The sequence below is a fragment of the Flavobacterium phragmitis genome, from assembly GCF_900112575.1.
GTDB lineage: Bacteria > Bacteroidota > Bacteroidia > Flavobacteriales > Flavobacteriaceae > Flavobacterium > Flavobacterium phragmitis.
Genome location: NZ_FOMH01000004.1, coordinates 95,066 through 152,736 on the forward strand (window position 1 = coordinate 95,066; position 57,671 = coordinate 152,736).

The window sequence follows — 57,671 nt, forward strand, 5'->3', positions numbered from 1 at the left end:
AGAATCTCAGAATCTCAGAATCTCAGAATCTCAGAATCTCAGAATCTCAGAATCTCAAAAAAAAATCAATAATCTAAAATCTAAAATTTCTAAATGGGTGCTTTTGTAATTAGCAAACGATTTAATGATGAATATAAGTTTACGTTTACTTCTCGAAAGGGGAAAGTGATATTTACAAGTTTGAGTTATGAATTAAGGTTTGAATGCGAGGAAGATATTGAGAAATTTAAAGTAAATATTGATCAGGCGAAATTTTTGAAATTTAAAGGCTCTGGAGGGAAGTATTTCTTTAAATTGATGCTTGGGGATGTTCACTTTGCTACGAGTCGAAAATATAGTACTGAATTGCTTTTGCAAAAAGGAATAAAAGAAATTGTGACGTATTCTCCCAAGTCGGAGATTTTGGATTTTTCTTCGAGTGAATCGATTTTTGGTGATGAAGAGTTTGAAGAGGAAATGGAAGAAGCTGCGGAGTGAAAAAAGACAGGTAATAAAAAAAGCGTTTGTAAATACAGACGCTTTTTTTATTTGTTATGGATTAATGGAAGGGTTAATCGCATAAAAAAAAAACCATCTTAAAAGATGGTTTTAAAATCGTTAGAACTTAGGTTCTAATTATTTTTTTACTTCTTCTACTTTAGCAGCAGCAGAATCAACTTTAGCAGCAGCAGAATCAACAGTTGCAGCAGCAGAATCAACAACAGCAGCAGCAGAATCAACAGTTACAGCAGTAGAATCTACAGCAGCTTCTGTAGCAGCAGCGTCAGCTTTTTTACAAGATACAACAGTTAAAACAGCAACAACAGCTAAACTTAAAAATACTTTTTTCATCTTACTTTATTATAAAAGGTTAATTATTAATTCGTGGCAAAGATATAAATTTTTTAATACGTAAAATATTTTTTCACTTTTTTTTTAAAATATTTTCCTTACTCACGATTATCTTATTTATCAAATAATATGCCAAAATAAAGAAAATAATTTATATTGTTGTATGTTTTGTGTAAATTATTTTTTGTTGAAAATTCTATCGTTGTTTTGGCTCTTTTAATTGGATTTGTTGTGGTTTATTTTGTTTTTTAAGCGTTTTTGTAAACAATCATGTTTTCTGAAAACCGGTTTTAATCAGTTTAATTTTCATAAAAATGTCTTCGATTGCTTTGTAATTTACTATTGGATAGTGTGTAAAACGTTTTTTAATATGGTTTCAGTTGCTCCTTTGTTGCTTTGAATGAACGATTTGCAAATTTCACTTTTCTCTTTAAAGAAAGAATTGTCGGAGAGTAATTTGTCAAAAATTGCTTTTAATTCATTTGTATTGGAGATAACAGTGCATCCTTCTAATTCTACCAGCGAAACTGCCTCGGCAAAATTGGCATAATTTGGACCAATTACAATTGGAATTCCAAAGGTTGCGGGTTCTAAGATATTATGGATTCCTGGATTTCCAAATCCGCCCCCAACATAAGCAATTGTCCCATAGCTGTAGATTTTGGTTAAAATTCCAATAGTATCAATTATAAAGACATTGTACTTAGATAAATCTTTGTTTTCTTTTTCTGAAAATAAAATGGCTGGTTTTTTAAGCTGTGATTTAAGATTTGAAATCTGATCGGCTTTAATGTTGTGCGGTGCAATGATGAATTTTACATTCTCGGGCGCTTGATTGATGTATTCAGCAATTAAAACTTCATCTTTTGGCCAAGAACTTCCAATTACAATAGTTTGTTGATTGTTTTTAAAATTTTCGACATAATCAAGAGAATTATCTCTTTCTAAAATTGCGGCAACTCTGTCAAAACGAGTATCGCCAGAAACAATTACATTGTTAAAGCCTATAGCCTCAATTTTTTGTTTCGAACTTTCATTCTGAACAAAGAAATAAGTAAAAGCTTTTAAAGCATTTCGATAAAATCCACCGTACCATTTAAAAAACATTTGGTTGTCTCTGAAAATTCCGGAAATTAAAAAAGTTGGGGTTTTGCTTTTTTCGAGCTCCTTCAAATAGTTGAGCCAAAATTCATATTTGATAAAAAATGCAAATTCTGGATGTACTAATTTTAAAAAACGTTTGGCATTGCTTTTAGTGTCAAGAGGAAGGTAGATTGTAACATCGGCAACTGTATTGTTTTTACGCACTTCGTATCCAGATGGAGAAAAAAAGGTTACAATTATTTTGTGAGAAGGGAATTTTTCTTTGATTTTTTCTATAACAGGAAGCCCTTGTTCGTATTCGCCAAGTGAAGCAGAGTGGAACCAAATGGTTTTGTCTTCTGTTTTGATTTTTTCTTCCAAAATCAAAAAGACGTTTTTTCTGCCTTCAATAAAAAGCTTAATTTTCGGACTAAATAGTGCTATTATTCTTAAGAAAAATCCTGCGAGGTATAGGGTTACGTTGTATAAAAAAAGCATGTGATTTTTTTTGCAGCTAAATTACATTTCTTTCGACTATTTTCATTGGTTTGAAGCTATTAATAACTATTTTTGTTCCTCCTTTTAGAGATTTCTATCCAAAATAGAGTCTTTAAGTTTTAAACATTATTCAAAAATGAAAAAAATACAAATGGTTGACTTAAAGAGTCAATACGAAAAAATAAAATCTACCGTAGACGCTTCAATTCAAGAAGTTTTAGATACTAATACTTATATTAACGGACCTTTAGTTCATCAGTTTCAAAAAAATCTTGAACACTATTTGGGAGTAAAACATGTTATCCCTTGCGCAAATGGTACCGATGCTTTGCAGATTGCCATGATGGGATTGGATTTGAAGCCAGGTGATGAGGTTATTACAGCCGATTTTACTTTTGCGGCTACAGTTGAGGTAATTGCCTTGTTGCAATTGACTCCTGTTTTGGTTGATGTTGATTTACATAATATGAACATTGATATTGAAGCAGTAAAAAAAGCTATTACACCAAAAACAAAAGCAATTGTTCCAGTTCATTTATTTGGACGTGCCGCAAACATGGATGCGATTATGGAAATTGCCGCTGAGCATAATTTATATGTAATCGAAGATAATGCACAAGCAATTGGTGCGGATTATGTTTCTAAATCTGGTGCAAAAACAAAAGTTGGTGTAATTGGGCATGTTGCGGCAACTTCATTCTTTCCTTCTAAAAACTTAGGGTGTTATGGAGATGGAGGAGCAATTTTTACAAATGATGATAAATTGGCTCACATCATCCGCGGAATCGTAAATCACGGAATGTACGAGCGTTACCATCATGATGTTGTGGGGGTAAATTCCCGTTTAGATAGTATTCAGGCTGGAGTTTTAAATGCAAAACTTCCTCTTTTAGATGAGTATAATGCGGCGCGCCGTTTGGCTGCAACTAAATACAATGCAGCTTTTGCTGGAAATGCAAAAATTATTACGCCAGATTTTGATGCAAACGAAAATGATCATGTTTTTCATCAGTATGTGTTAAGAATTTTAGATGCTGATAGAAATGCTTTAATGCAGCATTTGCTGGATAAAGGAATTCCTTGTGCGATTTATTATCCAATTCCGTTGCACTCTCAAAAAGCATATCTAGATCCTCGTTACAAAGAAGATCAGTTTCCTGTTACCAATAAATTAGTCCAGGAAGTAATCGCTTTGCCAATGCATACTGAGCTTGATGATGAGCAGATTAAATTTATAACTGATTCTGTTTTAGAATTTTTAAATAAATAAAACTATGAAAAGAGCTGGTCTTTTAGTTTTGATGTTATTTCTTCAGTTTTCGGTTTTGGCTCAAAAAACGAATTCTAAAGAAGAGAACGCTGTGAGTAGTCAAGTGGAAATATTGCGTCAAGCAATGATTGATGCTGATGGTGCAAAATTAAAAGCTTTAACTTCAGCTCAGTTATCTTACGTTCATTCTAATGGTAATTTTCAAAACCAATCTGAATTTATAGATGGAATTGTAAGTGGTAAATCTGATTTTGTGTCAATTGATTTTCAGAATCAGACTATAAATGTTCAGAATGATGTGGCTATAGTTAGACATGTTTTGTCGGCTCATACCAAAGATGACGGAATAGATAGAGATATTAAAATAGGGATAATGCTAGTTTGGCAAAAGCAAAAAAATAAATGGATTCTTATTGCTAGGCAGGCTTATAAATTAACTACATAAAAAACAACCGCAAAATGAAAGTATTAGTAACAGGAGGACTTGGATTTATTGGATCTCATACTGTAGTCGAATTGCAAAATGAAGGCTATGAAGTAGTGATAATTGATAATCTTTCCAATTCTTCAGAAGATGTTTTAGGTGGGATTACAGCCATTACAGGAAAAACACCTTTGTTTGAGAAAATTGATTTAAGAGAAAAAAGTGCCGTTCAGGATTTCTTTAAAAAACATAATGATGTTACTGGAGTAATTCATTTTGCTGCTTCAAAAGCGGTTGGTGAAAGTGTCGAAAATCCATTGTTGTATTATGAAAACAATATCAACAGTTTAGTGTATTTATTGCAGGAATTGAAAGAAAAACCAGAAGCTAGTTTTATTTTCAGTTCTTCTTGTACGGTTTACGGACAAGCCGAAAAAATGCCTATTACAGAAGATGCTCCAGTTCAGGTAGCGATGTCTCCTTATGGAAATACAAAGCAGATTGGAGAAGAAATTATTACAGATACTGCAAAAGTTACCAATATCAGTGCTATTCTATTGCGTTATTTTAATCCGATTGGAGCACACGAATCGGTTCAAATTGGAGAATTGCCTTTGGGAGTTCCTCAGAATTTAGTTCCGTTTATTACACAAACAGGAGTTGGTTTGCGTCAGGAATTATCTGTTTTTGGAAATGATTATCCAACACCAGACGGAACTGCTGTTCGTGATTACATTCACGTAGTGGATTTAGCAAAAGCACACGTAATTGCCTTACAGCGATTATTAAATAAAAAGAATTTAGCAAAAGTTGAAACTTTCAATTTAGGAACAGGAACGGGAAGTTCTGTTTTAGAAGTGATTCATAGTTTTGAAAAAGTTAGCGATAAAAAACTGCCATACAAAATTATGCCTCGACGTGAGGGAGATGTTACAGAAGCTTATGCAAATACAGATAAAGCAAATAATGTCTTAGGATGGAAGGCTGAACTAAGTTTAGATGAAGCTATGGCTAGTGCTTGGAAATGGGAACAAAAAGTGAGGAATAAATAATTTTTAATAAAATTATAAATTTTTAAGATCCCAGATTATAGTAATATAGTTTGGGATCTTTTTTTAATGGCATTTTTATGAAACAAAATTTAGATTACAAATTAATATTCTCTCTTGCCACTGTTGGAATTATTTGGGGAACAACGTTTTTAGGAATCCGTGTTGCGGTTGAAACGATTCCGCCTTGGTTTGTAACTTCAATTCGTCAGGGATTGGCGGGACTAATTATGATGATGATTTTATTATTCAAAAAAGAATTAAAATGGATTGGATGGGAAAATTTAAAACACCAGCTTGTACCTTCTATTTTGATGATTGTAGTGGCGAATGGTTTTACAACCGTTGCAGAACAGACTGTGCCAAGCGGACTAGCGTCGGTAATCAGTGCGATGTCTCCTATACTTATTTTTCTGGGCAGCATTTTGTTTAAACTACAAAAACCAAGTTTTAAAGGATTTATTGGAGTTATAATAGGATTTTCGGGAGTCGTTTTTATATTTAAAGATGGACTGGGATCTTTTTTAGATGCCGATTACAGAATTGGAATGATGTTTATGGGATTTGCGATTACTGCTTGGGCGGCTGGAACAATTTACACCAAACTTCATGGGAATAAATCTAAAAATATAGTTCTTAATTTATTTTACCAGTTTACAATGGCTTCGTGCATTCAGATTGTTTTGGCATTTATTTTTTCACCTACGATTGATGTGAATTTATGGAGTACTAAAAGTATTTTAGCAGCATTATATTTGTCGATTTTTGGTTCTGTAATTGCTTTTTTCAGTTATAATTATGCTTTAAAACACGTTACTCCAGTTCAAGTTTCTATTTTGTCCTACATCAATACAGTAATTGCAGTTTTCTTGGGCTGGTTGCTTTTAGATGAAGTAATTACAGTTGATTTTATTATCGCTACAGCTCTTATTATTCTTGGAGTTTTTATTGTGAATTACAAGAAGAAGGAAAAGAAGACTGTATAAATTTTGATTCGTTTTATTTTGTAAATTTGTAAGAATTTAAAATGTAGGAATAATGGATTCGGATAAAGAAAATAAAAAAAAGGACAAGGTTGAAGAGCCAAGAGTAGAATACGAAGTTCAAAAAACAAAATTTAAAGGTATAGATCGTGAAACCTTTGATTTTGATACGGAATTTGCAAAAGGATTAACACCTGAAGAGTTTAAAGCTGAAATGTCTAAACGAATAAAAGCTTATCCTTGGAAAAAATAATTTTCGAAAATACCGTTCTAGAATATTTTGATAATTTAGTTTACACACTTTTTAAGGAAGAGTATTTTGGTTTTTCTGAATCTGCTCAGAATTATATAGATAAAATAGTTGGTTTTATTATTTCGAGTATTTCTAGTTTTCCTCATAAGAAAACTCCAAAATCACTTGAATATTTGGGTTTGAATTATGTTTTTTATAAATCTAATGCAAGAACAACGTGGTATATCTTTTTTGAAAAAAAGAATCAAAATTATCTTATTACTGGAATTCTAAATAATTACAATGAAGAAGCAAAAGAATTATAAAACAAAATCCTCATAAACCAATTTCAATGTCTATGAGGATTTTTTATATGTATAGTTTTTTTAACTGAAAACTGAGACCGCGACTGAAAACTAATTAAGCATTAGCCGTAGCAGCTTCTTTATCAATTTTATTAATCAAACCAGTTAAAACTTTTCCAGGACCAACTTCAGTAAACAAAGTAGCTCCGTCAGCAATCATTTGCTGTACAGACTGAGTCCATTTTACAGGAGCAGTTAATTGAATAATTAAGTTCTTTTTAATTTCGGCAGCATCAGAAACAGCATTTGCTGTAACGTTTTGATATACTGGACAGCTTGGAGTAGAGAAAGTAGTTGCTTCGATTGCAGCAGCCAATTCTTCTCTTGCAGGTTCCATCATTGGAGAGTGGAAAGCACCTCCAACAGGTAAAATTAAAGCACGTTTTGCTCCCGCAGCTTTCATGGCTTCGCAAGCTTTTTCAACTGCTGAAGTTTCTCCGGAAATAACTAATTGTCCTGGGCAGTTATAGTTAGCCGCAACCACAACACCATCGATAGAGGCACAAACTTCTTCCACAACATTATCAGCTAAACCTAAAACAGCAGCCATTGTAGATGGAGTGATTTCGCAAGCTTTTTGCATTGCTAATGCACGTTGAGAAACTAATTTTAAACCATCTTCAAAAGATAAAGTCCCGTTAGCAACCAAAGCCGAAAATTCGCCTAATGAATGTCCCGCAACCATTTCCGGTTTGAAATCTTCTAAAGTTTTAGCTAAAATAACAGAGTGTAAAAATACAGCTGGCTGTGTAACTTTAGTTTCTTTTAGTTCTTCGGCAGTACCTTCAAACATAATATCTGTAATTCTGAAACCTAATATTTCATTAGCTTTTTCGAATAATTCTTTGGCTAAAGCCGAATTTTCATAAAGGTCTTTACCCATTCCTGTGAATTGTGCCCCTTGACCTGGAAATACGTATGCTTTCATTTGTCTAATTTTATTTATACTTTTTTTGGAAATTGAAAAGTAGTTTCAATTGGACGGCAAAAATAATACTTTTTTAGCTTGTATAACCCTTAAACATATAAATCCATGCTAATCTTGAAAATCTCAGATTAAAAGGAGTGAGTAAAGTTATGACAACAGCAATGATAGGAAGGATTCTTAAATCGAAGTTTGTTTCGAAAAAATACTGTGCTATGCAATAGGTTGCAATTCCTTGAGCCACTGTTAATCCGTAGTTTACATACATCGCGCCAAAGAAATAGCCAGGCTCTTTTTGGAATTTATAATGGCAGTGACTGCAGTATTCATTCATTTTTGGGAAACTGAAATTAAGAAAGATATTCTTGTCTGTAAAAACTTTTCCTTTATGACAAACAGGACATTCGTTTTTTAAAATATGAGTTAATGCGCTTGACATGATATTGTTAATTTTTGTTTATACAAAGGTAATTCAGAGCGTTATAAAAGTCTTTTGAGTATCTTCGCTTATTATAGCACAATAAAGACATTTTGTCTTTAAATTTCAAAGAATAAAATTCCAAATTCCAAAATGAAAAAGTATCCCATTTATAGTGTTCAGAATTTCAGTTGTAATGATATTCATCGCGATTTTTATGTGAATACTTTTAAAGAACATTTAAAAAGTCACAGTTTTGTCGAAGAACCACATCGTCATGATTCGTATTTAATGGTCTTTTTTACCAAAGGTTCTGGATTGCATGAAGTCGATTTTGATCAATTCGAAATCAAAAGAGGAAGTTTGTTTGTGCTACAGCCTGGGCAGATGCATCATTGGAATTTGTCTGAAGATATTGAAGGTTTTGTAATTATCTTTTCGCAGGAATTGTACAATCTGTATTTCGGACAGAAAAAAATCAACGATTACAACTTTTACCATTCCATTCAAAACCGACCTGAAATGGTTTTTGAAGAAAAGGAAATTCCCAAAATCCTTCCATATTTCGATTTGCTGATTCAGGAAAATAACCAAGATAATAAATATCAATTAGACAAATTACTGAATTTGTTGGATTGCATTCATATCGAAGTAGCGAGAAAATATGGAGAAACCTATTCGCATCAAACACATTCATATAATATCAAAATCAACAAGTTTGAATCGCTTTTAGAAGAATATTTCAGAACTCAAAAATTGCCTTCGTTTTATGCAGAAAAGCTAAATATTACACTAAAACATTTAAACAGAATCTGCAACGAAATTCTACAAAAAACAGCCACAGAAGTAATTACAGATCGTGTAATTCTAGAAATAAAAAGAATGCTGATTGACAAACAATTGGCGGTGAATGAAGTTGCATTCAAAGTAGGCTACGAAGATTATTCCTATTTCTCCCGCTTCTTCAAAAAACAAACCGGAATCTCGCCAACAGAATTTAGAAACACAGTACGTTGATTTTTTTTTTAGCCACGAATTACACGAATTTCCACGAATTATTATTTTATTTTTTGCCACAGATTAAAAGGATTATTTGGATTTTAAATCTGTGAAAATCTTTTTAATCTGTGGCAAAAATTTTCGGCGTGAGAGAAAAAATTTGTGGAAATTCGTGTAATTCGTGGCAAACAAAAAGCCCTGCAAAATGCAGGGCTTCAATAACCAACCAATTAAATCTAAAACCAAATAGATTAGGCTTGTTTTACAAATTGTAATTCAATATTCAAACGAACTTCTTCGCCTACTAAAACACCACCAGTTTCAAGAGCTGAGTTCCAGTTTAAACCCCAATCTTTACGATTAATTTTTCCTTCTATGCTTAAACCAACTTTAGTATTTCCCCAAGGATCAGTCATGATACCGCTAAATTCTACAGGAAATTTAACAGATTTAGAAACGCCTTTGATAGTTAAATCTCCAGTTAATTCATAATCTCCATCATCAATTTTTTTGAAAGATGAAGCTTTGAAAGTTAATTTTGGATTGTTTTCTGCATCAAAGAAATCAGCACTTCTTAAGTGTCCGTCTCTGTCTGCATTTGCAGTATCGATAGAAGCGATATCGCCAGAAAATTCGATTGCTGCATTTTCGAAATCATTTCCTTCTGTAGTAATTGTAGCGTCGTAAGTTCCAAATTTTCCTGAAACATTAGTAAACATCATGTGTTTAACTTTAAAACCAATTTCTGAGTGAGTTGGGTCAATTGACCATTTTGTAGTTGCCATAATTTTATTTTTTTTAATAATTAATTTGTTTCATTTTGATAAGACAAAGTTACGGTGACAGTTGTCCTGGAGCACTTAACCTAGATTAAGAAATAAAAAATGTGATTTTTTTTGCCACAGATTACACGGATTAAAAGGATTAAAAAAGATATTGCCACTAATTACACGAATTTCCACTAATTTTAATTCAACTTATTTCGTGGAAATTCGTGTAATTAGTGGCGAATAAAAATCACTTTAATCCGTGTAATCTGTGGCGAAAAAACTATCCATAAAGCTTAGCTTTTGTTATTCATATAAAATGTCAGCGCACCAGACGGACATTTGTTAACAGTTGAAATTATTTTCTCAGTTGTAGAGTGCTCTGGAGTAATCCAAGGTTTTTCTTTTGGACGAAAAACATCCGGATTGTTTTTGACACAATTGGCCGAATGTATGCATTTTCCAGATTGCCAAACAATCGTTACTTCGCCGTTTGTATATTCTTTAGTTAGGTTATTTGGATTCATTATCGAAAATTTTAAATAGTTAGTTTTAAATGAATTAAGACCAATTTTCATCTAATAAAAATACGTTTTCTTTTTGAGTTTCGATGAAATTTGGACAAAAAAAGAAACGATAATAAGCTGAAAATCAACTTAAATATCGTTTCTAAAAAAAATATTAATTGTAATCTTGAATTAGTAATTCATCGGAATATCCATTAATAAAAATTCAGCGTCTGTATTGGCTTTAATAGTTAAAGTGTCAGTTCCTGAAATTCCAACCGCATCACGAGAATTCAATTCTTGACCGTTGATGGTTACATTTCCTTTTAAAACGAAAGCATAAACTCCGTTTCCTTCTTTTTTGATTTTATATTCTGTTGCGATTCCGGCGTCAAAATTCCCCATGTTGAACCAAGCATCTTGGTGAATCCAAACACCTTCGTCGTCTGCATTTGGAGATAAAACCTGAGACAATTTGTTATGTCTGTCGGCAACATCCAAAGTGATTTGCTGATAACGTGGTGTAACATTTCTTTTGTTTGGAAACAACCAAATCTGCAACAATTTAGTCTGCTGATCTGCATTTGGGTTAAATTCACTATGCTGAATTCCGGTTCCGGCACTCATTACCTGAATATCACCATTTTTGATGATTTCAGTATTTCCCATACTGTCTTTGTGGGCCAAATCACCTTCTAGCGGAATTGTAATGATTTCCATATTATCGTGCGGATGCGTTCCGAAACCCATTCCTGCAGCAATCGTATCATCATTCAAAACACGAAGCGCTCCAAACTGAATTCTATCCGGATTGTACCAGCTCGCAAAACTAAAACTATGATAAGCGTTCAACCATCCGTGATTTGCATTTCCTCTTGATTCTGCTTTGTGCAATACTATATTTTCCATGATTTGTCCTTTCTTTTATTTTTATAGTACAAAGATACGGCCGATGTATACGAAAAGCACTTAATCTAGGTTAAGAAAAGATTCTGAGGTTCTAAGATGCTGAGGTTCTAAGTTTTTTTTGAAGCAGAGATTTTGGTTTTCAAAAGACGTTCAGTCCCGCTATCCGTTTCAATCTTTTGTGGTGAACCCCACCACAAAAGGATTTCCACTTCTATCGGGGCTAAACGAGAATTTTTTGTTTTCAAAAGAAGTTGTATTTATGATTGATCACAAAGTATGGCCGTGTAGTTTGTCATTCCGAGGAACGAGGAATCTCCACAAGAAGCTCCGTATAGTATGTCGACAATCTTTGTGGAGATTCCTCGTTCCTCAGAATGACAAATAGGGCGTGATAAAAGGATAGAGCTTAATTATTTAATCCTAACCAATTTCCCCTTTCCAACCACTTCATCAAGATAATTCGCAACAAGGCTTTGCTTGTCATGCATAAAAAAAGGAATAGTATCTTTTACAATCTGATCTTTTGGAATGCTGATAATCAAATCGGTATTAATAAAATTATCCAATAATATTACGTTGCCATAAGAAACTTTCCCTTTCGGCAGATATTTGTTATCAAAAGCAAAAACACTGTCCTTAAAAGTAATTTTATCTTTTAAGATATAAGCGTTATCGTCTTCAATCAAATAATTGTAACGGCCAGTAAGTTTCTCCGTTTTTTGGTTGAAGTTGATAAAAAACAAGGTTATTAGTAAGGCAAAATATTTCATGGCATTCTAACTATATTGATTCATAAACTGCTGTACAACTGCATCCGTGTTCTCATGGCGTTTCTTTCTTTCTAAAACAATTGGCGGAGCAGCTCTCTCTAAACAGTCTTTTACAGCACAAGTTTCGCAAGTTACACCAACAATTCGTTTTACCAAAGGTTTTCCATCAATGAGCTTGAATTTCTTTTTCATTGTCGGATTAATCAAAATTCCAACCGAAATACTTCGAATAGTATCATGCAAAAAAGGATCTTTTGTGGCCGATGAAAAAACTAAATATTCATTTCCACTATTGGCATAGCTGGATATTTGAGCATCAAAAAAATGAGCTTTATTTTGTTTAATCGCTTCATCAATTGTTTTGACCGAAACCCATCTTCTGCAATAATGTTCGTTGGTTTCGTTTGCATGCGGTTCCTGCTGATGTGTAATGTGCAATTCTTTATTTATTTGGTAAAAATCAGAGCCAATTTTATGTGATAAGCGTAAGAAGAATAAGTTTTTCAGCTGAAAATCTTTCGGCAATAAATTGGTCAATCGTTGATAAAAAGATTCTGGTGAAACTTCAAAACTTTCTATTAAAGAAACAAATTCTTCCGGTTTCGGATTTTCATTTTCTAAAAAATGATTGATTTTATCTACAACCAATTTTCTCGGTAATAATAAAGCGCCGGCAAAATAAGAAGCATAAAAATTATTCAGAACCTGATCGAAATTGTCAAATTTAATCCAGCTAAACGTCAGCAGACGATCAGAAATCTTCATGTAATTATAGGCAATTTCTTTAGCTAAAATAAAAGCTTTTTGCGGAGCATCAAGTTCGGTAGAAAGCAATAAAGTTTTGCTTTTTGGGACATAAATCGAACGCAAATCATCTAAAGCTTCTTGGTCTGTAAAAGCAATTTCTTGAATTTTATATTCGTATTCTTCTTTTAAAATTGCTTCCAATTCTTCAATACTGATTTTAGAATCCAAATTGATTTGAAATGATTTCGAAAACGCAATTACTTTTTCTTCTAAATCTTCAAAATAATTGCTGTGCGCTTCCTGATACGAACGCAAAGAAGCTAAAAAGAAACTTTCACGACTTAAATTATAATGTTGTGCAATTTCGATAATCGTACTAATAAAGGCATTGACTTTGGCGGGAGCATTAGCAATAATATCAATTAAATCCGCTTCCTGAATTCCGAAAAGCTCTAGCGGAATCTCTTTTAAAATTCCGGATTTTAAGATTTCGCCAATCGGAGCGAGGTTGTTATCTAGTTTTAAAGACACCATTTGGTCGTAAGTCACGTCCAAATGTTCGCATAAAAGCAAAATTTTATCTGTTTTGGGATATTTTTTTCCCTTTTCAATCTCGTTTAAATACGATTTTGAAAGATTAGTCAATTTGGCCAAACCAAAAAGAGACAAGTTTTTTTGTGTGCGAACCTGTTTCATTTTTAGCCCAAAAATCAGCTTTATATAGTCTTTTTCGATATCCATAATCCAAATGTAAGTAATATAAAAATAATCGCCAAAAAAATATTTTTAAAATTTAGCGAACGTTCGCTTGTTTTGTAAAAAACTTTTTTATAACATTGTATCGTTGAAACTTATTAATTATGAATTAGTTATGATTGATATGTTTTTAACGAAATGAAATAAAAAACAGAAAATCTGTTTTGTTAAATAAAAAATTAAAATCTGCAGCTATGAAAAACCAATTAGAGATCACTGAAATGGCTATAGAATTCCTAGCCGACAAAAAGCTTGCTTATCCAAAAATCTGGACAGAAGAAGCAACTGCGTTTATTATCGAATTGCATAAAAAATTCGAATCGCAAAGAAAATTACTGCTTTTACAAAGAGAACAGAAACAAGTCACTTTTGATCAGGGAATCATGCCGGTTTTTATTCCAGAAACCAAAAGCATCAGAGAAAGTAATTGGACAGCTGGAGAAATTCCCAAAGATTTATTAGATAGAAGAGTAGAAATTACTGGGCCAGTTGACCGAAAAATGATTATCAATGCTTTGAATTCGGGTGCTAAAACTTTTATGGCCGATTTTGAAGACAGCACATCACCAACTTGGCAAAACCTGATGGACGGCCAAATGAATTTGATTGATGCCGTTAACAAAACCATCACGTTTACGGATTTGGTGAAGCAGAAATCGTATCATTTAAACGAAAGAATCGCAACGCTGATTGTTCGTCCAAGAGGTTTGCATCTTCCTGAAAAACATGTTTTGATTGAAGGAAAAGAAATTTCGGGTTCTTTGGTAGATTTTGGTTTATATGTTTTTCACAATCACAAAAAACTTTTAGAAAACAATTCAGGACCGTATTTCTACATTCCGAAATTGGAACATTATCTAGAAGCAAGATGGTGGAATACTGTAATTGATTTTACAGAAGATTATCTAAATCTGAAACGAGGAACGATAAAAGTGACGGTTTTGATTGAAACCATAACGGCAAGTTTTCAGTTGGATGAAATCATTTATGAATTAAAAGAACATATCGTTGGCTTGAACTGCGGGCGTTGGGATTATATTTTCTCTTACATCAAAAAGTTTAGAAAAAATCCAAAATTCATCGTTCCAGATCGTGATCAGGTAACTATGACTTCACCTTTTATGAATGCCTATTCAAATCTGGTAATTCAGAGATGTCATAAAAGAGGAATTCATGCAATTGGAGGAATGGCAGCTCAAATTCCGATTCGAAATAATGAAGAAGCAAATGCTATCGCTTTCTCAAAAGTAAAAACCGACAAAGAACGTGAAGTTCGAAACGGCCACGATGGAACTTGGGTGGCGCATCCGGATTTAGTTTCAATAGCAAAAGAGATTTTTGATAAAGGAATGCCAACTCCAAATCAGATTCATGTTAAAAGAGAACATCGAAAAATCACAGAAGCAGATTTGATCGAACCGCCAATTGGATTAATCACAGAAAACGGCGTGAGAAAAAACATCAATGTAGCGGTTTTATATCTGGCTTCGTGGCTAAACGGACAAGGTGCGGCCGCTTTGCATAATTTGATGGAAGATGCGGCAACGGCTGAAATTTCAAGATCGCAATTGTGGCAATGGCTTCAAAATAAAGTGATTTTAGATAATGGACGAAAATTAGATTTGACATATTATCATGAATTGGTTTTAGATGAATGCCAAAAAATCAAAGAAGAATTAGGAGAAGAAAATCACGAAAAACAGCAATTTCCATTAGCCGAAAAATTGCTGGAACGATTGGTTGTAAACCTGCATTTTGTGGATTTCCTTACGATTCCTTGCTACAAATATTTATAAAAAAAATCTGCTTGATCTGCCAAATCTGCGAGCGAATAATTTTTTCCCGCAGATTTAGAAGATTAGGCAGATAAAATTTAGTCTTAAACAATTTAAACACATAGAAACATAGTTTTAGTATTTACATAAAAAAGGAAGAAGAAAAAAACTAGTTTTTCACACATAGTCCCGATAGCTATCGGGATGTATTGAAACAAGTGAAACGCCTTTAACCGCAAAGCATAACTATGTCTCTATGTGTTAAAAAAATAGGTCTAGTTAAAAACTGAACACTTTTAGCTGTGTACTGAACACTATTACTTACTAACCAACTTAACTTTATCATTTATGAAAACAACAGAAGACAGAATTCAGGAATTGATTAACGATTGGATTACGAACCCGAGATGGAAAGGCGTGGAACGCCCTTACACTGCGAGCGAAGTAGTGACACTTCAGGGATCGTATAAAATTGAGCATTCTATTGCCAAAATAGGTGCAGAAAAATTATGGAGAAAGTTAAAAAGTCAGGATTATGTTGCGGGTTTGGGAGCGTTGACTGGAAATCAGGCGATTCAGGAAGTCGATGCAGGGTTAGAAGCAATTTATTTAAGCGGATGGCAGGTTGCGGCTGATGCAAATCTGGCTGGCGAAATGTATCCTGATCAATCGCTTTATCCTGTAAACAGCGTGCCGATGGTGGTAAAAAAGATCAATAACGCTTTATTGCGCGCCGATCAAATTCAGACTGTAAATAATATTGAAGATAAAAAAGATTATTTAGTGCCGATTGTGGCTGATGCTGAAGCAGGTTTTGGAGGAAACCTAAATGCTTTCGAATTAATGAAATCCATGATTGAAGCGGGAGCTTCTGGAGTTCATTTTGAAGACCAGTTGAGTTCTGCCAAAAAGTGCGGGCATTTGGGCGGAAAGGTTTTGGTTCCGACTCAAGAAGCAATCAATAAACTAATTGCAGCTAGATTAGCTTCGGATGTTATGGGAGTTCCAACTTTAATTGTTGCTAGAACAGATGCCGATGCGGCAAATTTATTAACAAGCGACGCAGATCCAAGAGACAGGAAATTTTTGACTGGAGAAAAAACGCCTGAAGGTTTCTTCTATGTAAAAAACGGAATAGATCAGGGAATTGCAAGAGGTTTGAGCTATGCTCCTTATGCCGATTTAATCTGGATGGAAACCAGTAATCCAGATTTAGATTATGCGAGAAAGTTTGCAAAAGCAATGAAAAAGGAATTTCCAGATAAAATGTTAGCTTATAATTGTTCTCCATCTTTCAACTGGGCAGCAAAATTATCAGTTGCTGAAATGGAAACGTTTAGAGAAGATTTGGCCGAAATGGGGTATAGTTTCCAGTTCATCACTTTGGCAGGATTCCACGCTTTGAACACAAGTATGTTTGAATTGTCTAAAGCCTACAAAGAACGCGGAATGGCAGGATATTCTGAATTGCAAGAGCGAGAATTCGCATTACAACAAAACGGATTCAGAGCGGTAAAACATCAAGCTTTTGTAGGAACTTCTTATTTCGATGCAGTTCAAAATACAGTAATGCTAGGGAAATCAGCAATTACGGCGATGGAACATTCTACCGAGGTTGAGCAATTTTAATTTTTTTTCCGCCACGAATTCACGAATTTTTATTCTCAAAGATTATAAAAAAATAATTCGTGAATTCGTGGCGGAAATTTTTATTTTTTCAAAAGCCTAGCTTTCATTTTGCTGAAAAATTCAGGTGTTACGCCAATAAACGAAGCGATTTGTTTTTGAGGAACTTTGTGAACCAACGTTCCGTATTTTTTAGTGAATTTTTCAAAGCGCTCTTCTGCTGGCAAACTTAAATTATCCATCAATCTTTGCTGATTGGCAACTAAAGAATTTTCAATTAGAATTCTAAAAAAGCGCTCCAGCTTCGGAATTTCAAGATACAATTGTTCCTGATTTTCTTTGGATAATGAAACCACTTCGGCTTCTTCCAAAACTTCAATAAAAAGCTGTCCCGGTTTTTGCGAAAAGTAACTGTACATATCGCTCATCCACCAGCCTTCACAGGCAAAAGACAAAACATGTTCAACAATATTATCATTGATATTGAAACTTCTTAAAATCCCTGAGTTTACAAAATACGAATGTTTGCAGACTTCGCCAGCATTTAGTAAAAGCGTTTTGGCTTTATAAGTATTCGTTTCCAGTTTAGATAAAAAAAGCGCCTGTTCTTCTGGTGTCAAAGAAACATGTTTGGCAATATTTTCGAGAATTAATACCATTATTTTTTATCGTCTATTAAAGTAAATGAAGTGGCAACAAATCTGTTTCCTTTGATTTCTCCAGTAACAGAAGCTTTTCTGATAGCATTACAGAAACCGTCTTCTGCATGAGCATCACCATGTTCGTCAATTTTTGTTCCATCAACAAAATACGATTTTCCGTCAATACGAACGGCTAAATCACAGCTTTTACCTTTCATGCCAAATTTACATTCTCCGCAGGAAGCCTCCACGATTGTGGGTTTGTCAAATTTCTTTTTGCTTTGAGCTTGTACTGCAATTCCAATAAAAAGGAATGTTGCTAAAAGTATATTTTTCATATTTAAGAATTTACAGTTACTAATTTTGCCGTTTCTTTGGCGCGTTCTGTTACTTCGTTAATTGAAGTCGAAAGTGTATCATGAGTTAAAACAACTCCCATTCTTCGGTAAGGTCTTGAAGTTGGTTTGCCGAAAATCCTGAAATCGGTTTTTGGTAAAGCGGCTACTTTTTCGATTCCGGTAAAAGTTGGATTTGTAGAATCTTCAGAGGCTAAAATTACAGCGCTTGCTCCAGCTTTTTCTAAAGTAATTTCGAAAATTGGAAGGCTTAAAATTGCTCTTAAATGCAATTCGAATTCGTTGAAATTTTGAGTTCCCGCTAAAGTTACCATTCCGGTATCGTGCGGACGCGGTGAAAGCTCAGAGAAATAAACGCCCTCTTTGGTCAGAAAAAATTCAACACCAAAAAGTCCTGCGCCACCAAGAGCTTCTGTGATTTTTTCGGCCATATCCTGCGCTTCGTATAAGTCTTTTTCAGAAACTAAAGCCGGTTGCCAGCTTTCCTGATAATCGCCTCGCTCTTGTCTGTGACCAATTGGAGCGCAAAACAAAGTTGGATTATTATTTTGAGTAATCGTTAAAAGTGTAATTTCCGAATCGAAATTTACAAAAGCTTCAACAATCACTTCGATGACATCGCCACGCGAACCTGCAACAGCGTATTGCCACGCTTTTTCGATATCACTTTCTGTTTTAATTGTTGATTGTCCTTTTCCTGATGAAGACATTAAAGGTTTTACCACGCAAGGAATTCCAACTTCCTGAACGGCTTTTTGCAGTTCTTCGGCTGAAGTTGCGTATTGGTATTTTGCTGTTCTTAATCCCAATTCTTTTGACGCTAAATCGCGAATGGCTTTACGGTTCATGGTAAAGTTGGCCGCTTTCGCTGAAGGAACAACGGTAATTCCTTGCTTTTCGTAATCGTAAAAACGTTCAGTGCGAATGGCTTCTATTTCAGGAACTATAAAATCAGGTTGGTGTTTGGCTACGATTCGGTCTAATGCTTCGCCGTCAAGCATATTTATGACTTCAAAACCGTGTGCAACTTGCATGGCCGGAGCATTTTCGTAACTGTCAACTGCAATTATGGTTTGTCCGATTCGTTGTGCGGCAATGACAAATTCTTTGCCTAATTCGCCTGAGCCGAGGAGTAATATTTTCATTTTGGAGTGTTGTAATGTTTGAGTAGTAAAAGTAGGGAAAAAGCTTTTTTTAACCGCAAAGTTCGCAAAGATTTACGCAAAGAGCGCTAAATTTTTGTTTTTAAGATAAAAAAGAACTCAAAGAATTTCTCACGCAGATTTTGCAGATTCAGCAGATTTAATTTAATAACCAACTTACGTTTTAGAAAAAGTAACTACACAGTTTGTCATTTCGAGGAACGAGAAATCACACTCGGGATTCGACAAAGATTGGCGATTTTGATTGCGGAGTTTCTAGTGCGATTTCTCGTTCCTCGAAATGACAAGATTCTGGGAATTATAAAAGTAAAAGTTCTCATGAAACCGTTTGCGTGAGGGATAGAAGTGGAAAGCCCGGAGCCTGACGAAGGAAGAGCGAGGACTTGTAGCGGATAGCCCGACCCGGAGGGACACGCCCAAAATAAAAAAGTTCACAAAGATTTTAAAATTAATCTTTGTGAACCTTTGTGTATTTCTTTGTGAATCTTTGTGGTAAAAAATCAATGAAAATGATCTTCTTCAATCTCAAATTCGGCATCTTTTTCCCAGATTTCCATTTCGCAGGGTTTACAGTTGAATTTTAGTTTGTATTCTAATTCTCCCTGTTTCAAAACCAAAGGTTCTTTTACTTTAACGCCTACGATGTCTTTTTGGTGAATTGGACATTTTTTCAATTCGTATTTAATGCAATATTTAGTTGTCATTACACGAGATTTTCCTGGATCCCATTGTAATTCGAATGCTTTTTCGATTTCGGTAACACCGTGGCGTTCGTAGAATTTACGAGCCGTTTTGTTCGAAACGTTGTACATGAAATCCAGTTTAGTTTCTGGATAAGGATGTGACGTTTTTACCAATTGGTGCTCTTCACGAACGTAATTTGCCAGACGAATTTCTGTCAACTGATCGTAAACCGTTCTTCTCATTTCGTTGATTTTTGAAATAGGAAGGAACCAGTTTTGAGAAAACATAATGTTGATTTCATCAGCTGTATAAGGCGTGAAACCTGTTTTTGCTAATTGCGTTTTAATGTTTTCTTCTATAGACTCGCCCGTTTTTGTCTGCTCTTTTGGATGTTCTAAATTTACTGTGCTTACATTTCCGTCTTCATCGGTTGCGATTAATTGGAAACCAGTTTCCGTTTCTGTAAGCAATAAAGTGGTGCTTAATTTACGAACGGCACTGTCTTCTCTTTCAACGATTTTGATGAAAGCGGCGTCGTTGTTTCTGTAAATGAAAGTTCCGTCTTTGATTTCTTTTAAAACGTTTGGATATACTTTTCCGTTTTCCGCTTTGTTTACGTAGATTCCGTCGGCTTCGTTATTTTCGTTGATGAAACAAAGTCCGTCACCGTTGTTTAATAATTCGCCGTTTTCGATTTCGTAAGCACCGCCAACAGTTCGGATTAATTTACCAATGTATTGTCCTTTTGATTTTGGGCTTTCCCAAGAACCAATTGAACTGTGTCTGTCGTTTACGAAATAATCAGTATAGCCACGATTGAAAGTTCTGTTTAATGCAGAATCAAAAGTATAAGTACATTTTCCAGAAGAAGCTTTTGTGTATTTATCGCTTCCTGGACCTTCTAAATAACTATCTAATTTTTGACGAAGATAAGATACGTTGTTTTTAACGTAAGCTACGTCTTTTAATCGACCTTCGATTTTGAAAGAAACGATTCCGGCCTCGATCAAATTTGGAATCTGATCTGAAATATCTAAATCCTTAATCGAAAGCAAGTGACTGTTTCTGATTAAAGTATCTCCGTTTCCGTCGATTAAGTTATATGGTAAACGGCAGTTTTGAGCGCAAGAACCACGATTCGCGCTACGTTCTCCGTTTGCCACACTCATATAACAGTTTCCGCTGAAGGATACACATAATGCTCCCGTTACGAAAAACTCTAATTCCACATCAGCGTGGTCGTATATTGTTTTAATTTGATGCAAGTTTAATTCACGTGCTAAAACTACACGTTTAATACCAGCGTCTTTTAAGAATTTAATTTTATCTGCATCACGATTATTAGCTTGTGTGCTGGCGTGAAGTACGATAGGAGGCAAGTCCATTTCCATAATCGCCATATCCTGAATAATCAAGGCATCGACACCAATATCGTACAATTCCCAGATCATGGCGCGACAAGTTTCTAATTCGTTATCATATAAAATGGTATTGATAACTACAAAAACTTGAGCGTTAAATAAGTGCGCATATTTTACCAGTTCGGCAACATCTTCAATAGAGTTGTTTGCATTTGAACGTGCTCCAAATTGCGGTGCACCAATATATACAGCATCGGCACCACTATTTATGGCTGCGATTCCTCCAATTAAATCTCTAGCAGGAGCTAATATTTCGATTTTCTTCTTCATTACTAAAACTTTAGACTTTTGTGGTATTCCCGAAAAAAAGTGTGCAAAGGTCTAATAAATTATTCGAGTTTGCTAGCGATGAGGCGATTTTTTTGAAATTGTTAACTTAATATGGTGTGGTTAAATTAGATTTGTTAAGTTAATCAGTAATGAATTGGTATTCCGATTTTGGAATTAATCCTGCAAATTTCCACATTTCGTTGAAAGATTCTTTAGCTACAGAACCCCTCATTCCTTGATTAATTATTTTATCATATGAACTTTCAGAAGTAACGCCTCCATAATTTAATGATAAGTTAATTTTTGACATTCCGGTCAAAATTATTAAACTGTCTTTTACTAGAAAATTTAAGTAGTAAAGAGCATTTAACTTTTTTAAATTTTTTGGTGATGTTTGAATTGATAAAAATTCTTTGTCCTTTTTTTCAATTTGAAAATCATTCTCTAATATCGTTTTCCCAACCAATGTAAAATTTTCCTCAGCAGATTTACCATTTTTTATTAAAATTTTCCAAGTTCTTTTGGGAGGATTTTCAATTGAATTAGTCTGGCTAAAAGAAACTTGAACAATGAAAAGAAATGAAAATATTATAGCTGAAATTTTCATAATGTGTTGTTTTTTTATTGTTTAATATTTTTTTAATCTAATGGGAAAGTATATCCAACAGCAAATACTCCAGTTGATTGTTTTGCAGCTGGATGAAAGTATCCAGAAATACCAATTTCGAAACTATTATGTCTTCCCACTGCTAATCCTAAACTGAAAGGAATATGCATTAAAATAGTGCTTTTATTAAAATTGACGTTTGGTGTAAAAGTTTCAAATTTACCTATCGACGTTCCGATTCCACCTTCAATAAATGGGGCAACCCATGGAATTGGTGCGCAAATACGAACTTTTCCTCCCATTAAAAACGCATTAGTTGTTACTTTATATTGAGGTTGATTCTGTACGTTTTGATTTTTATCAACAGATTCAAAAATGGCACCAGCGTAGGGTCTTAAGCTAAACCATGATTTTATTCCTATAATGTATTCACCCTGAAGATAAAGACCGCCTCCCATAACATCTACTTCATCTTGACTTCCATAATCTTCGATATAATAGGAAGCGCTTGATCCGTAACCTATAGATGCTTTAATAAATTTGCCTGTTGTTTGTGCTTTTGTTTGGGTGGAAAATAAAAAAATAAAAATAGTACAAGTAAAAATACTGCGTAATTTTAAGGTCATAAAAAATAGCTTTTTGGTTAGAAATTGGTTGCAACTAAAATAGTATTATTTTTTCAGTTTTAACAAAAAACAAAAAAACTGCTTATCTATAAATAGACTAAGCAGTTTTCTAAAATAAAAAGCTTAAATGATATTAATTAGCTCTCATTTTAATTTGTGATAAAGTGTTTTGAATGCTGTTTAATTGTTTTGAAACAATGTAAACTTGGCTGTGTTCAAGATGATTTTCTTCGAGTGCTGCTTTGTACTTTTCAATTGCAGCTTCTTCACCCGTAACACAAGCGTTGATAATTGCTTTTGTGTCACCTCCTGTAAAAGAAGATTTAATGTCGATCCAAGTTCTGTGTAAAGCCCCAAGTGGACCTCCGCCAGATGTATCTGTAGATTTACCAAGTTTATTGATTTCGTCTTGCAGTTCTACAATGAATAGGGCACGTTCGCGGGCGTAATCAAGAAAATCGGCTTTCATGGCTAGATTTTCTACATGTTCTGCCGCATTGGTGTATCCTAGTTTTCCGTCTTCAAGAATAGAAATTAATCCTTCTAATGTTTTAATTGTTTCTGTTGTGGTTTCTTCTGCATGTATCATGACACATAATTTTTGAAATTAATATGTTACAAAGTTTGTAATTTATAACAGGCTTTGTTTTACAGGATTACAATCGGGATTTTATAATATTGTAGAATGGGAATTTTGAAAGGCCTATTTGGTATTTCTCGCAGATTTGGCAGATCTTGGGGATTTTTTTCTTTTGAAAATGGATTATCTCGCTTATCGGTTTGCGTGAGGGATAGCAGTGGAAAGCCCACAGCCTGACGAAGGAAGTGCGAGGACTTGTAACGAATAGCCCGATTCGCCGCGGCGAACACGCCCCAATTAAGTCCATAAAAAAAAACAGCTTAAAGTAATAAAAGTGATGAAACTTTTGAACCTTAAGCCGTTTTAATAAAACTTAGAATATGTTTATGCAGTCAAAGCTTCTTTGATTCTGCGTAATGCTTCTTTTAAAATATCGTCGCTTGTTGCGTAAGAGAAACGAATGCAGTTTGGATTTCCGAAAGCATCTCCAGTTACTGTTGCAACGTTTGCCTCTGCTAAAAGATACATTGAAACATCGTTCGCATCTTTGATTTCGTGTCCTTTTAAAGTTTTTCCGAAGAAAGAAGAAACGTCTGGGAATACGTAGAATGCTCCTTCTGGAACGTTGATTTTTACGCCTGGAATTTCTTTTAATAATCCAACAACTAAATCACGACGTGTGTGGAAAGCCTGAACCATGTGGTTTAAAACGCTTGGATCTGCATCTACAGCTGTAATTGTAGCTCTTTGTGCAACAGAATTTGCTCCAGATGTTACTTGCCCTTGAATTTTTGTACACGCTTTTGCGATGAATTCTGGTGCTCCAATGTAACCAATTCTGTATCCAGTCATTGCGAATGCTTTTGCAACTCCGTTTATAGTGATCGTTTTGTCTAACATTCCCGGAATTGAACCAATACTGCAGAAAGTTCCTGAGAAGTTGATGTGCTCATAAATTTCATCTGAAACTACGTAAATATTTGGGTGTTTTTCCAACACTTTTGCCAAAGCTGTTAACTCTTCTCTGCTGTAAACAGAACCTGAAGGATTGCATGGAGAAGAGAACCACATCATTTTTGTTTTTGGTGTGATTGCAGCCTCTAATTGCTCTGGTGTCATTTTGAAATCAGTTTCTACAGAAGTCGGAACTTCAACAGGAACTCCGCCAGAAAGTTTTACGATTTCGAAATAAGAAACCCAGTATGGTGCTGGTAAAATAACTTCGTCACCATCGTTTAACATTACTTGTGCAATGTTGTATAAAGATTGTTTTGCTCCTGTAGAAACTACAATTTGAGTTGGTTTGTAATCTAATCCGTTGTCTCTTTTGAATTTTCTGCAAATTGCTTCTCTCAATTCAAGGTAACCTTCTACTGGAGAATAGGTGCTATAATTTTCGTCTACTGCTTTTTTAACAGCTTCTTTGATGAAATCTGGTGTATTAAAGTCAGGCTCGCCTAAACTTAAACTGATAATGTCTTTTCCTTGTGCTTTTAATTCTCTTGCCAAAGCGGCCATTGCTAATGTCTGCGAAGTCGCAAGGTTGTTGATTCTGTCCGAAAGAATATGATTCATTATAAAAATTTTGAATATCCTTAAATTTGCTGTGTTGTTTAAGGAAGGTTAATTATTAATAGATTTTTTTTTAGTTTTTATGCTAATTCTGGCTTCATTCCCAACTCACGTAAATGCTTGAAGTGAGCAATAACAGCACTTCGCATTGTTTTGTATTCGTAATAGGGCAGGTTGCATTCCTTTGCAGTTTCTTTTACGATTTTTGCAATTTTGCCGTAATGAATGTGGCTTATATTTGGGAAAATATGATGCTCAATTTGATGATTTAATCCGCCAGTGTACCAGTTTACGATTGCATTTTTTGGTGCAAAATTAGTTGTAGTATACAATTGGTGAATAGCCCAAGTATTATCCATTTCTCCTAAATCATTTGGAGTTGGATTTGTAGTATGATCTACCACGTGTGCCAATTGGAATACAATACTTAAGATTAATCCTGCTGTGTAGTGCATTGCGAAAAATCCAATAAGTACTTTCCACCATGTAATTCCGATTACCATTGGTAGAACAATCCAAATTGAAACATAGATAAGTTTAGTGATAATTAAAGTAGTCCACAGAATTTTAGGATTTTTTGGTTCTCCGTAAGACAATTTTCTTTTTAAATAATTTCTCATCTGCTTAAAATCGGTTGTTAATGCCCAATTAAAAGTCAATAAACCGTATAAGAAAACAGAATAATAATGCTGAAAACGATGAAAACGATGCCATTCCGCATGTTCTGTAAATCGGATAATTCTTCCAGCATCTAAATCTTCGTCATGTCCTGGTATATTAGTATAAGTATGATGCAATACATTATGCTGTACCTGCCAGTTGTACACATTTCCAGCCAAAACATAAATGGTTCCGCCCATAAATTTATTAATCCAGCTTTTATTGGAGTAAGAACCATGATTTCCATCATGCATGACGTTCATTCCAACGCCCGCCATTCCAACGCCCATTACAATTGATAGCAACAGCATTAACCAAAAAGGCATGTCAAGTGTAAGGATTAAAAAATAGGGAGTTAAGAAAACAGCAAATAGAATAACAGCTTTTAGGTGTAATTTCCAATTTCCGGTTTTCTGAATATTATTTTCCTTGAAGTAATTGTTTACCCGAGAATTAAGTGTTCTGAAGAACTTCAGATTGTCTTGCCTAGCAAATGTCGGAGCCGTGTTATTCATAATTAATTTAAATAGTTTTCAAAGGTAATTATTATAAATTCTCAATTTGCAAATTTGAGTTAAATATTTCAATCGTAAAGTAGTACTTTTGTTAAAAATTTACAGCAATGGATGAGATATTGAAATATTTTCCCAATTTGACCGATCTTCAAATCGAACAATTTCAAAAATTAGACTTTTTATACCACGATTGGAACGAGAAAATCAATGTTATTTCTCGTAAAGACATCGATTCATTATATACAAAACACATTTTACATTCGTTAGGAATTGCTAAAATTATGAAGTTTGAACCTGGAACAACTGTTTTGGATGTTGGAACAGGAGGTGGTTTTCCAGGAATTCCATTGGCAATTCTTTTTCCTGAAACGCGTTTTTATCTGATTGATGTTATAGCGAAGAAAATAAAAGTAGTGCAAGGAGTTGCAGATGCATTGGAATTAAAGAATGTAAAAGCAGAGCAAAAACGTGCAGAATTGGTTAAAGGGGATTTTGATTTTATCGTAAGCCGTGCCGTTACCAATATGCCGGATTTTGTTTCTTGGATAAAAGACAAGATTAAGAAACAGCATAAACATAAATTGAAAAACGGTATCCTTTATCTAAAAGGCGGTGATTTGACAGAGGAATTAAAAGATTTTCCAAATGCCACCTTATATGATTTGGCAGATCATTTTGAAGATGAGTTTTTTGAAACTAAAAAGGTGGTACATCTTCCTTTGAAATTTAAACCTTAAAAAGAAACAACCCGGCAGATTTTACTCTCCGGGTTATTTTTTTGAATAAATAAAAACTATTAAAAATTAAGAATGTACTCTTGAAAGATTCAAAAATTGGTTTGCCTGATAATTTAAATTGTCAATAAAGCTATGTATTGCGTTTTTAGATGCTTCAGTAGTAGCCTTAAATTCTGAATCAAAGAAGAAATCACGGCATATTACAGGCTCGTTGGAAGAATCGTATATTTCTTCATCTATTTCGTTTAAATCTAAATTTTGATATTCACAAGGATATAAACAAATAAGCTCTATCATAATACGATTAAACCAATGATCAAATACTTTCTTTTTAGGAGTGACATGACGCACTAATAGTACTAGCCCAATAAGTTCGTTCTGAAGATGATAAGAACCCTTTTTATATAGAGTATCTATCATTCTAACATTCATATGGGCGATCCAAAGTGCTCCATTAACACAACCTGAAGCTGGAATTTCAAAATCGGTATCAAATAACAATGGATTTGTTTGTTCAGGATTATCAACAGAACACCAAAGTGCCTCAATGCGTTTTTGGGTATCGTTTGTATCTTTTGTATATCCAGTAAAGCGCCAATAAATCCATTCTAATAAGGCGGCAGCTAGTCCAACCGAAGCTTTATGATTTATTTGAGTTAGTAAATTCTCGAGATCTTCATTTTCTTCAAAAGGATCTAATAATTCATTTATTTTCTTTTTATTCCATTTAAAATCAATAGCGTGTCCAATACTTTTTGATTCTAAAATGACTTTAGGAACATTGTTTAAATTTCTCATAAGTTTAAAAATGTTTAAATAATACTAATTGATTTTGGTAGAACAAATGTATTATGATGTTTTTTTTTGAAAAGGAACAAGAGGTTTTAAAAGTATTAAAATAAGTTTTTCTAAGAAGCTATATGGTTGGCAATCAATTAAATAGGAAAATTACTACAAAACTGTGTTTGGGTTGTTTTAATGTAGGTAATTTGTTTTTTTATGTCTTGTTACTAAAAAAAAACGGTGTAAAATGAATGTGAAAAGAAAAAAATAAAAGCCGAATCTTCAAAAGATTCGGCTTTTTATATTGACAGATTCCAAAATTTGAAATCTAAACTTGAAATAGAAATTATCCTAAAAATGGATATCTGTAATCTTCTGGAGTTACAAAAGTTTCTTTAATAGTTCTTGGAGAAGCCCAACGTAGTAAGTTTAATGCAGAACCCGCTTTATCATTAGTTCCTGAAGCTCTTGCGCCACCAAACGGTTGCATTCCTACAACCGCTCCGGTTGGTTTATCATTGATATAGAAGTTACCTGCGGCATTTTGTAATTTAGTTGTAGCAACTTCGATAGCATAACGGTCTTGGCTGAAAACAGCTCCAGTTAAAGCATACTCAGAAGTAGTATCAACTAATTCTAAAGCTTCTTCCCATTTAGCATCTTCATAAACATAAATTGTGATAACAGGTCCAAACAACTCAGTTTCCATTGTCGTATATTTTGGATTTGTAGTTACAATAACCGTTGGCTCAACAAAATACCCAACAGATTTGTCATAATTTCCTCCAACGATAATTTCAGCGTCAGCATCTTTTTTCGCCTGATCGATATAACTAGCTAATTTGTCAAAAGAACCTTCGTGGATTACTGCTGTAATGAAGTTTCCAAAATCTTCTGGAGAACCCATTTTCATAGATTTCACATCAGCAATTAATTGTTCTTTTACAGCTGGCCATAAACTTTGTGGGATATAAGCTCTAGAAGCAGCAGAACATTTTTGACCTTGGAATTCAAAAGCACCACGAGTAATTCCTGTAACGACTTGTTTTACGTTTGCACTTGGGTGTGCAATGATGAAATCTTTACCTCCAGTCTCTCCAACGATTCTTGGATACGTTTTATAATTGTGGATGTTTGCACCAATTTTAGCCCAGATATCTTTGAATACGTGAGTTGAACCTGTAAAGTGAACACCAGCAAAATCACGGCTTGCCAAAACAGTATCTGTAATCATTAAAGCATCTCCGAAAACTACGTTGATAACACCGTCTGGAACTCCAGCTTCTTTGAAAACGTCGATGATAACTTTGGCAGAAAATACTTGGCTGTCACTTGGTTTCCAAACTACAACGTTACCCATCATAGCGGCACTTGCAGGAAGGTTAGCTGCGATAGCAGTAAAGTTAAATGGAGTAATAGCGTAAACAAAACCTTCTAGTGGTCTGTATTCTACACGATTCCAAACAGAAGAATCTGATTTTGGCTGATCGTTGTAGATTTGAGTCATAAACTCAACATTATATCTTAAGAAGTCGATTAATTCGCAAGAAGAATCAATTTCTGCTTGGTGGATATTTTTAGATTGACCAATCATTGTAGCAGCGTTGATACGAGCTCTGTATGGTCCAGCGATAAGTTCGGCAGCTTTTAAGAAAATAGCAGCACGTTGTTCCCATGCCATGTTTGCCCATGCTTTTCTTGCTTCAAGTGCATTAGCAATCGCTTTTTCAATATGTTGCTTTTCAGCTAAGTGGTATTTTCCAACGATATGTTTGTGATCGTGTGGAGCAGTAATGTTTCTTGTATTTCCAGTTCTGATTTCTTCGTTTCCAATATATAAAGGAACGTCAATTTGAGAATTCCACATCGTGGTATAAGCCGCTTGAACCGCTGCTTTTTCTGGTGAGTTCGGTGCGTATCCTTTTACAGGCTCGTTTACCGCTTTTGGTACATGAAAAAATCCTTTAAGCATGTTATTTAAAATTAGATTATTAGATAATTTATAGTTAGAAAATTTGATTTGTTACGAATAATCTAACGCTGCACAAAAGTACAAAGGATAAATTAATAAATTGATAATTTTATGATTAAGATAACGATAAAAAGAATCGTGCTAAAGCGATGTCTTTAATTTAAAGCAAAAGGAGCGCACATCCTAAAAGTAGGAACAATTACTTTGAATGTTTTTGTGGTAGTAAAGTTGATCATATTAAAATGACCTTTCATAGCACCGTAAGGAGATGATAATAAACAACCGGAACTATAAGTGTGATTTTCTCCCGGTTTTAAAACTGGTTTTTTTCCAATTACGCCTTCACCATCTACTACTTCTAGATCGTTTAGAGAATCAAAAATTTCCCAGTGACGTGAAGTTAACTGCACAGAATCTTTACTGTGGTTTTCAATCGTAACTACATAACTAAAAGCAAAGTGAATCTTGTAGTTCTTGAAGTAAGTACCTTCAAAACTAGTCAAAACAGATATTTTTATGCCTCGTGTAATTTGAGAAACCATACTAACGCAGTATATATGTGGTTGTTATAGTGGCAAAGTTAAGAAAAAAAATCGTTTAATCTAGAACCTTAACATTGTTTTAATTGACTATATTGATAGAGTTTGCATTTCCTTTACCAATAACGCGCTGATAACGATCTGTTGCCTCTTTATAATAAACCAGAATGGTGTACTCGTTTTCAGTCTGATAAAAGTTTCCGTCAATAGCATTTTCGTTGTCAATAACGCCTTTTTTGTCGGCAACAGTAAACTGGAAATTAGTGAATCCCTGCTTGATCATAATGGCTTTTTCGAAAACGGCTTTATCAGTGTTGTAATCCATTTTATATTCTGGCGAAAGACTATAATTGTTAAACATTCCAGTAATGTAAATGTCTTTGTTTAATCGGAATGCTGGAGCAGATAAAGTGAAATAAACCCAAGCATAATCGGCTTCAATGTCATTATTTGATGCATTGATGTTCTTGACAACAAAGTTTCCGTTGACATCTTCATAATTCGTATAAATCTGATTGCCTCTTGCAGCATTAGTATACAAATGAGCATTATAAATATCGCCGTTAGAACCTACTTTAGCAACATTGTTACTGGCGGCCCGAATGTCTTTGTTTTCAAAATATAAAAATTCATTTCCGCCCCAAAACTGAGTTTCTTTATCGTATTTATAAACCAGTTGATTGCCAATAGTATATTGTGGTACAATATTTTTTATTGCTGTATTAAAATTTCCATTTTGTAATAAAAGAACTTTTACATTCTGTAAAGGAGTCTGAAATGCTATATCATTAGATAAAATCGCAAAATCTAAATTTTGTTTGTAATCAATGTTGCTCAGGTTTCGGCTTCTTTTTACTTGAGCGGTTACGGTTGAATGATTTTCGTATAAAATAAACTTTCTTGAAAGTACTAATTCTCGGTCTTCATTTAGAATTCGTAGCATATAATTTCCGGAAAGCTTCAATTGTGTTGTAAACTGATTTGGAAAAGAAAGTCTGTAATGCGAATAAATCTGAAGTGTATTAAAGGAATTAGAGTAATCATTAATTCTTTGATTATCTAAACCGTTAATATAATCTATTTTCGGAATAGCAGTTGGCTTCCAGTCATAGTCACAATGAAGAATTTCATAATAGTAATTGGCTTCATTACCAAATAAATCATCAAACTGAAAAGCAAACGAAGAACCTAATTCAAAAATAGGAACTACATTGCTTCCGTTTTGAACAAAAGAAACGGTTTTAATATTATAAGGAGGTTCAACCTCGTTTTGTATTTGCTGAGCAGTTATCGAACTATAGAAGAAAAAAAATAAAAGGCTCTGATATAAAAATTTTGACATCCCATTTATGTTGTAAGATTGTAAATATAACAATTTTATACAACGAAAAACAGTCGGATTTATTGGTTTAACTTATTAAGAGTTCAAGATGTATTCTAGATTGGCTTCAATTTCATCATTAATATAACTTTCTTCTAAAAGTGAATCAGACAACAGTTTTTTGTTTTCCTGTAGTTTGATGATTTTTTCTTCAACCGTATTTTTAGAAATAAAACGAACCACATTTACTTTGTTCAATTGTCCAATCCTGTGTGCTCGTCCAACTCCTTGTTTTTCGGCAAAAGGATTCCACCATGGATCTAAAAATAAAACGTAAGAAGCTTTCGTAATATTTAAACCAACGCCTCCCGCTTTCAGCGAAATGAAAAATAACAATGGTTCTTCTTTTTCCTGAAATACTTTTACCTGTTGTTCTCTTTTATTGGCTGGAGTTTCTCCCGTAATTTCACAATATTGGATTTTGTTTTCCTTGCACCAGTCTGTGTAAAATCCAAGATTGGTTACAAATGAACTGAAAATAATGACCTTTTGTTTTTCGTGGACTAAAGTTTCCAGATAATTGGTAACCGCAATATACTTCCCGGAATCAATTTCAGATTCCTGATCAACCATTTTCGGGTGGTTACTCAATTGTCTCAGTTTCATCAACGTATTGATAATACTAATTTTATCCGGACTTGAGCCATCTGTTTTGAGTAAAAAGTTACGGGCTTTCGATTTTTCTTTTTCGTATAATTTCTCCTGTTCAGGATCCATTTCGCAGTAGTAAATCTGCTCTGATAATTCAGGTAAATCTTTTAAAACCTGTTCTTTTGTTCTTCGTAAAATGTAAGGTTGAACAAGAGTTTTTAATTCTGATAAAATAGTTTCATCCTGTCTTTTTTCAATTGGAGTTTTAAAATTGTCCATGAAAAATTTATAATTCCCCAAAATATCCGGATTTATAAACTGCATTTGCGACCATAAATCGTCAAGCGAATTTTCTATCGGCGTACCACTTAATGCAATTTTATGAGCCGTACTGATTTTATTTATCGCTTTGAAAATCTTCGAATCTTTGTTTTTAATGTATTGACTTTCGTCTAAGATCAAATAACGGAAATCGTATTTTTCTAAAACAGCAATATCACGGTGAACAATACTGTAACTCGTAAAAATCAAATCGGTTGTAGCTAATCTGCTTGCTAATTGTTTTCTGTCATTCCCCACATATTGCATTTTTGAAAAATGCGGAGTGAATTTCAATGATTCATTGTACCAGTTAAAAACTAAGGAAGAAGGCAAAACAATCAACGTTTTGAGCGGTTCTCTTTCTATTGTAGTTTCGTTCGAAAACAAATCAAAGTTGGTAGTTTTAGTTGTGAAACCTAGTTGTTCTTGCACCGCAACCAAAACCGCTAAAGTCTGCAATGTTTTTCCAAGTCCCATATCATCGGCCAAGCAAGCGCCTAAATTGGAATTGAAATGTCCTAAAAGCCATTGAACGCCTTCAATCTGGTACGGCCTTAAAGTAGCTTTCAGTAAATCTGAAGCTTTGTATTCGGCTTTATGAGTTACATCGTCTTTAATTTCCGGAATAGCATCCAAAGCAGTAAAGTTGCTTTTTCGCAAAAGAAGATTTCCATTTTCTGTTTTGGCTAATTTTGCCAGCGAACTGTATTTGCTAAACCATTCCAGCGGAATCAGAAAATAGTTTCCGTCAGGCAATTGGAAAAGTCTTTCTTTGCTTTTTATGTTTGGAATAATTTCGCTGAAATTAATTTTATACGTTCCAATCGTAATGATGATTTTAATATCAAACCAATCTCCAGCAGTTTCTTTGGAAGCTGAAACAACATAATTTTCAGTAATAATTTCTTTGCTTTCGGCTTTCAGATTTTCAATTGTAAAACCTAAGCTTTCCAGTTCTTCTTTATGATCAATAATAAATTGGATATTGATGTAAGGATCCGGATTTTCGGTTTCAGAATCCAATCCGTAAAATTCATTTTTGATTATGGTTAAACCGAGTTCTGCTAATTTATCAGTATAAAAAATTTCTTCAGAACTTCTTTTAAACTGAATTATTTTAGGCTGATTGGCAATGCTGAAATCTACAAACGAATGCGTTTTTTTGGTTTTGGAAGCATCAAAAGTATAACCATCATAATCAAAATAAAGATTAAGATAGTAACAGTTTTTAAAGAAATCATGAACCGGCTGAATCGCACAGGAGATAATTTTATCTCGACTTTCGACCTCAAAACCTGTCGATTCAATATCTATTTTTTTAGCGATTTCCGGAATAAAACTTTTGAAATAATCATCAACTAATTTTGATGGTATTTCAATTGATTTTTTCTTTAAAAAAGGCATCAGTTTTTTAGCGTTAAGAGCTGTTAACTGGCCTAATTTTTTATCGATAATCAGCCAGCCTGGTTCGTCTAAAAGAATATCTACTTTTTTATCCATAGGTAAAAAGGCTGTTTCGTTTTCTTTTAGAGAAAGGGTATAGGTAATTCCTTCGTCGTGTTTGTCGAATTGAATCTGAGGTTCAAAATAAAGCGGACTAACATCTACTCGTGAACGATAAAAATCTTTTTCTGGTCCGAGATTTAATGACAACGGAAATTGCTCTTTTACAATTAAATCGTAAAAGGACCCAAGATGAAATTTTAAATGCTGACGAATCGCAAAATCAATTTTGGAATCTTTTTGCAAATCAGCAATCGTCTTAGCTGATTTGATTTTGGCGCTGAATTTCTTAAAGATAAATTCAGGTTTTAAAGACTCACAAGCCGTCAGAATTTTTTTTGAATTAGAATCCAAATTATCGTAAACAATCCCGAAGCTTTGCATTACGCCGGGACTTGCTTTTTTATCCAGATATTTAATTTCATCAGTATGCTCAACAATGTAGGCGGTTGGAATATAAGTGTTGAGGTTTTTTTCTAAACTGATGTCAAAGCAAAATTGAAATGATTTTGTAGGTTCCAAGATTTGAGTTTTAGTTGGCGTGTAATTTGGGTAGCAATTTAAAATTTAAAAAGTTTTCAAAATAGGGCAATTCTGAAAACTTTTTAAATGAACTTATATGGTAGAAAACTAATTTAGTTTTCCTGTGGTTTAAAGCAAAGCGGAATAATTTCTCCTTTTGCCAAACAGTATTTTTCAACCAATTCTGGTGCTATTTTATTAGTGTAATCTTCTTCAATTACGATAAAACCCATGCTTCTTAATTTGTCAAAATAGTCGCGTCCGTAAATACGAACGTGATCGTATTGCCCAAAAATTCTGGCACGCTCTTTTTGGTCTGTAATCGAATCATCTGCAAAGGTAACGTCACGATTTAAATCCTGAGGAATTTGCAAAATCGCCATTCCGCCCGGTTTTAAAACACGGAATAATTCCTGCATTGCCTTCGTGTCATCCGGAATATGTTCTAAAACGTGATTACACAAAATCACATCATATTCGTTGTCTTTAAAAGGCAGGTTACAAATATCTGCTTTTACATCTGCCAAAGGAGATAACAGATCGGTAGTGGTGTAATCAATATTTTTTTGCTTGCGGAATAACTTGTAAAAAGCCTGTTCAGGAGCAAAGTGTAATACTTTTTTAGGTGCTGTAAAAAAATCAGTTTCATCTTTTAAGTACAACCAAAGCAAACGGTGTCTTTCTAAAGAAAGTGTACTTGGCGAAAGCACATTATTACGTTGCTTTCCGTATCCGTAAGGCAAAAAAGATTTAAAGCTTTTTCCGTCGATAGGATCTGTAAATTTATCTCCTCTTAAAGAGAAAGCCAAAATAGGACGCGCCACATAACTCAAACGAATTAATAATGGACGAGGAATAGTATTTAAAACGAATTTAAAAAGTTTTTTCACAGTTAAATAAATTTGAACACGAATTTCACAAATTGACACGGATTAATAGTGCGCTGAAATTTCACGAACTTTTGATTTGGGTTAAAGTATTATTCTTTTGTATTTAAGGCTGTCTTCTCCAAAATTGATTAATAAGCCTAATTTATTTTTTGATGCTGCTAAATAATTTAATGTTTACTTGATTTCACTTGTTGTCAATTCTGAAATCGCTTTTAATTCTAAAATAATTTCATCGAAAATAACAAAGTCTGCAAAATAGTAACTGGGTAATATAATGTCTTTATACGAAATATTATATTTTAATTCACGGCTATAAGGAATATTGTTTTGCTGAAATTCATATTCTAAAGCATCTCCGTAAACTTTTTCACTATGTCCCTTTCCTAAAATTTTATGGACTTCCATGCAAATTCCAATAATTTTATAAGATTCATCTCTTAAATATAATTCACTCATCATTTATCATTCTTTTCGGTGCAATTTAGACAAAGATTATTCCGTGTTAATTTGTGAAATTCGTGTTATAACACTAAAGGAACTTGTCTAAATTCGTCTTCTTCGTTGCTCTCGATTCCAAGAGCTTTGTAGATGTATTGGAAAGTCGATAATAATTCTGGTTTTCCATCAACTAAGGCAACGTCATGCTCGAAATGCGCACTTGGTTTTCCATCAGCAGTTAGGATTGTCCAGCCGTCTTTGAGTTGTTTGATGTTTCTTGTACCCATGTTGATCATCGGTTCAATCGCCACAACCATTCCTTCTACAAAAAGTTTTCCGCGTCCGCGTTTTCCGTAGTTTGGCATTTCTGGTTCTTCGTGCATTTTTTGCCCAACACCGTGTCCAACCAATTCACGAACTACTCCGTAACCATGAGCTTCTGTATATTTCTGAATCGCATTTCCAACATCTTCCACGCGATTTCCAGCTTTAAATTCTCTAATTCCAACATAAAGAGATTCTTTAGTTACCTGCAAAAGTTTTTTTACTTCTGGCGCAACTTCTCCAATTTCGAAACTGTATGCGTGATCTCCGTGGAAACCATTTTTAAAAGCCCCACAATCAACCGAAATAACATCACCGTTTTTAAGAGGTACATTATTAGGAATACCATGAACAACCTGAGCATTTGGACTCATACAAAGCGAATTTGGGAAATCATACAGTCCAAGGAAACTTGGAACCGCACCGTGATCACGAATAAATTCTTCCGCTAATTTGTCAAGATATAATGTAGTCACTCCTTCTTTAATTTCAGAAGCAATCATTCCTAATGTTTTTGATACGATTAAAGCACTTTCGCGCATTAATTCGATTTCCTCTCTGGTTTTTTGGATGATCATATTTTTTCAGATTTTCAGTTGGCAAAAGTACAATTTTTAATGATATTTTTTAAGTAAAATTTTTCGCCACGAATTCACGAATTATCACAAAACAAAAATTTATAAAAAAGCAGATTGCACAAATAAACGGATTGTTTTTAAATAAAATTCGTGAATTGCTTCGCCAGTCACTTTGTTCGAGTCGCGGCTATTTAAAGGCAAAGAAAGAAGAACGGTCTCAGAAAAAAGGCTTAAATTAGTAGTAAAAACGTATGTAATTATGGAAACTGTTACAGATCAGGATATAGAAAAAGCTAAGGCTTTAAAGAAAATGAAGCGATTTGCTTTGTCGCTTTTAGGCATTGCGGTCTTACTTTTTATCATATCAATTTATTTTAAAATTCCGATGCTTCAAGCTTTTAGCGAAGCTGCAATGGTGGGCGGAATCGCCGATTGGTTTGCGGTTGTGGCTTTGTTTCGCCATCCGTTGGGAATTCCGATTTGGCATACGGCTATTATTCCGACCAAGAAAAATGAAATAGGGGAGAATCTTGGAAATTTTGTTTCGGAAGAATTTCTGAATCGGGAGAAACTGGAAATCAAACTCGACGAGTTCAATTTTGCAACCAAAGCCTCAGATTGGCTTTCGCAGAAAGAAAATGCCGATAAAATTGCCAATGTAGTTGCGATTAATATTATTCCGGGAATTTTAAGAACGATTAAAGATGAAGATGTAAAACGATTTATTCAGGTTCAGTTTAAAGAAAAGCTGGAAGGAATAAATTTTGGAGACTGGGTGGCATTGGCTTTGGAACCTCTACAAAAAGGAGATTTGAAAAATCAAATGCTGACGAATCTTTTGGAAGTAATGAGTGCTGAATTGACTAATAACAAAGATTTAATCCGTCAAAAAGTAAAAGCTTCTACACCTTTATTGAGTTTTGGTTTGGCTGATAAAAGTATTACAGAAGGTGTATTTAATGGTCTTCAGGATTTTTTAAACGAAGCTAAAAAGCCCGAAAGCGTTGTACGAATAAAAATCGATGAATATATTTTTAACTTCTTAGAAAAGGTCAAAAACTCAGAAGAAATGAGGGTTAAAATCAACGATATGATTTTAGGTTTCGTTGGTAAAAAAGAAGTTCAGGATTACATAAACGGAATTTGGGACGAAATTAAACTCTCTATCACAAATGATTTAGTTAAAGGCGAAGATTCTTCTATCAAAAACAGTGTTTCTAGTTTAATTCAAAACTTTGGAAACGGAATTAAAGAAGACCCGGTAATGATTGATAAAATCAATAATTTCATCAAAAATGATTTGCTGTCTGTTCTTTTGAATAACAAAGAAGTAATTGGCGACCTGATTTCTTCAACTGTAAAATCCTGGGATGGAAAAGAGGTTTCTGAAAAATTGGAACTGGAAATTGGAAAAGATTTGCAGTATATTAGAATCAACGGAACTTTAGTTGGCGGTGTTATCGGAATTATTATTTATGGAGTAGAACAGTTGTATCATTTATTTTTATAATAAGATATTTGTAATTTTTGTCATTTCGACTGAAAGGAGAAATCACACTCGGAAATCGACAAAGATTGGCGACATACTTTACGGAGTTTCTAGTGTGATTTCTCCTTTCAGTCGAAATGACAAAAAAAAGAGGCAAATTCTAAAAATTTGCCTCTTTTTTTAATAAAGAAAATATTTTCTACAATAATGAATGACAAGTCATAGCATTAGGTTGTTGTACGCCCATTAATTCTAAAATTGTTGGAGCAATATCACCTAAAACACCATCCTGAATACTTTTCAGCTGTTTGTCAACTAAAATAATCGGCACTGGGTTTGTCGTGTGTGCTGTATTTGGAGAACCATCAGGATTGATCATGGTTTCGCAGTTTCCGTGATCGGCAATTACGATTGTTGTGTAATCATTAGCAAGAGCTGCGTCAATTACTTTTTTAGCGCAAGCGTCTACGGCTTCACAAGCTTTAATTGCTGCTTCCATAATTCCGGTATGTCCAACCATGTCTCCGTTCGCGAAGTTTAAACAAACGAAATCAACTTCACCTTTGTTCAATTCTGGAACAAGAGCATCAGCCAATTCGTAAGCGCTCATTTCTGGTTTTAAATCGTAAGTGGCAACTTTTGGAGAATTTCTTAAGATTCTTTCTTCACCTTCAAAAGGAGTTTCTCTACCACCAGAAAAGAAGAAAGTTACGTGAGGATATTTCTCAGTCTCCGCAATTCTGATTTGTTTTTTACCAGCTTTTTCTAAAACTTCACCAAGAGTTTCGGTGATATTATCTTTATTGTAAACTACTTTTACATTTTGGTATGTTTCGTCGTAGTTTGTCAATGTTACATAATATAGGTTTAGTTTATGCATGTTTTGTTCGTGGAAATCCTGCTGCGAAAGTGCTTCAGTAAGTTCACGACCTCTGTCTGTTCTAAAGTTAAAGAAGATTACAACATCACCTTCTACAATAGTTGCAAGCGGTTTTGCATTTGCATCAACCATAACAACTGGTTCGATAAATTCGTCTGTAACGTCTTTTTCATAGCTTGACAAAACACTTGAAACGGGATTTGTTGATGGAGTTCCAACGCCGTTTACCACTAAGTCATAAGCTAATTTTACACGTTCCCATCTTTTATCACGATCCATTGCATAATAACGGCCAATGATAGAAGCGATTTTTACAGGAGTATCTTTAATGTAATCTTCAAGATCATGAATGTATTTTGCTCCAGATTTTGGATCAACGTCACGTCCGTCTGTAAAAGCATGAATGTAAACCTGATCTAAACCATATTCTTGAGAAGCATCGATTAGACCGCGAAGATGTGAAGTATGAGAGTGAACACCACCATCTGAAACTAATCCTAGAAAGTGTACTTTTTTATTGTTTTCTTTAGCATAAGTAAAGGCGTCAATTAAAACTTGCTCTTTTGCTAAAGTTTTATGTTCTACAGCTAAATTAATTTTGGCTAAATCCTGGTATACAATTCTTCCGGCGCCAAGGTTCATGTGTCCAACCTCGCTGTTTCCCATTTGTCCTTCAGGTAAACCAACATTTAATCCGTCGGTTCTAAGCTGAGCGCTTGGGTAGTTTTTGTAAAGACTGTTTATAAAAGGAACATTTGCATTGTCTATTGCAGATACTTTAGGGTCAGGAGATTTTCCCCAACCGTCTAAAATCATAAGGATAACTTTTTTGTTCATTATATTTTTGTTTTCTACAAAGATAAGTCATTTCTAAACTTTGAAGAGAAAGCTTTACGACATTTATGTTTAATAAAATGAACTCAGATAAAAAATATTAATTTAATTAAAGAAGTCTTTATTTTTTAAAATTAATTCACGCTAAGCTCTCTTTCTGACTTTATTTTTGACTGCATTATAGTCAATAAAATATTTTACGCTTATAGAAAAAATGTGTTTTAGCGCATCATTATTAAGAAGTCCTGAAACGTTGTGTCTGAAATCTTTATCGATAATTCGCTCAAAATTAGAAGCATTGTTTCGGTATAAAGCAGAAAGCTGACTTCCAGGCGCGAACCACCATGAAAAAGATAAATCGGTATTCCAGGAATAAAAACTTGAGTTTTTGTTGGTTGTGTATTGTGGATAAGGATCTAGATCTCCGTTTGGTTCTAAAATTAAAATATCTTTATTATCCGCATAAGACCAATATTGACGAACCGCAAGATTAATCGTAATTGCACTGTTTACAGCATATTTTCCGCCTAAAGTATTAGAATACGTAATAACATTTCGGTTAGCAAAGATGATTTGGTTTGGAGTGTTTTCATTATTGTCATCATCAATTTGGTCAATATAACCTTTGTTGTTGTTCTTTCTGAGATAACTAAAGAAGTAAGTAAATAACAATTTATCGCTGAAACGGTATCTTGGACCAATATCAAAGCCATAAGTAATTCGTTCAGATTCATCGAAAACATTAAAAGTTCCGTTTAGATCTATGGCAAATTTATGGTTGTAGTTGGTAGAAATACTTCCCCAAGTTTCTATTCTTCTTGGAATCCCAACATATCTTCCTTCAGCTCTCGGTTCATAATAATCGTAAATTTCAAACGGATAAAAAGTTATTCCAGTTCCGTAATAATTATTTTTTACAGTAGTTAGATTAAGATTAGCATTGATGCTGTTATCCTGTAGTTTTCCTGATTCTTTATTGAATTCGGTATACATATTATAATTAATTCTGAAAGTGTTGAATTTTTTAGTCGGGTTTAAAATTCTGTAATTGGCATTTCCATAAAAATTATAATAATTGGTGTAAAAGTTTATGCCGAGGTCGTTCGGGTCATAACCTTTGCTGACATAATCGGTGCCAACACTATAGCGATAATTACCGCTCGTTTCTGCAAAACCTACTGTAGAATAAACACCGTTTTTGTCTTCAATATCATTTATATGGCTGTATTTTACATTTCCAAACAAACTATAAGTGTTGGCTTTTGTATTTAAATTCCAAGCTAGGCCCATAACATTGGCATCTCTAAAATGACCATTTCGGGTTACATTTGTATTAATAAAGGTTACAGAGGAATTTTTTCGGAAACGCTGATCTAAAACTAAAACATTATAATTAGTCAAAGGTTCTACAACTTCACGTCTGGTTTCGCCTGTAAGAGTATCTTTTATAGTAGCAAAGGTTTTTTCGGTAACGGCGTTTAAGACACCAATTCCTAATCCATCTTTAGTTCTTCCCGAAACTTTAAGCGCATTTACAAGATTTACACTTGCTGGGAATTCAGTGATTTCTTCATTCTCATTAAGCTCAGGTTCTGTTGATGGTATGCCACCAATTCTTCGAGAATAAAAGATATTTCCTTTGCTGAATAAATCTGTTCCTTCGGTAAAAAAAGCTCTATTTTCATTAAACTGCTGTTCGAATGGGCCTAAATTTAAAATCTGATCATCGTATTTTGTTTGTCCAAAATCCGGAATTAAAATGGCGTCAACGGTAAAGGCATCGGTAATTCCGTATTTAATATCCATTCCGCCCTTGATTGTTCCGTAGGTTTTCAGGCCGTCAGAAGCATTTAAATAATAAGAAGCGTAAGGCATAAAAAACAATCGGGTAGGAGGTTTGATGTTTTCAATTCCTTCTAGGGTTCCTGCTTGCTGGGTAAAAGTGCCTATTTTCCGGTCGACAAAATTCCAGGTGTATTTAAAACGGTCTCTTTTTATATCTCTGAAAAAGTTGATTCCCCAAGTCTGTTTGTTTTCTGCTGAAAAACGCAATGCTGAATAAGGTATTTTGATTTCGACTATCCATCCATTTTCTTTTAAGGATGCTTTACTGATCCAAACAGCATCCCAAGAGTAATCTTCGCCATTTGCATCAGTCATAATACAATCGCCCTGCACATCTGCGGCCGAAACATAAAACATAAAATCTTGCTGTCCGTCATTAAAACCATTAATAAAAACACCAAATAGGTCGGCAGTTCCAAAATTGTCTCGCTGTGAAATTTCTTTTAGAATTTTAGAGGGTTCATTATCGTACATCATAGCACCAATGTAAATGGCGTCATTGTCGTAAAGTACTTTAACTTCTGTTCTTCTTTCATAAGGAATAGATTTTCCATTATCAGGTTCAAGTATTACAAAGTCTGATGCGACTGCTGCATTTTCCCAGGCAGGTTCATCCAATTTTCCGTCAATAGAAATGTATTGTGTAATTGCCTGCGCCTTAAGTGCTTTTTTCTGGCCGTAACTGCACAAAATAGAAAACAGATAAACAAGGAAAATTGTTTTTTTCATGAATTTTGAATGGGGAATAATTTAGAAAATCATTTTAATTTAGAAAGAATAGACAGCATTTGGTTCTATTTGTTACAGTTTTTGTTTCAAGATTTCCATTTTATTTGACTTTTTTTAAGAAAAATCGCTAAAATGTTAAGATTTCGAGCATGAGATAAAATCTTACAGAAATAATATTTTTATGTTAATTATGTTAAAATTTAAACAAAAAAGGCCTGAAAATCAGCCTTATATTTTGCGAGGAATGAATTTTTTATACTTTTGCCTTACCCAAATTTTTGTTTAACCTAAAGAAATTCAATGATTTACAAAATTTATCCGCTATTTGTGTTTTTGCTATTGTCTTTTGGAAAAGATTCAAAAAACACTACAGATCTTAAAAAGAACGCTACTGTAAAGTCAATTGCTAAAGTTGAAAAAGTAACAGTTGATTCCAAAATCGAAAGCGTTTACAGTGCCCTGAATTCAAACAATTTTAAAATGCCAGAACTTAAAACTTTTACAGAAGCTTTAAAGGGATTTTATTTGTTGAAAGAGAAAGGAGTTATTAAGAAGAACATTTTGACTCTTATTGATTTCAGTTTATCATCAAACACAAAACGTCTGTGGGTGATTGATTTAACAACTAACACAATCTTGTTTAATTCTCTTGTGGCACATGGAAGAAATACAGGAGAAGAGTTTGCTACGGCATTTTCAAATCTGAATTCTTCATTTAAAAGCAGTTTAGGCTTTTATGCTACAGGTGAAATCTATCAAGGAAAACATGGTGCTTCATTGCGTTTGGATGGGTTAGAAGATGGTGTAAATGACAATGCACGTCAAAGAGGCGTTGTAATGCATGGTGCGGATTATGTTTCTGAGTCTTTTATCAGAGATCATAAAAGATTAGGCAGAAGCCAAGGCTGTCCTGCAGTTCCAGTTGAATTGACTGATGAGATTATCGAAACAATAAAAGATAAATCGTGTTTATATATTTATCATCCATCAAGAAGTTTCTCAATGGAAGAGAGATTAATTTCTTAATTTGGCATATAAATCCGAATCTAAATTATAAATATCAGCTCTGAATAGGAGCTGATTTTTTTTGCTCCAAGCGGTCCAGTACCATTGATAGAGGGCATATTTTTTCGTAATTTTGAAACTCATTGTTTTCTTAGAAGCAATAATGGTATCAATTCTGTCTTGAGGCCAGTTTCCGTCAACATCCAAAATATGCTGTGCCAATTCTAACGGATTTTCAACACGTACACATCCTGAACTCATGGAACGATTATTTCGTCCAAAAATGTTGCGATGATTGGTGTCGTGCAGATAAACGCTATGATGATTAGGAAATAAAATCTTCATTAATCCTAATGAATTGTAATATCCAGGACTCTGTACATAGCGATAATTATTAGGTTTTTTTTCGTTCCAGGCAATTGGATCTACCACATTTCCTGAAGTATCATAAATAGTTATGTTCTTTTTTGCAAGATAATTTCGGTTTCGTTTCATTGCTGGAACAACATCTTCTTTTAGAATGGTAGGAGGAACGGTCCAAGTCGGATTAAAAACAACGGTTTTTAAGAAAGAAGTAATAACAGGAGTTCTCCTTTTGCTGGTTCCAACCACAACATTTCGAACCAAAGTGGTGTCTTGGCTTTCGACAACATTTAGACTGTAATCTGGAATGTTGATAATGAAATAGTTTTCGGCTAATTCACTGTTGTACCATCTCCAGCGTTCCAAATTGGCGATAATTTGTTCTTTTCTTTTTTCTTTAGAATAATTTAAAGCTTTAATTGTTCCAGCGCCTATGACACCGTCAGAAGCAAGTCCGTGTCTTTCCTGAAACCTTTTTACAGCTTCAAAAGTTTTTTGGTTGTATATCTTTGTAAGGCTATCTTTTCCTGATAAATCATTCCAATATAAAAGCCTTTTCTTGATGTTTATTAAAGCAGCATTGGTATCATTTAAAACAATCTTGTCAACAGATTCAATTGTGTCGATGTCATCTTCTGGAAAAGTATTAATAATTTCCAGTGCTTTTAATAGCTGTTTGTAAGTTTGTGTTTTGGGCTGAATGTTATCAACAATGCTGTCTAATTTGTTTTTATTGAAAGCTTTAATCAGGACATTATTGACATCAAAAGTCTTTTCCTCCAAGTCCCAATTGTTATATAGTTTTTTCGGATCTAACTTTCCTTTATACAAATGACTTAGATATTTTTCGAAATTATAGGTCAATAATATATCATAAGTTGCCAAATCTTTATCGTTAAGCTTACTGATTTTACTTTCGAATTTCTGCAATTGAGAAGCTTTGTAATCTTCAGGATCTAAGCCTAATTTATCTGAATTTTCTAATTGAGCTAAAACGTATTTTCTTTTGGCAAGATTTCCCCAAACAGTTTGGTTTTCAGAAGCAATATAAAATTGTTTCAGTGTTTCACTTTTAAAAGTGCCAATTGCGGCAGTATCTATTTCAACTTTTCTTTCGTCAGTAAGTATGATTGCTGGCACCGGTTTTTTGATGACAGGAGTAGGTTTTGGACTGTCTTTTTTACAGCTCACAAAAATGCATATTACTACCAAAGAGTAAAGTTTCTTCATATTATAATCTTTTAAACATCAAATAATGTTCGCCAACGTCTTTAATATCAAAAGCATCACCTTGGGGCTGGTAATTCATTTTTTGATAAAAGCCAACAGCTGCTGTTCTGGCGTTAAACCAAATCAAATCAACTTTGTTTTCATTGCAGTAGGTTTCACAATGTCTGACCAAAGCTTCTCCAAATCCTTTTTTCTGATAGTTTTCTAAAACTGCCATGCCTCGGATCTGGGCTTGATTTCGTTCGGCAAATATAGGATTGATTTTTTCGAATAACGAAATAATTCCTGTTAAATTTTCATCATCAAACAAACCGAAATGATGAGTGGTTTCTAGATCGTCTCCATCAAAGATGCAACTTTCAATTGGTTTTCCTTTTCTTAAAACAGGTTGGCGAACAGCATAAGTTTCTTGGGATGGGATTTCTTTAATTGTAATCATGATTTTTTTTAAAAATAGCGAATTTATAACTTTTTAATTTTAAATAAGTTATAAAAAAATGTTGTTTTTTATTGATTTTTTTCGCCCAAAAGCTTGTTTTGAACTGAACTTTCTCTTTATATTTGCACCACCAATGCGAAAGTAGCTCAGTTGGTAGAGCTCCAGCCTTCCAAGCTGGTTGTCGCGAGTTCGAGCCTCGTCTTTCGCTCTAAGAAATCTAAATGTTTAAGTTCTGATTTTTTTTTGTCAAAAATAAATAATTTTTGATTTTTATTTTTTAATAATAAAAAATTGTTTATATTTGCACCCTGTTAATGCGAAAGTAGCTCAGTTGGTAGAGCTCCAGCCTTCCAAGCTGGTTGTCGCGAGTTCGAGCCTCGTCTTTCGCTCTTTAAAAGCCTCAAACATTGTTTGAGGCTTTTTTGTTTATAATGTCTCGTCCTAAATAAGTTGACACTAAATCGACTTATTAAGCTCCAAATTCCAATTTTTATAGTTATCTACTTTTTTTATTTTGGAATTTGGAATTTGGAATTTGGAATTTGGAATTTTTATTTTAAATCACTTAAGTCAGTTTCTGGTTCTAACTCTTGAGCTTCTTGATTTTGCTTAAATAATCTTGCAGATAAATCTCCTTTTAAAGTGATTTTATCTCCTTTTACGTCCAGCCAGCTTCCTTCTCTTAAACCTAAAACTGGAATAGTATTGAATGCGTGAAATTCTTTAATTCTTGTTTCGCGCGTTTCTCCCATGTGTTTAGATTGTAAATCAGCATCTAAATAATGCGGATTTAAATTAAAAGGAATTAATCCTAATGTCTGGAAACTTGGAGGGTAAATTATAGGCATGTCGTTTGTGGTCTGCATTGATAAACCACAGATGTTGCTTCCTGCACTTGATCCTAAATAAGGAGTTCCGTTTTTTACTGTGTCAGAAAGTAATTGCATGACGTTGTTTTTATAAAGCTGTGTAACTAATAAAAAAGTGTTGCCTCCTCCAGTAAAAATTCCTTCCGCATTTTTTACAGCATCTTGCGGATTTTCAAATTCATGAATTCCTTTTACTTCTATGTTGATTGTTGAAAAAGCTTCTTTTGCTTTTTGCGTATATTCATCATGTGATATACCGCTTGGACGTGCATAAGGAATAAATAATATGGTTTTGCAGTTCTTAAAATGCGATTCTAAAGTAGGTAAAAGATATTCTAAATATTTTCCTCCGTGCAAGGTAGAGGTGCTTGCAATAATAATGCTTTTCATGATTTTTTGACTCAAAATTTGTGCAATAAAGGTATTAAAAACTCTTTCTTGGCGCGTTTTTTTAAGATTTTAATTAACATATTTTTACCAACTCGTTAGTATTAAATTTGGACGAGATTAAGATATTTTTACCGTTTTAAGAATATTTTTAATTTGTTTCATTTTGTTTCAGAAAATTACTTGTTTTTTAGTTGTTATTGCGAGTCATACTTGTTTAGCTCAAGCCCAGGATCGTTCTGTTTTAAATGGTAAGATTGTTTCGAGTGCTTCAAACGCCGAAGGGGTTTATGTTATCAATGCGCAGACAGAAGAAACGGTAACTTCAGATGCCTCCGGATCATTTTCGATTTCAGCAAAAGCAGATGATGTCTTGGTGTTTTCTTCAATAGCTTTTAAGGAAAAAAGAATTATGCTGAAACAAGAGGATTTTTCGGATCTTAATTTTACAGTAAAGCTGAATATGGTTATGAATCAGCTACAAGAAGTAGTAATCAAACGATATGATAATATTAATGCTGAAAGTCTTGGGATAATTTCAGAGGGACAAAAAAAATATACGGCCGCTGAAAGGAAATTACAAACGGCAACCGCTTTAAATGCTACAGCAAATGGCGGAGGAATGGTTGGAGGATCCATCTCTGCTGATCCTTTGCTGAATTTTTTCTCAGGTAGAACGGCAATGCTGAAAAAAGAAGTTGCGGTAGAGAAAAAAGAGTTTTTTATGAGACTTTTGGAGAATATGTTTAGTTTAGAGCATTTTATTGATAGATTGAAAATTCCAGCAGAATATGTAAAAGGGTTTGAATATTATGCTGTAGATAATGAAAAATTTACCGCGATTTTGAATTCTAAAAATAAAACTTCTACAGAATTTCTTTTAGGAGAATTGGCTGTGAAATATAAAGAGATAATTGCTAGTGAGAATAAGTAAAAATATATTAATTGTCCAGTTTATCTTTTTTGTTCAGTTTGGTTTTGGGCAAAAAGGCAATTCAAAGGAATTGCTTGGAAGAGTAATGGAACAATCCACTCCGATTGAAGGGGTGAATATTATTAATAATACAACTCAAGTAGCTGCAGTTTCAGATGCTGATGGTAATTTTTCGATTTCAGTGCGTGAAGGCGAGGTTTTGGTTTTTTCTGCAGTAAACTTAGAGCCGCTTAGGCGGAGAATTACTTTGGAAGATTTGAATTCTAGTTTGTTGATGGTTAAAATGACGGCAAAGGAAGTCGAATTGAAAGAAGTGATTGTAAATGAAAATGCCAATATTACAGCAGAAAATCTTGGGATTATCCCATACGGGCAAAAAAAATATACACCTGCAGAACGAAAGGTTTACACCGCAACTTCAACATCGGTAGATAAACTTCTGAATGCAATGTCTGGGAGAACGGCTATGTTGAAAAAAGAGGTTAAAGTAGAAAAAAAAGAAGCGCTTTTTAGAAAGCTTGAATATCTTTTTGAAGAGAATTATTACACAGAAAGATTGCGAATTCCGGTTGATGATATTAAAGGATTTCAATTATTTTGTGTTGAAGATGCCGATTTTGCTGTATCTTTGAATACTAAAAACAAAACAATGAGTATGTTTTTAATCACCGATCTAGCAAGAAAATATCTAACAATTCTCGAAAATGAAAAATAAATTAGGAGTACTCGTTGTCTGCTTATTTTGTCAATTTGTATTAGGGCAAAACGGTTTCAGGAAACCATTACACGGTCAGGTTATCAATGATTTTTTAGCCATAGAAAGTGGTTATGTAATGAATATTAATGCAAATGTTCGAACATTTATTGGTTCTGGCGGTTTGTTTGATATCATGGCGCAACCTAAAGATACTTTGTTGTTTTCTGGCTTGACATTTCAATCAAAAAAAGTGGTTTTGACTGAAAAAGATTGTGCTGAGGTTCTTTTGAAAATAAAGCTGGATTTGGTTAATAATCAGCTTAAAGAAGTTGTGGTTCATAAGGAATTAAAAGTAAAATCATTACAAGGCGGTTCTCAAAAAATTGTAGATATGCAGTTTGAAGGGGATAACCTGTCTACACCAGAAAACAAAGCAATGCTTTCTGATCAAACCATAAAATATGGAACCGATTTTGTTCGAATCTTTAAAGATGTAAAGAAACTTTTGAGCAAAAAAGAGGAGGTTAAAGAAGAAGAAATTACAGATATTGCTTTTGTAGAATATGCCAAAGATAATTTTACAAAAGACTTTTATTCTAAAACACTCAATCTTAAAGATGATGAAGTCGAATTGTTTTTGATGTATTGCTCAAATGATCCGCATTCTAAAGAATTGGTAGATCCAGATCAGAAGTTTCAGTTGATGGATTTTATGATCAATAAGAATAAAGAATTTAAGAAAGCTGAGGCTGCTCAAAAATGAAAAAAAGAATAATTTATCCCTTGCTTGGAGTTTTGTTTCTATTGACTTCGGCATTTGCTTTTCATAAATTTTATGTAGGGGTTTTTCAAGTAAATTATGCCGCTGAAAAGAAGATGTTGCAGATTACTTCCCGAATTTTTATTGATGATTTGAATAATGCTATGGAGAAAAAGTATCACAAAAAGACATTTGTTGGTACTAGCAAAGAAACTCCGGCAGATGTTGAATTATTAAAAAAATATCTATCTGAACATTTTTCAATCAAAGTTAATGGACAGTCTAAAGCAATAGTTTTTTTATCTAAAGAAGTGGAGGCAGATGATGTTTTGGTTTGTTATTCCAGAATTCAAAATGTAGATAAATTTAAGACGTTGGAAATTTCAAATACAATATTAGTAGATTGGAATGCAGAACAGCAAAACATTACACATATTACAGCATTTGATACTAAAAAGAGCGTTCTCTTTACAGAATCTTCAAGGAAAGAAGTGTTAAAGTATTAAATAGGGTGTTAAATTATGGTTTTAATTGCTATTTTCACACCCTGATAAATTACCATTCGATTTTTATGAAAAAAATTTCATTATTATTGCTTTTTCCAGCAATGTTAATTGCGCAGGAAAAGGCAGCAACTACACCTACAAGACAGCAGGGTAAATACGATACAAACAAGTTCAGTCAAATGTATGATTTACTGGCGACTCCAAACATGTTTCGTACTGCTTCTGGAGCTCCAGGCCCAGCTTATTATCAACAACAGGCAGATTACAAAATCGATGTTGAATTGGATGATAAAAACTCAAAATTAACTGGATCTGAAGTTATAACTTATTCTAATAATTCGCCAGACAGCTTAGAGTACCTATGGATTCAGCTGGACCAAAATCAAGCAAGAGCAAATGGACAGACTTCATTAGCAGAGGGCGAAAAAATCAATCAGGTTTTACCGCTTGATGGTTTTTCTTCTAAATATTTGAAAAAAGATTTAGAACGTGGTTTTAATATTGAGCAGGTAAAAGATGCTAAAGGAAATCCAATGTCTTATACAATCAACGAAACGATGATGCGTATCAACTTGGCTTCTCCATTAAAACCTGGTGAAAAAATTTCTTTTTCTATAAAATGGTGGTACAATATCAATAACTATAGAAAAGAAGGCGGTCGTTCAGGATATGAATTATTTGAGAAAGATGGCAATAAATTATATGTAATCGCTCAGTTCTATCCAAGAATGGCAGTTTACAATGATGTTGAAGGATGGCAGAATATGCAGTTCTGGGGAAGCGGAGAGTTTGCTCTTCCTTTCGGAAACTTTGATGTAAACATTACAGTTCCTGCAGATCACGTGATTGATGCAACAGGAGAATTAATGAACAGAAGCGAAGTATTTACAGCTGAACAGGTAAAAAGATACGAACAAGCACAAAAATCATTTGATAAACCTGTAGTTATTGTAACGCAGGCAGAAGCAGAAGCAGCAGAAAAAGGTTTTTCTGAAAAGAAGAAAACTTGGAAATTCAGCGCTAAAAATGTTCGTGATTTCGGGATTGCTTCTTCAAGAAAATTCATTTACGATGCAATGGCCGTGAAAATTGGAAACAGAACTGTGATGGCAGAATCTGTTTATCCAAAAGAAGCAAACCCACTTTGGGGAGAAACTTCTACAATGGTAGTGGCTCATACTCTAAAAAGTTATTCGTCTCATACTTTCGATTATCCTTATCCAAAAGCAGTTTCTGTTTCTGCAGAAGATCAAGGTATGGAATATCCAATGATTTGTTGGAATTTTGGTCGTCCTGATGAAAATGGGGTAACGAGCAAAGAAGTTAAAAACGGAATGATTGGTGTTATTATCCACGAAGTTGGACATACTTTCTTCCCAATGATTGTAAACTCAGATGAGCGTCAATGGACTTGGATGGATGAAGGTTTAAACTCATTTTTAGAATATTTAGCTGAGCAGGAATTAGATCCAAATTTCCCTTCAAGAAGAGGACCTGCAAAAAATATCGTTCCTTACATGAGCGGAGATCAAAAGTTCTTGGAGCCAATTATGTCTAACTCTGAAACAATTCACCAATTTGGAAATAACGCATACGGAAAACCAGCAACTGGTCTTAATATTTTAAGGGAAGTGGTAATGGGAAGAGAATTGTTTGATTATGCTTTTAAAACATACGCAAACAGATGGAAATTCAAACACCCAACTCCAGAAGATTTCTTTAGGACGATGGAAGATGCTTCGGCAGTGGATCTAGACTGGTTCTGGAGAGGATGGTTCTATTCAACTGATTTTGTAGATATCGGAATTAAAGATGTAAAGCAATATTATGTTTCAGATACTCCAACAGCCGATCTTAAAGATGTAAAAGTGAGAAAAGGACGTTTTGGTTATGAAAAAGGACCTTTTGTTTACTTAGTTGCAGGAGACAATGCAGAGGTAAATCAATCTAAGAAAAAAGCTTTAAAAATTGAAGATTTTAAACCGTTAGCAGATTACGTAGATCAAACTTTTACAGCTGAAGAAAAAGCAAGTATCAAATCGCCTAAATACTTCTATGAAGTAGAATTTAATAAACCAGGCGGTATGATTATGCCAATCTTAGTGGAGATTACTTACGAGGACGGTTCTAAAGATAATTACCAATATCCAGCACAAATCTGGAGAAAAAGTAACGAAACGGCTAAAAAAGTATATGCTACAACAAAAGCAATTAAGAGTATTCAAATCGATCCAAAATTGTTAACAGCAGATATCGATGTAACCAATAATTCTTGGCCAAAAGTTGAAACGAAGTCAAAATTTGACTAAAAAGAAATAAAGTAATAGTAAAAAGTTCATCAGCTGTAAGGCTTGATGAACTTTTTTCTTTTTAAGAAATACATTTTAAAGGACTTTTTAAGTTAATTTTAAAACTCTAAGCTCTAAAATTTAATATCTTTGTGACTACAAAATTAAAAGTTATGTTTGGTATAGGAGGAGGAGAATTAGTTTTTATACTGTTTATAGTACTAATGCTTTTTGGTTCAGATAAAGTTCCAGAAATTGCACGTACAATGGGAAAAGCTATGGCTCAATTAAAAAATGCAACTAATGATATTAAAAGCGAAATTCAGAAAGGAGCAGAGGCCAATGGTCTTGATGCAAAATCTCTGAGCGATATTACTGGAAATATCAATGCAGAAATTAATAATGCAAAATCAAATTTACTTGGAGATACAGGAAATCTTTTAGGAGATACTGCAACTGAAATCGAAAAGGTAAAAGAAGATATTGATACACTCTCTGGACCTATTAAACGCCAAATGTAATGCTTGAAAAAATACAGGAATTAGATAAAGATCTTTTAATCTTTCTTAATGGATTAGGTTCTGAAACATATGATAAATTATGGCTTATTATTACCAATCAATTGTATTGGACGCCATTTTTCTTATTTCTATTCTATCTTATTTATAAAAAAATAGGAGGAAAACAAACCCTGTATTTATTGCTTTTTATTGCAGTTTTGATTGCTTTTACAGATCAAACCTGTAATTTATTCAAACATACTTTTCAGCGTTTGCGACCATGCAATGATCCGGAAATAAATTCAATTATAAGAGTTGTACAGGTTAGAAAATCATATAGCTTTTTCTCTGGACATGCAGCTAATACTATGGCGGTTGCGACTTTCTTATTTTTGATTCTAAAGCGCTATTTCAAATATTTCGGATTTATATTTCTATGGCCATTAATTTTTGCTTACAGTCGAATTTATTTAGGATTGCATTTTCCAGGTGATATTCTTACTGGCTATTTCTTTGGAGCTCTATTCGGATTTTTACTTTATTTGGTTTACAGAAAATTGAAACCACAGTATTTTCCGGGATAGATTTTTTTTAAAGATGCTAAGATGCTAAGGTTCTGAGTTGCTAAGATACTGATATACTAAGGTTTTAAAGATATGTATTATAAATTGCCTCCAGCTTTAGCTGGAGGTTTTTTTATTGGTTAAATAAAAAGGCTTTAGCCAAAATGCTTTTGAGTATTTGGCTAAAGCCTTGGATTCCAGATTGCATTCCTCCAGCTAAAGCTGGAGGCAACTCAAAATATATTTTCAGTTTAAAAACTTAGTATCTCAGAACCTTAGAATCTAAAAAATTATAGAACACGACTAACCGTTAGTCCATCACGAATAGGCAGTAAAACCGTCTCTACTCTTGGATCGTCTTTTAAAAGCTGATTGTATTCTAAAAGGACTTTTGTACTCACATCATTTGGATGAACTGGTTCTAGAATTTTGCCGCTCCATAAAACATTATCAGATAAAATAATACCGCCTTTATTCATTTTAGGAATAATCATTTCCCAGTAATTCAAGTAGTTTTCTTTATCAGCATCAATAAAAACCAAATCAAATTTTAAATCTAAATCTGGAATTATATTTACAGCTTCGCCTAAATGTTGAAAAATTTGTTTTCCCCAAGGTGATGCGTCAAAATATTTTCTCTGAAAATCAACCAATTCTTCTTTAATATCAATAGTGTGTAATTGCCCATTTTCTTGCATTCCTTCGCATAAGCATAAAGCCGCATAACCTGTATAAGTTCCAATTTCCAAAATATTTACGGGGCGAATTAATTTCGAAAGCATGCTCAAAACACGTCCTTGGAAATGACCGCTCAACATTCTTGGTAAAAGTATTTTTTGGTAGGTTTCTTTATTGAGTTTTGCCAATAATTCTGGTTCATTTTCAGAATGCTGTTCGATGTAATCTTCGAGTTCTTGTGATATAAAATGCATGTTGTAGTATCTTGTAATTTCGGGAGCAAAAATACAAAAAATATTACCGAACTATTGGGTATAAAAAAACCATCCGTTGTAGCGAATGGTTTTCCTTTATTAGCTTTTATTTAATTTATTTTTTCAAAGCTTCGTTTACTTCTTTTGCAGTTTTTACAGTTCCGTCTTTTGCAGCTTTAGCAGCATTTTCGACTTTTTCTGCACCTTTTTTAGTGGCGTCTTTTACATCTTCTGCCGCTTTTTTAGTTGCATTTTTTACATCTTGAGCAGCAGTTTCTGTTGCATCTTTGGCTTTAGTTGCTGCACTTTCGGCTTTGCTTACAGCACTGTCTTTTACTTCTTCGATGTCAGAGGTAAGAGAATCCACTTTGTTGCCAAGCGTTAATTCATCTTCTGCAGGTTTGTTTTCTTTTTTCTCGCATGATTGTACAGCGAACGCTAATAAAGCAATAACAGCTAAACTTAAAATTTGTTTTTTCATAATTACATTTTTTTTAGGTTGATAAAACTTAAAGGTTATATGGCTGAAAAATAAAAATACAAATTTTAAAATGATTGAGCTCTTTGTAAGATTATTTTTCTTTTGAGAGCAAAACAATTCCTGTGCCAAATTTTTAATTTTTGTCTGTGCGCTATTTATTTTTTTATGAAGAAAAAAGTTATTTTTTGTATAAACTAAAATTGATTACAATATCATCTTTTACTTTGATTAAACCAGCCATTTTTACTGGCGGTTCTAATTCGATATCAGAGAATTTTAAACTCAGCGTTCCCTGAATTTTGTCATCTGTATTGTATAGAATGAAATCTTTGTATTTTAAAGTTTTGTCTGTAATGTAGAAATTAAGCTTGCATTTGTAATTTTTACCATTTGGTTTGATGTCCGAAATCGAAACCGTGCTGTTTGGAAATTTTTTTACTTTGACTGTTCCCTGTAAATCTTTAGTCATGATTTTGTTGCCACAATCAAAGTCCGTCATTTTAATTTCGGTATTGAAAGTATTGTTTTTAAGACAGTTTACATAAACTGTATCCTTTACATTAAAGGTATTAGAACAATTGTATTTGCCAACTGTAGATAGTCCTGTGATTTCTATTTTAATTTTATTAATTACCACAGCGCTATCTTCTGGGAAAAAAGTGGGTTTAGCACTTCCTAGTAAAAAGAATAGTACTAAACCCATAATTAATATTTGAAATCTTGTTTTCATTTTTTTTATATTAGAACGCAATGGTTGCTTCGAATACTAAACCTTCAAATTTACCACCATAAAAATTGTTTAGATTTCCTGTAGCAGGATCTCCCGTAAATTGTGAATAATCTTTATATTTTTGATTCACGTAGTTTAATTTAGCTAGAATGTTTTTAGTCATAAACCAACCAGCACTTGCTTCAAATTTATCTACGGTAACCTTTTTGGCATCTGCATTAGATAATTTTCCAGATACAGTATTGTATTTTCCTCCGATATAGAATTGTTCAGTATTTCCAAATCTGTAAATAAGTTCTGAAGCATATTGATTAGCAGTACGTTTGTCATCTGTACCAGCTTTATCTCCTCCTGAAGCTAATTCAATTGTTCCGAAAAATTCAAGTCCTTTGTATTTTACAAAAGGGTTAATCATGTATGTTGTTGCCCAGTTTTTGAAATTAGGGTTGAACGTTGCCTCTGGAGTAGATGTTTTACTAAAAGTAGTAGCTACATCTGTCGTTGTTGTAGAAATAACAGTACCATTAGCATCGGTCTTAGTAATGGTATTTTTGTAAGCGTTGTTATTCAAGATACCCCAATACCCAAATCCTGATCTATTAGCAGAATATATGTTTGCGTTTCCAAGATTTGCATTATGATAAAGAGAACCTGTTAATCTCACTCTCAAATCTTCATTAAGCTGTTTGTCATAACCTAATTTAGCTAAGATTGATGGGCTGTGTGTTGTATTGGTATTTGGTCCAGCAGTGTAAAAAACTTCTTCATTACTTTGATTTAAATTACCATTTGTAACACCTAACATACTAACCAATCCATTTCTGTTGTAATAAACTTCCATACCCATTTCTGTAGTGAAAGAATACATCACGTTGTTTCCAACAAATGCATTTCGGATGGTATTACCGTTATCAGAACCTCTAAAGTGAGCATCACCAAAATTGTTCTCCATTTGTCCAATTTTAATTGTAGCATATTTCATGAAATCAGCCAAGAAGTCTTTTTTGATGAAGTCTAACTTGTCAATTTGTAAATATCCACCTTTTACATAAGAATCATTGTGGTGTCTTGAGGCTAAATAAACATCTAGATTTACTCTTACTCCGTCAAACAATTGAGCACCAATATACATATCAGCAGCAGGAAGAGTAAAATTGTTTTCAGTATTCATCAAACGATACCCAGTGATTGATCTAACAGTAGTTCCGGTAGCAGTATTAGTCGTAGTTGTAATACTAGCTGGTTGGTCGTTGAATGAATTTGTTGCCTGGAAATCCATGTTGAAAGCACCACCAAGGTCAATGCTAAGGCCTTTAAATTCTCTAGTGTCTTTTTGTACATCGAAAACGTTGATACCATCTTTTCCTCTAGAGATTTGGTTTTGCATGTTTCCAAAGCTAACTTGTGCATTAACAGCAAATGTGCTGATAAGTGTAATAAATAGGACATAAATCTTTTTCATGGTGGTTATAAATTAAAGTTTAAATTAAATTTCAGGGTTAGGTCCTGACCTGTTTTAATAGTTCCCAACATTGCAGTTGGTGATTTCATTCCGAAATCTGTAAAGGTTATTTTGTTAGTTCCCTGCAGATTTAAACCATCTTTTGTGACAGTGGTTTTTGCAGTTGTTTTGTAAACTTTGCTAACCCCTGCAATAGTGTAAGTTCCAGTTAACTCCCAAGTCGTTTCGTTTACTTTTTCGGCAGATTTTAGAACATATTTAATGTTTTTGTTTTTGTCTGTTTTTAAAGTTTCGTAAGCTACTTTATCCATGCTTTTTTTCTCACTTTTTATAGTTTCTGCAGGAAGTGTTATGGTTAATGCATCAATATCAGTTAATTTTCCGTTGGCGATATTTAAGGATGCAGTTCCAGTTCCAGAAGCCGATTTCATTTCCCAGTCGTGAAGTGTTGAAGTTCCAGCAACAGAGAAAGTAGATTTACTGTCTAAAGTGTAGGATTTTTGAGCTGTAGCAAATGCAGTAATTCCTAAGAATGCGATAGCAAATGCAAAAAATTTTATTCTGCTAGTTTTCATTTTTGTCATGTTTTTAGTGTAAAAAATAAGTTAATAATTTGGCCAGTTTCTGTGTTAGTACTAAGAATGTTGTTTTAACTTGTATCAAAGATCCCACTATAAATCAGAGAAATACATGATAAAAATCATTGTTAAAATTTTATTAAATGGGTATTTAATAACTACAACGTTTTCATTTTTTACGAAATCGATCACTAAGGCAAAAAAGAACGTGGGATTTTGTTGAATTATGAATTTTTAAGATTTTAGAAGTAAGAGTTCTAAAAATAATTTAGAGGATTTTTAACACTCAAAATCCATTTCATTAGCTTAAAATGATGTTGAAGATTACTGTTAAATCTTTTCCAGCTTTTACAACCCCAAGAGCCGCTTTTGGAGGAGCCATTTCAAAATCGGCAAAAGTGATTTGGTTTGAACCCTGTAAAGTAAAAGTTCCATTATTATAGGTCACTCTTACTTGTGTTACAAATTCTCTGCTTACTCCTGCAATCGTATAAACTCCCGTTAGGTTCCAAGTGGTATCGTCAATTTTAGCAGCAGATTTCAAAACGTATTCAATGTTTTGA

General features: G+C 33.7%; 56 protein-coding genes, 2 tRNA genes and 1 pseudogene (1 of these 59 cut by a window edge). 22 read left to right on the top strand and 37 right to left on the bottom strand.

Annotated features, from left to right (window positions below; all coding sequences use genetic code 11):
- Positions 1-93 precede the first annotated feature (93 nt).
- Positions 94-477, top strand: coding sequence for a DUF1508 domain-containing protein (locus tag BM289_RS08525; RefSeq protein WP_091492462.1), 384 nt, complete (start codon positions 94-96; stop codon positions 475-477).
- Positions 478-615: 138 nt separating this feature from the next.
- Here the strand turns inward: BM289_RS08525 and BM289_RS08530 are convergent, their stop codons facing one another.
- Both BM289_RS08530 and BM289_RS08535 read right to left on the bottom strand, forming a co-directional pair.
- The gene (locus BM289_RS08530) at positions 616-831 is read right to left on the bottom strand and encodes a PG1828 family lipoprotein (protein WP_091492463.1); all 216 of its coding nucleotides are present in this window, start codon (positions 829-831) and stop codon (positions 616-618) included.
- Positions 832-1,170: 339 nt separating this feature from the next.
- A complete protein-coding gene (locus BM289_RS08535; protein ID WP_091492465.1) occupies positions 1,171-2,412 on the bottom strand; it encodes a 3-deoxy-D-manno-octulosonic acid transferase in 1,242 nt (413 codons plus the stop codon).
- A 136-nt stretch (positions 2,413-2,548) separates the two neighbouring features.
- On the opposite strand from BM289_RS08535, the gene BM289_RS08540 reads away from it, so the two are divergent.
- The 6 genes from BM289_RS08540 (at position 2,549) to BM289_RS08565 (ending at position 6,696) form a co-directional block, all read left to right on the top strand.
- Positions 2,549-3,682 (top strand): DegT/DnrJ/EryC1/StrS family aminotransferase, encoded by a 1,134-nt coding sequence (locus BM289_RS08540; protein ID WP_091492466.1) that lies wholly within the window; start codon positions 2,549-2,551, stop codon positions 3,680-3,682.
- A 4-nt stretch (positions 3,683-3,686) separates the two neighbouring features.
- Positions 3,687-4,127: a nuclear transport factor 2 family protein gene (locus BM289_RS08545; protein WP_091492468.1), complete on the top strand. Its 441-nt coding sequence runs from the start codon at positions 3,687-3,689 to the stop codon at positions 4,125-4,127.
- A gap of 14 nt (positions 4,128-4,141) precedes the next feature.
- Positions 4,142-5,158 carry a UDP-glucose 4-epimerase GalE gene (gene galE / locus BM289_RS08550; protein ID WP_091492469.1) on the top strand — a complete coding sequence of 339 codons (1,017 nt, stop codon included), beginning with the start codon at positions 4,142-4,144 and terminating at the stop codon, positions 5,156-5,158.
- Positions 5,159-5,235: 77 nt separating this feature from the next.
- Positions 5,236-6,141 carry a DMT family transporter gene (locus BM289_RS08555; protein ID WP_091492471.1) on the top strand — a complete coding sequence of 302 codons (906 nt, stop codon included), beginning with the start codon at positions 5,236-5,238 and terminating at the stop codon, positions 6,139-6,141.
- Positions 6,142-6,193: 52 nt separating this feature from the next.
- Positions 6,194-6,391 carry a hypothetical protein gene (locus BM289_RS08560; RefSeq protein WP_091492472.1) on the top strand — a complete coding sequence of 66 codons (198 nt, stop codon included), beginning with the start codon at positions 6,194-6,196 and terminating at the stop codon, positions 6,389-6,391.
- Positions 6,379-6,696, top strand: a complete 318-nt coding sequence (locus BM289_RS08565; RefSeq protein ID WP_091492474.1) for a hypothetical protein — start codon at positions 6,379-6,381, stop codon at positions 6,694-6,696. The genes BM289_RS08560 and BM289_RS08565 overlap by 13 nt, the downstream gene beginning before the upstream one ends.
- 94 nt (positions 6,697-6,790) lie before the next feature.
- Here the strand turns inward: BM289_RS08565 and fabD are convergent, their stop codons facing one another.
- Both fabD and BM289_RS08575 read right to left on the bottom strand, forming a co-directional pair.
- Positions 6,791-7,663, bottom strand: a complete 873-nt coding sequence (gene fabD, locus BM289_RS08570) for an ACP S-malonyltransferase (protein WP_091492475.1) — start codon at positions 7,661-7,663, stop codon at positions 6,791-6,793.
- A 73-nt stretch (positions 7,664-7,736) separates the two neighbouring features.
- Positions 7,737-8,099, bottom strand: a complete 363-nt coding sequence (locus BM289_RS08575; RefSeq protein ID WP_091492477.1) for a DUF983 domain-containing protein — start codon at positions 8,097-8,099, stop codon at positions 7,737-7,739.
- A gap of 132 nt (positions 8,100-8,231) precedes the next feature.
- Between BM289_RS08575 and BM289_RS08580 the strand changes: the two genes are divergently transcribed.
- Positions 8,232-9,095 (top strand): helix-turn-helix domain-containing protein, encoded by an 864-nt coding sequence (locus BM289_RS08580; RefSeq protein WP_091492478.1) that lies wholly within the window; start codon positions 8,232-8,234, stop codon positions 9,093-9,095.
- Positions 9,096-9,328: 233 nt separating this feature from the next.
- Here the strand turns inward: BM289_RS08580 and BM289_RS08585 are convergent, their stop codons facing one another.
- From BM289_RS08585 to BM289_RS08605, 5 genes are all read right to left on the bottom strand, one after another.
- Positions 9,329-9,862 (bottom strand): YceI family protein, encoded by a 534-nt coding sequence (locus BM289_RS08585; protein ID WP_091492480.1) that lies wholly within the window; start codon positions 9,860-9,862, stop codon positions 9,329-9,331.
- Between the two features lie 278 nt (positions 9,863-10,140).
- Complete coding sequence (locus tag BM289_RS08590) at positions 10,141-10,371, bottom strand: (4Fe-4S)-binding protein (protein ID WP_091492853.1); 231 nt, start codon at positions 10,369-10,371, stop codon at positions 10,141-10,143.
- Positions 10,372-10,542: 171 nt separating this feature from the next.
- The gene (locus tag BM289_RS08595; protein WP_091492481.1) at positions 10,543-11,259 is read right to left on the bottom strand and encodes a pirin family protein; all 717 of its coding nucleotides are present in this window, start codon (positions 11,257-11,259) and stop codon (positions 10,543-10,545) included.
- 410 nt (positions 11,260-11,669) lie between these two features.
- Positions 11,670-12,029: a hypothetical protein gene (locus BM289_RS08600; protein ID WP_091492483.1), complete on the bottom strand. Its 360-nt coding sequence runs from the start codon at positions 12,027-12,029 to the stop codon at positions 11,670-11,672.
- A gap of 6 nt (positions 12,030-12,035) precedes the next feature.
- Positions 12,036-13,517, bottom strand: coding sequence for a helix-turn-helix domain-containing protein (locus tag BM289_RS08605; RefSeq protein WP_091492484.1), 1,482 nt, complete (start codon positions 13,515-13,517; stop codon positions 12,036-12,038).
- Between the two features lie 209 nt (positions 13,518-13,726).
- On the opposite strand from BM289_RS08605, the gene aceB reads away from it, so the two are divergent.
- Together aceB and aceA are read left to right on the top strand one after the other, a co-directional pair.
- Positions 13,727-15,328, top strand: a complete 1,602-nt coding sequence (aceB, locus tag BM289_RS08610; RefSeq protein WP_091492855.1) for a malate synthase A — start codon at positions 13,727-13,729, stop codon at positions 15,326-15,328.
- Positions 15,329-15,655: 327 nt separating this feature from the next.
- Positions 15,656-16,936, top strand: a complete 1,281-nt coding sequence (gene aceA, locus BM289_RS08615) for an isocitrate lyase (RefSeq protein WP_091492485.1) — start codon at positions 15,656-15,658, stop codon at positions 16,934-16,936.
- Between the two features lie 80 nt (positions 16,937-17,016).
- On the opposite strand, the gene BM289_RS08620 is transcribed toward aceA, so the two are convergent.
- From BM289_RS08620 to BM289_RS08660, 9 genes are all read right to left on the bottom strand, one after another.
- Positions 17,017-17,592: a Crp/Fnr family transcriptional regulator gene (locus BM289_RS08620; RefSeq protein ID WP_091492487.1), complete on the bottom strand. Its 576-nt coding sequence runs from the start codon at positions 17,590-17,592 to the stop codon at positions 17,017-17,019.
- Positions 17,592-17,912 carry a DUF6370 family protein gene (locus tag BM289_RS08625; protein WP_091492488.1) on the bottom strand — a complete coding sequence of 107 codons (321 nt, stop codon included), beginning with the start codon at positions 17,910-17,912 and terminating at the stop codon, positions 17,592-17,594. The genes BM289_RS08620 and BM289_RS08625 overlap by 1 nt, the downstream gene beginning before the upstream one ends.
- Positions 17,913-17,914: 2 nt before the next feature.
- Complete coding sequence (gene purT / locus BM289_RS08630; RefSeq protein WP_262489175.1) at positions 17,915-19,147, bottom strand: formate-dependent phosphoribosylglycinamide formyltransferase; 1,233 nt, start codon at positions 19,145-19,147, stop codon at positions 17,915-17,917.
- Positions 19,148-19,593: 446 nt separating this feature from the next.
- Positions 19,594-21,468, bottom strand: coding sequence for a peptidase U32 family protein (locus BM289_RS08635; RefSeq protein ID WP_091492491.1), 1,875 nt, complete (start codon positions 21,466-21,468; stop codon positions 19,594-19,596).
- Positions 21,469-21,607: 139 nt separating this feature from the next.
- Positions 21,608-22,075: a hypothetical protein gene (locus tag BM289_RS08640; protein WP_091492493.1), complete on the bottom strand. Its 468-nt coding sequence runs from the start codon at positions 22,073-22,075 to the stop codon at positions 21,608-21,610.
- 32 nt (positions 22,076-22,107) lie between these two features.
- On the bottom strand, positions 22,108-22,701 hold the full coding sequence (locus BM289_RS08645) for a hypothetical protein (RefSeq protein WP_091492494.1): 594 nt from the start codon (positions 22,699-22,701) through the stop codon (positions 22,108-22,110).
- 133 nt (positions 22,702-22,834) lie between these two features.
- Complete coding sequence (locus BM289_RS08650) at positions 22,835-23,290, bottom strand: ferritin-like domain-containing protein (protein ID WP_091492496.1); 456 nt, start codon at positions 23,288-23,290, stop codon at positions 22,835-22,837.
- Positions 23,291-23,665: 375 nt separating this feature from the next.
- Positions 23,666-24,856: a pyridoxal phosphate-dependent aminotransferase gene (locus BM289_RS08655; RefSeq protein WP_091492497.1), complete on the bottom strand. Its 1,191-nt coding sequence runs from the start codon at positions 24,854-24,856 to the stop codon at positions 23,666-23,668.
- 77 nt (positions 24,857-24,933) lie between these two features.
- Positions 24,934-26,028, bottom strand: a complete 1,095-nt coding sequence (locus tag BM289_RS08660) for a fatty acid desaturase family protein (protein WP_091492499.1) — start codon at positions 26,026-26,028, stop codon at positions 24,934-24,936.
- 107 nt (positions 26,029-26,135) lie between these two features.
- Between BM289_RS08660 and rsmG the strand changes: the two genes are divergently transcribed.
- A complete protein-coding gene (rsmG, locus tag BM289_RS08665) occupies positions 26,136-26,765 on the top strand; it encodes a 16S rRNA (guanine(527)-N(7))-methyltransferase RsmG (protein WP_091492500.1) in 630 nt (209 codons plus the stop codon).
- 66 nt (positions 26,766-26,831) lie between these two features.
- Here the strand turns inward: rsmG and BM289_RS08670 are convergent, their stop codons facing one another.
- The 8 genes and pseudogenes from BM289_RS08670 to map all read right to left on the bottom strand — a co-directional run bounded on the left by BM289_RS08670 (position 26,832) and on the right by map (position 36,607).
- Positions 26,832-27,563, bottom strand: coding sequence for a hypothetical protein (locus BM289_RS08670; protein ID WP_091492501.1), 732 nt, complete (start codon positions 27,561-27,563; stop codon positions 26,832-26,834).
- Positions 27,564-27,894: 331 nt separating this feature from the next.
- Positions 27,895-29,520 carry an L-glutamate gamma-semialdehyde dehydrogenase gene (gene pruA, locus BM289_RS08675; protein WP_091492503.1) on the bottom strand — a complete coding sequence of 542 codons (1,626 nt, stop codon included), beginning with the start codon at positions 29,518-29,520 and terminating at the stop codon, positions 27,895-27,897.
- A gap of 155 nt (positions 29,521-29,675) precedes the next feature.
- A complete protein-coding gene (gene apaG / locus BM289_RS08680) occupies positions 29,676-30,062 on the bottom strand; it encodes a Co2+/Mg2+ efflux protein ApaG (protein ID WP_008467225.1) in 387 nt (128 codons plus the stop codon).
- Positions 30,063-30,141: 79 nt separating this feature from the next.
- Positions 30,142-31,401: a type IX secretion system plug protein gene (locus tag BM289_RS08685; protein WP_091492505.1), complete on the bottom strand. Its 1,260-nt coding sequence runs from the start codon at positions 31,399-31,401 to the stop codon at positions 30,142-30,144.
- A gap of 75 nt (positions 31,402-31,476) precedes the next feature.
- Positions 31,477-34,377 carry a DEAD/DEAH box helicase gene (locus BM289_RS08690; protein ID WP_091492506.1) on the bottom strand — a complete coding sequence of 967 codons (2,901 nt, stop codon included), beginning with the start codon at positions 34,375-34,377 and terminating at the stop codon, positions 31,477-31,479.
- Between the two features lie 113 nt (positions 34,378-34,490).
- On the bottom strand, positions 34,491-35,267 hold the full coding sequence (locus BM289_RS08695; RefSeq protein WP_091492508.1) for a class I SAM-dependent methyltransferase: 777 nt from the start codon (positions 35,265-35,267) through the stop codon (positions 34,491-34,493).
- Positions 35,268-35,348: 81 nt separating this feature from the next.
- Positions 35,349-35,723 (bottom strand): annotated as a pseudogene (locus tag BM289_RS08700) (GxxExxY protein).
- Between the two features lie 65 nt (positions 35,724-35,788).
- Positions 35,789-36,607 (bottom strand): type I methionyl aminopeptidase, encoded by an 819-nt coding sequence (gene map / locus BM289_RS08705; protein WP_091492509.1) that lies wholly within the window; start codon positions 36,605-36,607, stop codon positions 35,789-35,791.
- Between the two features lie 259 nt (positions 36,608-36,866).
- Here map and BM289_RS08710 point away from each other — a divergent pair, with 259 nt between their 5' ends.
- A complete protein-coding gene (locus tag BM289_RS08710; RefSeq protein WP_091492511.1) occupies positions 36,867-38,117 on the top strand; it encodes a DUF445 domain-containing protein in 1,251 nt (416 codons plus the stop codon).
- 178 nt (positions 38,118-38,295) lie between these two features.
- Here the strand turns inward: BM289_RS08710 and gpmI are convergent, their stop codons facing one another.
- Positions 38,296-39,813, bottom strand: coding sequence for a 2,3-bisphosphoglycerate-independent phosphoglycerate mutase (gene gpmI / locus BM289_RS08715; protein ID WP_091492512.1), 1,518 nt, complete (start codon positions 39,811-39,813; stop codon positions 38,296-38,298).
- Between the two features lie 141 nt (positions 39,814-39,954).
- Complete coding sequence (locus BM289_RS08720; protein ID WP_091492514.1) at positions 39,955-42,384, bottom strand: DUF5916 domain-containing protein; 2,430 nt, start codon at positions 42,382-42,384, stop codon at positions 39,955-39,957.
- Between the two features lie 300 nt (positions 42,385-42,684).
- Between BM289_RS08720 and BM289_RS08725 the strand changes: the two genes are divergently transcribed.
- Positions 42,685-43,410, top strand: coding sequence for a murein L,D-transpeptidase catalytic domain family protein (locus BM289_RS08725; RefSeq protein WP_091492515.1), 726 nt, complete (start codon positions 42,685-42,687; stop codon positions 43,408-43,410).
- Here the strand turns inward: BM289_RS08725 and BM289_RS08730 are convergent.
- Complete coding sequence (locus BM289_RS08730; RefSeq protein ID WP_091492517.1) at positions 43,399-44,982, bottom strand: L,D-transpeptidase family protein; 1,584 nt, start codon at positions 44,980-44,982, stop codon at positions 43,399-43,401. The two genes, BM289_RS08725 and BM289_RS08730, sit on opposite strands and share 12 nt — an antisense overlap.
- Position 44,983: 1 nt before the next feature.
- Positions 44,984-45,421, bottom strand: a complete 438-nt coding sequence (locus BM289_RS08735; RefSeq protein WP_091492518.1) for a GNAT family N-acetyltransferase — start codon at positions 45,419-45,421, stop codon at positions 44,984-44,986.
- A gap of 135 nt (positions 45,422-45,556) precedes the next feature.
- Between BM289_RS08735 and BM289_RS08740 the strand changes: the two genes are divergently transcribed.
- Both BM289_RS08740 and BM289_RS08745 read left to right on the top strand, forming a co-directional pair.
- Positions 45,557-45,629 (top strand) — tRNA-Gly (locus BM289_RS08740).
- A 108-nt stretch (positions 45,630-45,737) separates the two neighbouring features.
- Positions 45,738-45,810 (top strand) — tRNA-Gly (locus BM289_RS08745).
- A 162-nt stretch (positions 45,811-45,972) separates the two neighbouring features.
- Here BM289_RS08745 and pepE read toward each other — a convergent pair.
- Complete coding sequence (pepE, locus tag BM289_RS08750; protein WP_091492520.1) at positions 45,973-46,680, bottom strand: dipeptidase PepE; 708 nt, start codon at positions 46,678-46,680, stop codon at positions 45,973-45,975.
- Between the two features lie 163 nt (positions 46,681-46,843).
- Here pepE and BM289_RS08755 point away from each other — a divergent pair, with 163 nt between their 5' ends.
- From BM289_RS08755 to BM289_RS08785, 7 genes are all read left to right on the top strand, one after another.
- Positions 46,844-47,611 carry a carboxypeptidase-like regulatory domain-containing protein gene (locus BM289_RS08755; protein WP_091492522.1) on the top strand — a complete coding sequence of 256 codons (768 nt, stop codon included), beginning with the start codon at positions 46,844-46,846 and terminating at the stop codon, positions 47,609-47,611.
- Entirely contained in the window at positions 47,598-48,326 is a 729-nt protein-coding gene (locus BM289_RS08760) for a carboxypeptidase-like regulatory domain-containing protein (protein ID WP_244165346.1), read from the top strand. The genes BM289_RS08755 and BM289_RS08760 overlap by 14 nt, the downstream gene beginning before the upstream one ends.
- Complete coding sequence (locus BM289_RS08765) at positions 48,316-49,071, top strand: BamP family beta-barrel-assembly machinery protein (protein WP_091492524.1); 756 nt, start codon at positions 48,316-48,318, stop codon at positions 49,069-49,071. The genes BM289_RS08760 and BM289_RS08765 overlap by 11 nt, the downstream gene beginning before the upstream one ends.
- Positions 49,068-49,574 (top strand): DUF6702 family protein, encoded by a 507-nt coding sequence (locus tag BM289_RS08770; RefSeq protein WP_091492525.1) that lies wholly within the window; start codon positions 49,068-49,070, stop codon positions 49,572-49,574. Before BM289_RS08765 ends, BM289_RS08770 begins: the two co-directional genes overlap by 4 nt.
- A gap of 65 nt (positions 49,575-49,639) precedes the next feature.
- Positions 49,640-51,883 (top strand): M1 family metallopeptidase, encoded by a 2,244-nt coding sequence (locus tag BM289_RS08775; protein ID WP_091492527.1) that lies wholly within the window; start codon positions 49,640-49,642, stop codon positions 51,881-51,883.
- A 152-nt stretch (positions 51,884-52,035) separates the two neighbouring features.
- Positions 52,036-52,383 (top strand): Sec-independent protein translocase subunit TatA/TatB, encoded by a 348-nt coding sequence (locus BM289_RS08780; protein WP_091492528.1) that lies wholly within the window; start codon positions 52,036-52,038, stop codon positions 52,381-52,383.
- A complete protein-coding gene (locus BM289_RS08785; protein ID WP_091492530.1) occupies positions 52,383-52,946 on the top strand; it encodes a phosphatase PAP2 family protein in 564 nt (187 codons plus the stop codon). The genes BM289_RS08780 and BM289_RS08785 overlap by 1 nt, the downstream gene beginning before the upstream one ends.
- Before the next feature lie 269 nt (positions 52,947-53,215).
- Here BM289_RS08785 and BM289_RS08790 read toward each other — a convergent pair whose 3' ends face one another.
- The 6 genes from BM289_RS08790 to BM289_RS08815 form a co-directional block, all read right to left on the bottom strand.
- Positions 53,216-53,857 carry an O-methyltransferase gene (locus tag BM289_RS08790; protein WP_091492531.1) on the bottom strand — a complete coding sequence of 214 codons (642 nt, stop codon included), beginning with the start codon at positions 53,855-53,857 and terminating at the stop codon, positions 53,216-53,218.
- 115 nt (positions 53,858-53,972) lie between these two features.
- Positions 53,973-54,338 carry a hypothetical protein gene (locus BM289_RS08795; protein ID WP_091492533.1) on the bottom strand — a complete coding sequence of 122 codons (366 nt, stop codon included), beginning with the start codon at positions 54,336-54,338 and terminating at the stop codon, positions 53,973-53,975.
- Positions 54,339-54,516: 178 nt separating this feature from the next.
- A complete protein-coding gene (locus BM289_RS08800; protein WP_091492858.1) occupies positions 54,517-55,068 on the bottom strand; it encodes a hypothetical protein in 552 nt (183 codons plus the stop codon).
- 10 nt (positions 55,069-55,078) lie between these two features.
- Positions 55,079-56,530 (bottom strand): hypothetical protein, encoded by a 1,452-nt coding sequence (locus BM289_RS08805; RefSeq protein WP_091492534.1) that lies wholly within the window; start codon positions 56,528-56,530, stop codon positions 55,079-55,081.
- A gap of 5 nt (positions 56,531-56,535) precedes the next feature.
- Positions 56,536-57,105, bottom strand: a complete 570-nt coding sequence (locus BM289_RS08810) for a YceI family protein (protein ID WP_244165347.1) — start codon at positions 57,103-57,105, stop codon at positions 56,536-56,538.
- Positions 57,106-57,409: 304 nt separating this feature from the next.
- Positions 57,410-57,671, bottom strand: the final stretch of a protein-coding gene (locus BM289_RS08815; RefSeq protein WP_091492537.1) for a YceI family protein. 299 nt of this gene lie beyond the right edge of the window; 262 of the gene's 561 nt are visible here — the last part of the coding sequence; its start codon lies off the right edge, out of view — the gene reads right to left on this strand; it ends in the stop codon at positions 57,410-57,412.

Bases quoted from the DNA above. Each gene is read 5' to 3' on its own strand.
- BM289_RS08580 (WP_091492478.1), top strand. From the start codon at position 8,232: ATGAAAAAGTATCCCATTTATAGTGTTCAGAATTTCAGTTGTAATGAT.
- BM289_RS08735 (WP_091492518.1), bottom strand. From the start codon at position 45,421: ATGATTACAATTAAAGAAATCCCATCCCAAGAAACTTATGCTGTTCGC.
- BM289_RS08525 (WP_091492462.1), top strand. From the start codon at position 94: ATGGGTGCTTTTGTAATTAGCAAACGATTTAATGATGAATATAAGTTT.
- BM289_RS08720 (WP_091492514.1), bottom strand. From the start codon at position 42,384: ATGAAAAAAACAATTTTCCTTGTTTATCTGTTTTCTATTTTGTGCAGT.
- BM289_RS08560 (WP_091492472.1), top strand. From the start codon at position 6,194: ATGGATTCGGATAAAGAAAATAAAAAAAAGGACAAGGTTGAAGAGCCA.
- map (WP_091492509.1), bottom strand. From the start codon at position 36,607: ATGATCATCCAAAAAACCAGAGAGGAAATCGAATTAATGCGCGAAAGT.
- BM289_RS08725 (WP_091492515.1), top strand. From the start codon at position 42,685: ATGATTTACAAAATTTATCCGCTATTTGTGTTTTTGCTATTGTCTTTT.
- BM289_RS08585 (WP_091492480.1), bottom strand. From the start codon at position 9,862: ATGGCAACTACAAAATGGTCAATTGACCCAACTCACTCAGAAATTGGT.
- galE (WP_091492469.1), top strand. From the start codon at position 4,142: ATGAAAGTATTAGTAACAGGAGGACTTGGATTTATTGGATCTCATACT.
- BM289_RS08780 (WP_091492528.1), top strand. From the start codon at position 52,036: ATGTTTGGTATAGGAGGAGGAGAATTAGTTTTTATACTGTTTATAGTA.
- BM289_RS08620 (WP_091492487.1), bottom strand. From the start codon at position 17,592: ATGGTATTAATTCTCGAAAATATTGCCAAACATGTTTCTTTGACACCA.
- BM289_RS08670 (WP_091492501.1), bottom strand. From the start codon at position 27,563: ATGAGAAATTTAAACAATGTTCCTAAAGTCATTTTAGAATCAAAAAGT.
- fabD (WP_091492475.1), bottom strand. From the start codon at position 7,663: ATGAAAGCATACGTATTTCCAGGTCAAGGGGCACAATTCACAGGAATG.
- BM289_RS08655 (WP_091492497.1), bottom strand. From the start codon at position 24,856: ATGAATCATATTCTTTCGGACAGAATCAACAACCTTGCGACTTCGCAG.
- BM289_RS08805 (WP_091492534.1), bottom strand. From the start codon at position 56,530: ATGAAAAAGATTTATGTCCTATTTATTACACTTATCAGCACATTTGCT.
- aceB (WP_091492855.1), top strand. From the start codon at position 13,727: ATGAAAAACCAATTAGAGATCACTGAAATGGCTATAGAATTCCTAGCC.
- aceA (WP_091492485.1), top strand. From the start codon at position 15,656: ATGAAAACAACAGAAGACAGAATTCAGGAATTGATTAACGATTGGATT.
- BM289_RS08765 (WP_091492524.1), top strand. From the start codon at position 48,316: ATGAAAAATAAATTAGGAGTACTCGTTGTCTGCTTATTTTGTCAATTT.
- BM289_RS08555 (WP_091492471.1), top strand. From the start codon at position 5,236: ATGAAACAAAATTTAGATTACAAATTAATATTCTCTCTTGCCACTGTT.
- BM289_RS08635 (WP_091492491.1), bottom strand. From the start codon at position 21,468: ATGAAGAAGAAAATCGAAATATTAGCTCCTGCTAGAGATTTAATTGGA.
- pepE (WP_091492520.1), bottom strand. From the start codon at position 46,680: ATGAAAAGCATTATTATTGCAAGCACCTCTACCTTGCACGGAGGAAAA.
- BM289_RS08605 (WP_091492484.1), bottom strand. From the start codon at position 13,517: ATGGATATCGAAAAAGACTATATAAAGCTGATTTTTGGGCTAAAAATG.
- BM289_RS08730 (WP_091492517.1), bottom strand. From the start codon at position 44,982: ATGAAGAAACTTTACTCTTTGGTAGTAATATGCATTTTTGTGAGCTGT.
- BM289_RS08595 (WP_091492481.1), bottom strand. From the start codon at position 11,259: ATGGAAAATATAGTATTGCACAAAGCAGAATCAAGAGGAAATGCAAAT.
- BM289_RS08660 (WP_091492499.1), bottom strand. From the start codon at position 26,028: ATGAATAACACGGCTCCGACATTTGCTAGGCAAGACAATCTGAAGTTC.
- rsmG (WP_091492500.1), top strand. From the start codon at position 26,136: ATGGATGAGATATTGAAATATTTTCCCAATTTGACCGATCTTCAAATC.
- BM289_RS08790 (WP_091492531.1), bottom strand. From the start codon at position 53,857: ATGCATTTTATATCACAAGAACTCGAAGATTACATCGAACAGCATTCT.
- gpmI (WP_091492512.1), bottom strand. From the start codon at position 39,813: ATGAACAAAAAAGTTATCCTTATGATTTTAGACGGTTGGGGAAAATCT.
- BM289_RS08770 (WP_091492525.1), top strand. From the start codon at position 49,068: ATGAAAAAAAGAATAATTTATCCCTTGCTTGGAGTTTTGTTTCTATTG.
- BM289_RS08685 (WP_091492505.1), bottom strand. From the start codon at position 31,401: ATGTCAAAATTTTTATATCAGAGCCTTTTATTTTTTTTCTTCTATAGT.
- BM289_RS08795 (WP_091492533.1), bottom strand. From the start codon at position 54,338: ATGAAAAAACAAATTTTAAGTTTAGCTGTTATTGCTTTATTAGCGTTC.
- BM289_RS08625 (WP_091492488.1), bottom strand. From the start codon at position 17,912: ATGAAAAATATACTTTTAGCAACATTCCTTTTTATTGGAATTGCAGTA.
- BM289_RS08545 (WP_091492468.1), top strand. From the start codon at position 3,687: ATGAAAAGAGCTGGTCTTTTAGTTTTGATGTTATTTCTTCAGTTTTCG.
- BM289_RS08600 (WP_091492483.1), bottom strand. From the start codon at position 12,029: ATGAAATATTTTGCCTTACTAATAACCTTGTTTTTTATCAACTTCAAC.
- BM289_RS08530 (WP_091492463.1), bottom strand. From the start codon at position 831: ATGAAAAAAGTATTTTTAAGTTTAGCTGTTGTTGCTGTTTTAACTGTT.
- pruA (WP_091492503.1), bottom strand. From the start codon at position 29,520: ATGCTTAAAGGATTTTTTCATGTACCAAAAGCGGTAAACGAGCCTGTA.
- BM289_RS08785 (WP_091492530.1), top strand. From the start codon at position 52,383: ATGCTTGAAAAAATACAGGAATTAGATAAAGATCTTTTAATCTTTCTT.
- BM289_RS08540 (WP_091492466.1), top strand. From the start codon at position 2,549: ATGAAAAAAATACAAATGGTTGACTTAAAGAGTCAATACGAAAAAATA.
- BM289_RS08810 (WP_244165347.1), bottom strand. From the start codon at position 57,105: ATGAAAACTAGCAGAATAAAATTTTTTGCATTTGCTATCGCATTCTTA.
- BM289_RS08775 (WP_091492527.1), top strand. From the start codon at position 49,640: ATGAAAAAAATTTCATTATTATTGCTTTTTCCAGCAATGTTAATTGCG.
- apaG (WP_008467225.1), bottom strand. From the start codon at position 30,062: ATGGTTTCTCAAATTACACGAGGCATAAAAATATCTGTTTTGACTAGT.
- BM289_RS08640 (WP_091492493.1), bottom strand. From the start codon at position 22,075: ATGAAAATTTCAGCTATAATATTTTCATTTCTTTTCATTGTTCAAGTT.
- BM289_RS08535 (WP_091492465.1), bottom strand. From the start codon at position 2,412: ATGCTTTTTTTATACAACGTAACCCTATACCTCGCAGGATTTTTCTTA.
- BM289_RS08650 (WP_091492496.1), bottom strand. From the start codon at position 23,290: ATGATACATGCAGAAGAAACCACAACAGAAACAATTAAAACATTAGAA.
- BM289_RS08645 (WP_091492494.1), bottom strand. From the start codon at position 22,701: ATGACCTTAAAATTACGCAGTATTTTTACTTGTACTATTTTTATTTTT.
- BM289_RS08710 (WP_091492511.1), top strand. From the start codon at position 36,867: ATGGAAACTGTTACAGATCAGGATATAGAAAAAGCTAAGGCTTTAAAG.
- BM289_RS08590 (WP_091492853.1), bottom strand. From the start codon at position 10,371: ATGAATCCAAATAACCTAACTAAAGAATATACAAACGGCGAAGTAACG.
- BM289_RS08575 (WP_091492477.1), bottom strand. From the start codon at position 8,099: ATGTCAAGCGCATTAACTCATATTTTAAAAAACGAATGTCCTGTTTGT.
- BM289_RS08800 (WP_091492858.1), bottom strand. From the start codon at position 55,068: ATGAAAACAAGATTTCAAATATTAATTATGGGTTTAGTACTATTCTTT.